This window comes from Nostoc sp. FACHB-892 (genome assembly GCF_014698795.1).
Lineage (GTDB): Bacteria > Cyanobacteriota > Cyanobacteriia > Cyanobacteriales > Nostocaceae > Nostoc.
The window spans coordinates 57,672-102,187 of the sequence record NZ_JACJTR010000025.1 but is presented as its reverse complement, the minus strand read 5'-3'; the positions used below and the strand labels follow the sequence as shown (position 1 = coordinate 102,187).

Genomic DNA, 44,516 nt, shown 5'->3' with positions numbered 1-44,516 from the left:
AAGAGGGAGTGTGCCATCATTCCTGCCAAGGAGAAGGAATGGCTGTTGTCGAAAGTACTTCCCTTGCTTGCAGTCTAATCGCTGTTTGCTCACAGTTGGGGCATTTTACTTTTGTGAAAATTACTGAAGGTCGTCCTTTGTACTCGCCCATTACGGGTTCTCCAGTGTACTCGCTGATTATCCCCTGCTTGCAGTGGTAGCACTCGAATATCACACGCCCTATCTCCGAGTTGCAATCCAGGAATTGCATGTGCTGACATGATTCTGGCGGTAATTCTAGTTCTTCGGAGCGGTCTTGGAAGGGTATATGAGGTTTGGCTGCTGGTGGTAAATCTATTTTTTTCTTGTTGCGCTTGCCAGTCACCTGCGGCTCAACTTTTGGCGGCTTTAGGGGTTTTTCCTCGACAGGGGCATGGTCAGGCTGTTGGCCAGGTGTGAGTTCTTTCGGCAACTTGTCATCAGCCGGGGTAGGGCTAAATAGCTCTTGTTTCTCTGTTGGTTTAGATGCACTCTCGGTTGACTGAGCTACTGTTTTTGGGACTGCATAAATAGTAGGTGTTTCCGCTACATCTTGGTATGGTTCTACTTGAGCATCACTGTTGGTCAATTCCTGCACTTCTGGTTGTTTAGCCGCAGGGACGTGCTTAATCAATTTTGGTTGTTGTGGCTTGGGTGGTCGCTTAGTAGATTCCATGCTCATTGGAGTCAAAGTTTTTGACAGACTATTTTTAATGTAACTATAACTATCCTTATTGCTTCTGTTTTTTAAGGCAACTTGTAGATGCCATATATAGTATTCTTTTAAAACTCAACCTCTACAGTCATTGATGACCTTGCATAAATCGGCTAATATTTAGTGCAACATTTTTATAAAAATTAGATAAATTACACTAAGATCCTGCATGGAGTAACATTACTCCATGCAGGATCTTAGAATTTTCTCAAAAAGTGGAGTAACGTTACTCCATAAGCCTTTAGTTTTTGAGCTATGAAAAAGAAAGCAGTTAAAAGAAAAATTAGACTAGATGTTAAATCTAATGCTGGTGGAACCGGAAAAACAACTTTAGTAACACATTTAGCGTACATCCTTGGCAAAAAAGGTTACTCAGTCACAGTTATTGAACTAGACCCATTAGGTTCTCTTAAAATCTTTACGGGGGCTTTTTCAAAAACTGAAGATCCTCCTCCTGAAAAAACCCTAGCATCTGTTTTCAGGGATGATTTCAAAGGCAATTACCCTTTGTTCCCTATTTGGGAAAACAAAATCCATAATGTCAATGTTATTTTAGGCGGCGCTCCGTTAGAAGAAAGTATTCATAAAATTTACTCTCATTCCAGAAAATATTACCTGCTTCATGATCGTTTAGAAGACTATCCGATTGAATCTGACATTATTATTCTGGATAACCCAGGTGGTCTGGAACCTATGGGTCTAGTAGCTTTAGCCGCAGCGACAGACATATTGGTTGTAATGCAGCTAGAATATAAAGCTTTGTATGGTTCAGCAGGTTTAATTAATTGGTTTTATGACAAGATCAACGAGTTACGACTGCGACCAGAGCCTAAAATATTAGGATTTGTACCGTCACAAGTAAATATAAAGAAAGTAGCCGCCCATCGAAACATTGGAGAAGAAATCCCTAATCAGTTACAAGAGCTTGGAATTTCATGTTTTCCGCCGATTAGAGAATCAAACCAATTTATTAATGCGAGTGGAGTAGGGCAACCCATTCATTTATTTGCACCTGCTTGTGAAGCTATTAAAGACTTTGACCCCATCGTTGCCAAAATTATAGAGCTAATGAGTCAGGACTAATGCTAAAACCAGATATTTCTAATGCGTTTGCAAATGCAGGACAATCACAAAAAATTCATCATTTAACTAAACGAGTTGAGGAACTCGAAGCTGAAATTAATCAACTTCGAGCCGTGGAAGTTGATAGTGAAGAAAAAATTGTTCTAGAAGCCCGTATTCAAGAGCTAGTTACAGAATTAGCTGACAAACAAGGAGTTTCAGAAGTTCCAATTAACTTAATTGATCGAAATCCTCGCCAACCCAGGCAAACTTTTACTAAAGCCAGTATAAAGGGAATGGCTGAACTCCTTAAAAAGCAAGGACAACATACTCCTGTAATTCTCATTCCTCTATCTAATGGTAGATACTTATTATTTGATGGAGAAAGACGATGGCGAGCAGCACCTGAAATTGGATGGAAAACACTAAAAGCTGTATATATAATTACTGAAATTGAAGCAAATGACCGCGAACTTCATCGACAAGCTCTTTCAACAACTTTGCATAGAGAGGATCTTAATGCTCTTGACTTAGCAGAATCTTTGATTCAACAAATTATCTATGACTATCCTGAGTTGTCAGAACAGAAAGATTCCATACCACGTTTACTTAACGCCGCAATGAGCCGATTAGAGCGCAACCGTAAAAATTTAGAACTGTCTGATATCCGATTAGCTTCTCCAGAAACTCAAAGGCAGTGGCTAGAAACTGTTGATTTCAAAAGTGCTGAAGAGCAAAAAATATTTGATGTAATTTTAGCATTACAGCTTAACCCTACCTCTATTGACACTAATATTTTCCCTTTACTCAAATTATCAAAGGATTTAAAAAATGCTATTCGAGAGGAAGGGTTAGAGAGCAGCAAAGCTAAAGAATTGAATAAGCTATCTGCTACTCAACTAAAAATCAATGAAACTCAAGCTCGGAAAGTAAGAATCCAACTAACTGAGAAGGTTATTCAAGAGAAACTTTCTTTAAGCCAAACAAAAGCTTTAGTAAAAGAGATATTAAAAAAGCACAAATCCTCTGAAAACCCAACTAACCAAAATAGTAAGATTATTAAAACAGTTAAAACTATAGGCGCTCTTGAGCTTGAAGGATTAGCCTATAATCAGCTTAAAGAAATTCGTCAGGCTCTAGAAGGTAAGTTAAAAGAAATTGATCAAAAAATGAAGGGCGCAAGCTCCTAAATTCTATTGATGTAGAGAAGACGGAACTCAGAATATTTCAACTAGAAGCAAAAAGTTGGGTACAAGCAATATAAGCCACTAAATGCTTGAGAGAACAACTGTCCATAGTTCTCACTGCCAGAAAGGATGCTATTGTCAACCCCACTAACGAGAAGATCATTACTTGATGCACTTGTAATAGCTCTTATAAAATTATTAGTACCGCCATAATGTTTCCATCAATGTTAGGGTTGACAGTTCCTAGCCCTAGATTATCTGGAGTCACTTTGTTAGTTGCGATGATGGTATTGCTAGCATTAAAGATACTTTAATCATTGCTAACTCCGGCACTTTTGCCAATACCATTGTTGTCAGAGTTAGGAGTGTTATTAGTTTGGAACTACCCGCAATACAAAGCACTTTTATCCAGCAACTACCCAAAACGAAGAATTATGTTTACCTGTAGCAATCACCACAAGCTGAAGTTTTACTGACTCACTGGTGAGATGGGTTGCATCAGGTAAGGAGTTGTTTGAGATTCAAGACAAGTGACAGCAAATCCATCTTCTGATTCATATCGTCTACTATTTCCTCATGCTAGGGTCAAACAAAATAGGAGAGTGCGATCGCTCCATTTGAGACTAGGTGATGATGTTTGATTCAAGGAAGCAGGAGGGGCAAGTGTCCTGACTCTTCCGGGCTGTAATTGCTAGGAGCAAACAATTCAATCCATAAAAGCGTTCAGTTGTTTAGTCTACTAATGAACGTGTAAAGCTCTCAAAGGTCAATTGACTTCTACGTAAAAAACGAAAAAACAACAACGGAGAAACTAACAATGGCTGGTAAGTTGATTGACAAAGTAGCAATTGTAACAGGGGCATCGTCTGGTATTGGTGAGGCTACAGCATTAGCACTGGCATCAGTTGGCGCTACGGTAGTAATTGCTGCCCGTCGAAGCGATCGCTTGCAAGACCTAGAAGCCCGGATTACTGACACTGGTGGGAAAGTTTTATCCATTACTGCTGATGTTTCAGATGAGGCGCAGGTAGAAGCATTGGTGAACCAAACTCATGCAAAATTTGGCAGAGTTGATATTCTCATTAATAATGCAGGGGTGATGCTGTTAGGTCTGATTGACGGTGCAGATACGGAAGACTGGCGACGCATGATCAATCTCAATGTATTGGGATTGATGTATGCTACTCACAAAGTTTTACCTTTGATGAAGGCACAAGGTGCTGGACACATCGTGAACATTTCATCAGTTGCAGGTAGAGTTGCAAACGCCGGAAGCGGTGTTTATAACGCCAGCAAATGGGCGGTTGGTGCGTTTAGTGAAGCACTTCGCAAAGAGGTCTATCAAAATAACATCCGCGTCACGATTATCGAGCCAGGGTTAGTGGCAACAGAATTACCGCAGCACATTACGGATTCCTCTGCAAAAGAGCAGGCAAAAAACTTCTACGGTTCGGTCAAAAATCTGGAGAGTGAAGATATTGCCAATGCGATTGTTTATGCCGTCACACAGCCGTCACATGTTAACGTCAACGAAATCTTGATCCGCCCAACTGAACAAGAACGGTAATTATAGCGGTTCTCAGTTGAGGGCAATATAGTAACGACAGTGAGTGAACCATGCAATAATGTCTTTTTTAGTCACTGCATCCAGAGCATTTGTGATCTGACTTTTGCCGTTAAATCGTGAAACAACGAAATAGCAAGGATTTCATAAGAGACTTTATTCTCAACAACTTAATTTTAATGATAATGAGTCACGAGAGAATAGGGCTTTGGGCTAGGAGTATAGCAATCAACTTTATCGGCTTGTTAGTTGTCAATCCACAGTTGAGCAAAACGTTCAGATGTCCATCCAATAATATCTGATACCTGCCCATCACCAATTTCTACGATTCGTTTAGTACCATCTCTACGCTCTATTACATCAACAGAGAAAAACTGGCTCTCAATCCGCTTGGCACACTCAAAGACAATCTGTGGAATTTCTTCATCTGCTAAAGCAGCGAAAGGTTTACCAAATAGGACAAAGTAACGCCTCTCAGTTTCTTTGATAAAATCTTCAATCCGCCGCACACAAATGCCTCCCTCAATCGTGCCTCGAAATTTTTGCATCTCGGCAACTACTGTTTTGATTTGCGAAGGTTGATTAATTATGGAACCAACTGAGGTTTTGAGAGACTTAACATAATCTTTGATAAAAAATCCATCCCAGCCGAGTTGATTCAACTGGTTCTCTAAATCATCATCGACGGAATAAAATTTAGTCTCTGGAGTCAAATCAGTAATTAAAGGATACCAACTGCTCAGGTAATGTGTAGATAGATACTCAGTCAAAGAAATTAAGACACTTGCCCCTGTACTTTCTACAACACTAACTAATAACTCATAATCTCCAGGCGAGAGCATCCAACCCCGGTAGACCACTTTTGAGCCAGGAGTTGGGGCTGGAATAATCTTTGATGAACCCGTTCCTAACGACTCTAAAGAAATAAGTCCAGTTGCAAACCCAGCGTTTTGTATACAAGTAACTTGCTCGGAGTAGTCTGCATCCGCTTTTTTAGGATTGAAGTAATCGCTAGGAAAAAGAAATATCACAATATCTCAACCAAATATATTTTGTTGGCTAACTATACTAACTATTAAGTATATTTCCTTAAAGAATAGGGATAAAATTTTTTGAGCCACGAGTTTGCCTAGTCAATATGAGATTATCGACTAAAACCTCGTCCCCGTTGCTTTTGCTCCAGTATATCTTGCTGGTGTTGCTGCTTTGCCTCATTTTGGTAACGCCCCAAGTTTGATCTACTCTGTTCCACGCACGGCAGCAGAATTTTTCAACGCCCGTCAGAGGCCCCCGAGGAGTTTGGCTTGTAATGAGGGTGTAGCTATCAGATTCTTCTGCGGCTAAAAGTTCATGAAGTAGTTTAAATTGATACCAAGTCTTCAGTACACAGTTTTTATATACTAAGTTGCCAATTGTCAAGTTTCCTTTAATTTAAAAAATGCTGCTTATTCAGGCTGATGACAGACTGCTTCAATATTATGTCCGTCTGGATCAAGAACGAAAGCAGCATAGTAGTTAGGATGATACTGAGGACGCAGACCAGGCGCACCGTTGTCTCGTCCACCAGCAGCTAAAGCTGCGTTGTAAAATGCCTCAACAGCAGCGTGGTTGTGAACTCTGAACGCTACATGAACTCTTACAGAACCAGGATTACCGTGAGTAAGCCAGAATTCAGCTTCTGGCGGCTGACCGAAACCAGCAATATCGGTACTTCCAGTGGTAGAGGCTGAATACTCTGCAATGAGTAACAGTCCAATCCTTGACTGTCTTATCAGTATATTTAAGCCAATTACTAAGGATTTTGCTCCCGATTCAAGCTTTGAAATTCATTGCTATATACCAATAAGACAGCCTGGGGTACTGACGCACAGCCAAACTCAACAGGGGATGCAGGGGATTTGACCATTAAAACTAATTCCTTGCTCGTCCAAGATGGCGCACAGGTGAGTGCTTCTACCTTTGGTGAGGGCAAGGGAGGAAATTTAAGCGTTGATGCCCAAGATATTAAACTCATTGGTGGATCAGCAAATGGTAAGTTTGCCAGTGGCTTGGCTGCTAACGCACAGCCAAACTCAACAGGGGATGCAGGGGATTTGACCATTAAAACTAATTCCTTGCTCGTCCAAGATGGCGCACAGGTGAGTACTAGTACCTTTAGTGAGGGCAAGGGAGGAAATTTAAGCGTTGATGCCCAAAATATTCAACTCATTAGTGGATTAGCAGATGGTCAGTATGGCAGTAGCTTGGGTGCTAACGCACAGCCAAACTCAACAGGGGATGCAGGGGATTTGACCATTAAAACTAATTCCTTACTCGTCCAAGATGGCGCACAGGTGAGTACTAGTACCTTTAGTGAGGGCAAGGGGGGAAATTTAAGCATTTATGCCCAAAATATTAAACTCATTGGTCAATCAGCAGATGGTCAGTTTGCCAGTGGCTTGGGTGCTGACGCACAGCCAAACTCAACAGGGGATGCAGGGGATTTGACCATTAAAACTAATTCCTTGCTCGTAGAAGATGGAGCAGTGTTAGCTGTGCAGAGTTTCGGAACAGGAACCGCAGGGAATATGACAATAGATGCTCGCTCTATCCGCTTAAACAATAACGCTTTGCTCACCGCCGACACACGCAGTAATAAAGTTGTCCCAAATAGGCAACAAGCGACAATCAATATTAACTCAGAAAATTTAATCATCAGCCGTAACAGCAACATCGTTACCAACGCTAGGGGAGAAAACGTTATTGGCGGTGATATCAACATTGACACTGATTTCCTCATCGCTTTTGAAAATAGCGACATTAGGGCCGATTCTGCTAACTTCTTTGGCGGAAGAGTGCGAATCAATGCCTCTGGCATCTTTGGGACACAATTGAGAGATGTGGTATTTGATAGCACAAGTGACATTACCGCTACTGGAGCAAGTCCTGAGCTTAATGGCACTGTAGAACTTAATACACCTGATGTTGACCCCAACAATGGCTTAGTCAACCTGCCAACAATACCAGTTGACACCCAAGTAGCTCAAGGCTGCTATAGTCCAGATTATGCCCAAAACCGATTTGTGATTGTTGGACGCGGCGGACTTCCCATGAGTCCCACTGAACCATTACAAGATACAAGTACTCTATCTGCGTGGGTGAGATTAAGACCAAAACCAGCAAATTCTAAAACAATAATTTCCCCACAATCAGCAGCAGCCTCAAATAGTAATAAAGTTGCAGCAGCGACGACCATTGTGGAAGCTAGTAGTTGGGTAGTTAATCGCAATGGAAATATAGAACTCGTGGCGCAAGTACCTGGTGTCACCGCTCACAGTTCTTGGCAAACTCCTGCTTCTTGCTCTGCATCTCGCTAAGGTGTAAGGGACTTCCAAAAAATAAATCATTCCAAGAAAAACAAGAGACAGGCTTTTTCAAGAATGATAATCATTTTAATGGAAGAGAAAATAGTCTGTCTCGTCCTTCTTTGCTTCTCCAATATTAGACCTGAATCCTTACGATTTTCAGTCATGTAAATCCTTATGGTACATTTAAGCTTGATCTCAACGAGAGAATTGCTGGTTTGACACAACAACTGGTTGTTTAATCTCTCCAGTGCTAAATAGTATGTTGTACATTCTGATTACTGGGTGTCGATGGTGTGACCTACCACGGGGAGATATGTGGGCATCGAAAAGCTCGTCTCACTGATGGTTAAAGCGATGGCGCTCAGATGGAACATTTGAATATTTACAAGGGCGTATAAAGCGCGATCGCTGATGAAAAAGGTCTTATAAACTGGAATTTTGGGGCTGTTGGTGGCTCTTTTTCCCCGCTTGATGGGAGGAGGTGAGGAAATTGCCTATGGTGGCAAGGGAAAAGGTGTTCTTATTCACACACTGACTGAAGGTAATGGAATGCCGCTAGCTAACTCCACAACCCCAGCTAATGGTGACGAAAGAGAACAAGTATTACCTCTACAAGACACAAAGTAAAATTGAAAACTTTGAAACGAGGCAGACCACGCAAACGCTTCAAAGTGTTAGCTGCTGATAAAGGTTACGACTCAAAACAACAGCGTGCTTCCCAACGCATTCGTAGTATTCGTCCCCAAATACCAAAACGAGTCTGGAAAATAAAGAAAAACACTCGTGTGACCTATCAAAATTTCTGTGCCGAGATTTCACTTTTGAGCGTTGTTTCGCATGGTATCAACGTAAATACCGCCGTCTTGTCGGAATATGGGAACGTCAAAAAGTTTACTTTGACTCATTCATTGACCTTGCTACAATCCACATCTGGATTAACAAAATATTATTACCCGGATTTCTCACCACATCTCGAATAAGGCTGCGCTTGAGCAGGGGAGCAGGTTCGCTAGTGGGAGCAGAGGAGAGTTCAACGTGCCAAGTTCAATCCCCTCTGCCCCTCTGCCTCTCAAGGTTGTGAGAAATGCGGGATTAGTGGGATAGGTTCTTGTGACAAAAATGGGATGAATAAAAAATTTATTCAAAACCAATATATAAAGTATGAACCGTTAATTTAACGGTTCAGGGGCTTGGCAATACCTGGCACTGCCCCATCGAACGTAATTTTGTCGTACACGTGGAGAACGTAATTTATGACCGACATATATCTTTGTGCAAACTCCGACGGAAAGAGGGAAGCTCCAGAACAATTATTTCAGGAACTTGATGACTCCCACCAGGAGAAGATTTCGGGCGGCATCAATCCCAATACTACTCAGACTTTAATCATTGATGATCGGCGTAAAGAGGCTTGTTGGCGTGCCAAGGTATTTTTTATTAGGAATCTGTAGACGTGAGGGTGATAAGTTTTTGTGTTCGATACACTTATAGAGAGTGTGAGTATAGGTAGAACTCAAGCAGAGCAAAGATTCCAGGAAACCTCACGAACTACTCAAGAACATTTCACAATCTCTTCAAAAGAGATTGTGAAATGTATCTCTGACACGCCCACACAAAATCTGCGTGAGGAGGAAACGGCTCATGCGCCCTTGAGGGGCGCGTCGCCTTCACGTACTGAAAGCGCGTCAGAACTTAAAGAATTGCTGTAGGCAATGGACAATGGACTGTACATCGCTAGCGCTTGTGGATGCGCTCCCTTGTCAACTTGCTCCGTTGCTAGCTGAAAACCAGAATTGTGGTGTTGAGCCGAAAGACTGTCATGAAGGTACTGGTTCCGCCGCGCCCGCCGCAAAGAATTCAACTAGCTTGGAAGAACAAACCCAACATAGCCTTTCCGCTTCGTTATTGACTGAAAACCAGGATTATGGCGATGAGCTGACAATCTCTCATGGAGGTACTTCTTCCGCGCCCGTCGCTCAAAATGAATTTTTTTCAAGTTCAGCGATGCCTGCGGCGGGCGTAGCCATCGCTAATCAAACTCAGGGGCAGGTAGAACAGGTTAATCCCACTTCGTTGTTAGTTGAAAATTCAGTTTCGGGTGGAGAAGTCAAAACAGTTCATGAGGGTGAAAGTTCTGCCGCGCCTGTCACCAACGCTGAAAAATGGTCGCACGAGGCGATTGTAGCGAGGTCAAATGTACGACCGGAGCGTATGCAGAAACTCAAGGTTGCGGCGAATTCAGGGCAGAATCCGGGCTTTGACTTTTTGCAGGAGTGTTGGGATGATCCGGCACTGGTAATAGTGATCAAGAGGTTGCTGGTGAAGTTTTCGCAGTGGGGGATTGCGATTGTGGATGGGGAGTTGATTGAGTGGTAGTTTTAGAACTTTACAAAGTAAAGTTTTGTAAATTATTCAAGTTCCTGGGGAAAACTGGGGTTTTCGAATAAAAACTTAGTAGTCTCATTATTGGCTATTTAGTAGCTAGTAACTTGATTTATGCTTAATTAAGCTTTGCTGCTGCTATTGATGAAGGTTTGCTATGTCAGGAATAACTCAAGATTTACGGTGTTGGTATACTAGTTTGGTGGTAGGGAGTGTGCTAATTGCTTCTTTGCAAGAGCATGTCTTTGCCCAAATTATCCCAGATAGCACTTTACCTAATAATTCTGTTATTACATCAGATGGGAACACCTCAAATATCACAGGGGGAACACAAGCAGGAAGTAATTTGTTTCACAGCTTTAGGGAGTTTTCTGTTTCAACCGATCGTGTTGCTTCTTTTAATAATGCTGTAGATATTCAAAATATTATTAGTCGAGTTACGGGTCGGTCAGTTTCTCAGATTGATGGGATAATTCGCACGTTAGCTACGGCTAACCTATTTTTAATTAATCCCAACGGGATTATTTTTGGTCGAAATGCTCAGTTAAATATTGGTGGTTCTTTTGTAGGAACTACTGCTAATGCGATTGGGTTTGGCAATCTGGGATTTTTTAGTGCCTTGAATCCAGAAGCACCCTCACCCTTGTTAACAGTAAATCCAAATGTCTTACTATTCAATCAAATTGCGGCTGTCCCGATTCGAAATAGTTCAACTGCGCCAGCAAAAGTAGATCCTGCTGGTGCGGATACATTTGGTTTACGTGTTCCAAATGGTCGGAGTTTACTGCTAGTAGGCGGCGATATCAATATGGATGGTGGAGCATTGTTTGCTCCTGGTGGGCGAGTCGAGTTAGGTGGGTTACGAAGTGCGGGAACAGTTGGGTTGAATGGGGATGATAATAATCTGAATTTGAGTTTTCCCGATAGTGTAGAAAGAAGTGATGTTTTCCTTAGCAATGGCGCTTTTGTATCTGTGGTTGCTGGCGATGGTGGTAGTATTGCGGTTAATGCCCGGAATTTCGAGATGACGGGAGAGAGTCAACTGTTTGCAGGCATAGGGCGTGGACTAGGTTCTAATAGTAGTAAGGCAGGAAATATTTCGGTTAATGCCGCGATCACAATGAACCTTTATGGTAGGAGTAGGATTACTAATCAGGTGCTACCAGAAGCAAATGGACAGGGAGGCGATGTCAATATCAGTGCTAGCAGCTTCCGGCTTGAAGATAGGGTACAGGTAAGTACTATTACATCTGGTGCTGGCAAGGGGAAGGCGGGAAATTTAACAGTTAATGCTCAAAATGTGCAAATTATTGGTACAACTACCCTTGCTAATAATAGAGATAGACCCATTAGCTTGCTTACACTGTCAAACTCAGCAGGTGATGCGGGAAACTTAACTATTAAAGCCGGCACCTTGCTACTACGAGATGAGGCACTAGTAGTTGCTACTACACTTGGTGAGGGCAAGGGAGGAAATTTGACCATTAACGCCCAGGATGTGCAAATCACTGGTACGAGTGCTGTAAGTACTTCCGCAGAACTAAATTCAACAGGGAATGCGGGAAATTTGACGATTAAAGCCAACGCTTTGCTAGTGCGAGATGGGGCGCAAGTAGCTACTAGGGCATTAGGAGTGGGCAACGCAGGCACTATAGTTATAGATGCAGATGTAATTGCGCTTGATGCTGTCAAAAGTGGTATATTCAGCACGCTAGGTTCTACAACCGCGCCAATCATTAAAGTCATTATTGATGACACTGAACGTCCCCAAGTAACAATTGAGCCTAGAGAACAAACTATAAATCCAAATGCTCAAGGTAATAGTGGAAATATAAACATCACATCTGGATTACTCACTATCAATAATGGCGCTCAACTGAGCGTTAGCACTTTTGGCAGAGGAAACGCAGGTAGTATTAATCTTAATACCCAAAATGCAGTATTCAGTGGTACTGATATTAGTGGTTTATCAAGTGGTCTTTTTAGTGCAGTTGAAAAAGAGGCAGTGGGAAATGCCGGAGCCATTAAAATTACCACAAATGAACTAACACTTAACGGTGGCGCTCAATTAGTTGCCAGCAGTTTTGGAGAAGGAGATGCAGGTACTGTAACAATTGAAGCCAGCGATAAATTTTTAGTAAATGGAGCTAATAGCAATGGCTCACTCACGGGTGTATTTGCAGAATCCAGAATCGGTCGGGGTGGCAATATTGACCTAAAAATAGAAAATTTATTTATGTTACGTAATCAGGGTTTAATCTCTGCCACTAGTGGTATTACTGGTAGTAATGGAATTGATGGCAATATAAGCATTGGTACTAAATTTTTAGTTGCTGTCCCCGGAGAAAACAGTGATATTATTGCGACTGGCTTTGGACGCAGCCCCGGTAGTAATATTCAAGTCAATGCACAAGGAATTTTTGGCACTCAATTTCAGCAACAGTTATCCCCTAAAAGTGACATTATTGCAACTGGACAGGTTACATTAAACACGCCCGATATTGACCCTAACAGTGGCTTGGTCAACTTGCCATCAGTGCCAATTGACAGTGAAGTAGTACAATTCTGCCATAGCCCAGGTTATGCTCAAAGCAGCTTTATCATCACTGGACGCGGCGGTTTACCACTTGACCCGACGACGGATTTTCTGACTACTGCTGACACAGTAAGTGTAGGCTGGGTATCGCTCAAACCCAGCACCAGAGAAGGCAAGAGTCCACCTGTTACCATCAAACCTACTACCGCTACACCAAAACCGATTGTGGAAGCTACTGGGTGGGTGATGAATGCCAAAGGGGAGTTGGAACTTACAGCGAATGCACCCAGCACACCTCATGGTTCATGGCAGAACCCTGTCTCTTGCCGTGCTTCTTAGCTCGACTTTATCCAATTACACGGCATAAAAGGCAATGTCCTGCAAACGTTCAAACAAAGGGCAAGGAACTTTTACGATCTCAAAGGATTCATGGGACGTTGAAAAAGTGCTAGCCCACAAAAATCGCCGCACTAACGGGACTTAAACAAAAATTAAGCCCAAATGTAACCCAAACTGGCGATATTCGCAGCAAACAGGTCACGATTTAGGGTCAACCAATCGAAAAATCTAAAAGACATAGCTGTTCTAAAAGCTTCCAAGGCTTCAGTAAAAGTGTTCAAAGGTTTGTTTGCCCATCTACGTCTCAAGCCACCTGTCATCTGATGCCAAAGAATAAAAGTATAAGCACAGAATACCAAGATAAAGTGCCTCAACAGACTCCTTTTCTCTCGGACTTGATATTCTTTCAATCCTAACCACCCTTTGGCTTCTCGATAAAAACTTCCACCCAATTTCGTTGAGAATATGTATCAACTACCCATTTTGGGGTTACAATTGATGAGGTAACATTGGTGATAAAATAGTCAATATCAGTAGCTTGTGAGAAAGCCGCAGCATTCATGACGATAGCAATATTTCGCTTTCCAACTAGTTGTGATATCTCTATTTCTTTAGTTACCACCCATACTGTTTTAGGTTGATCTAAGTTAAGTTGAATTTTAGTGAAAGCCTCTTGAGGTAAGCTTTGTGCCAATTCATCTAGCCTTATTATTTGTTGAACATTCTCTTCAGTATTAACAGTTACTTGGCGATTTTTTGCGAAACCACCTAAATACTTTAGTTCTCGCTTCTCTAACTCTAATAGGAAGAATGTATTCTTGCCATATCCAGCATCTACAATTACTATCCCTGGTTGATGTTTCCTCTTGATAGCTCTGTCTATTAACTTGATTGCTAATTCTGGTTTTTTCTCAAATTCTGAGTCTTGTTTACCTGATTTTAAGGAACTGGCGTGCTGATATAACTCTATATCTAAGGGTAAATTTTTTCTCCCATCATATAAATGAGTCGTTACCACTACTATTCCATTATCTGTCTTGCCAATTTCTCCAATATATTGCCTTCCCACACCAGCAATAAAATTACCACTTTTTCTATGACCTGAATCATCGATTATTAAGCTGAATCCTCTAGTAATTCTGGTTTAACTACACTTGTTCATTATTTCTAACCGACGTTCATTGATTTTGGAGTCAGACCAAGGTGCTTCGGTTAAAAAGTGATGTAATTGGTGGTAATTTACCCCTATAGCGTTTTCTGCAATTTGAAATAGGTTTTTTCTCTCGCTTTCACCTAACAATCCCCCATATAATGTCTAAACTCTCTTTTTTGAGCTTTATGAGTAAACACATCATCAAACCGCTGACACCATTTTTCAAAACACGGAGGCATGGCTGTGGGGGTTGTCTCTTTCATCTGGGTTTTACTTTGACGTGAAAACTATGCTAGCAAAGCATTATACTCCTCTTTGTTCTTCTTTTTTGTTTAAATCCCATTAGTAGCCTCATTATTGGCTATTTAGTAGCTAGTAACTTGATTTATGCTTAACTAAAGTTTGCTGCTGCTATTGATGGAGACTTGCAATGTCAGGTTTAGGCTTTACTTGTTGGGGTGCTTTAGTGGCTATCGCTGTCAGCTTTTCTACCATTGATTATGCGATCGCTCAAATTACTCCAGATGGTACTTTACCAAATAACTCTAGCGTCACAAGAGAGGGTAACACCTTTAACATTACTGGAGGAACTCAAGCTGGCGGTAATTTGTTTCACAGTTTTGGTGAGTTTTCTGTGAATACTGGTGGTACTGCTTTTTTTAATAATGCTCTAGATATTCAAAATATTATTAGTCGAGTAACAGGTGGCTCAGTTTCCAACATTGATGGGTTAATTCGCGCTAACGGTACGGCTAATTTATTTCTGATTAATCCCAACGGGATTATTTTTGGTGAAAATGCCAGCTTAAATGTTGGTGGTTCCTTTGCGGCGAGTACAGCGAATGCACTGCAATTTGAAAATCGAGGACTTTTTAGCGCTACTGATAAAAATATCCCTTCACCGTTGTTGACTGTTAATCCTTCAGCATTGCTGTTTAATCAGATTAATCAAAACGCTGGGATTCAAAATAACTCAGTTGCACCCGCAGGGAGAGATCCAGCAGGGTTTGACGCATTAGGTTTACGAGTACCAAATGGTAAAAGTTTACTGCTGGCAGGTGGTAATGTCAGCATGGATGGAGGACGATTGAATGCTTTTGGTGGACGAGTTGAGTTAGGAGGATTGGGCGAACCTGGTAGTGTAGCACTGGGTGTAAATGGTGAGAATCTCAGCTTAATATTTACTGAGAATGTGACTCGTGCTTCTGTATCACTTACCAATCAAACGGGTGTATTTGTGTTTGGGGCTGGTGGCGGTAATATTGCAGCCAATGCCCAAAATATAGAGATATTAGGCGGAAGTGTTCTTTCTGCTGGTATCGCTGAAGGTTTGGGGACACCTGAGAGTGTTGCAGGAGATATTACGCTAAATGCTACCGGAGAAATCAAAGTTGCTGGTTCTGATAGCGGGATTGGCAATGAAGTGCGTTTAGGAGCAAAAGGTAAAGGAGGTAACATAACTATCGATTCTAGTGACTTCTCGTTACGTGATGGCATCGTAGCTGCCTTAAGTTCAGGAATGGGGAATGCGGGGAATATTACAGTGGGTGCAAGAAATGCTGTTTCCCTTGCTAATGCTGTCATTGCGAGCGCAGTGAGTCCCGAGGGTGTAGGTAATAGTGGCAACATCGACATCAATGCTGCAACACTTTCACTCACTGATGGCACTGTACTTGCTACCTCAACTCTTGGGCTGGGAAATGCGGGGAGTGTGACAGTGCGGGCACGAGATGCTGTAACTCTAGCAGATAATGCTTCCATCTTCAGCAGGGTGGGACGAGGAGGTGTCGGTAAAGGTGGCAATATCGACATCAATGCTGCAACCCTCTCTCTAAGCGATGGCGCTCAATTGCAAACCCTTACTCGTGGTACATCTCCTACCCAGCCAGCAGGACAGGGCGATGCGGGGAATGTCAATGTTAATGTTACTGGCGCTGTTAATATTGCTGGGCAGAAAAATGGTTTGAATAGTGGGATTTTCAGCAGTGTAGAAACGGGAACAGTTGGTAATGGGGGTAACATTGCTATCGATTCTGGTTCTTTCTCATTACAAAATGGCGCTGCACTTGTTGCCTCAACTTATGGACAAGGAAATGCGGGGAGTGTGACAGTGCGGGCACGAGATGCTGTTTCCCTAAATAATGCTTTCATCTTCAGCACGGTGGAACCAGGAGGTGTCGGTAAAGGTGGCAATATCGACATCAATGCTGCAACCCTCTCTCTAAGCGATGGCGCTGGACTGACAACCCTTACTCGTGGCACATCTCCTACCCAGCCAGCAGGGCGGGGGGATGCGGGGAATGTCAATGTTAATGTTACTGGCGCTGTTAATATTGCTGGGCAGAAAAATGGTTTGAAGAGTGGAATTTTCAGCAGTGTACAAACGGGAACAGTTGGTAATGGGGGTAACATTACTATCGATTCTGGTTCTTTCTCTCTAAGCGATGGCGCTGGACTTGCTGCCTCAACTTATGGACAAGGAAATGCGGGGAGTGTGACAGTGCGGGCACAAGATGCTGTTTCCCTAAATAATGCTTTCATCTTCAGCACAGTGGAAGCAGGATCTGTAGGTAAGGGAGGTAATATAGACATCAATGCCGTAACCTTGTTCCTCACTGATGGCGCTCAATTGCAAACCCTTACTCGTGGTACATCTCCTACCCAGCCAGCAGGGCGGGGGGATGCGGGGAATGTCAATGTTAATGTTACTGGCGCTGTTAATATTGCTGGGGAAAAAAACGGTTTTCCCAGTGGGATTTTCAGCAGTGTAGAAACGGGAACAGTTGGCAATGGGGGTAACATTACTATCGATTCTGGTTCTTTCTCATTACTTGATGGCGCTGGACTTGTTACCTCAACTTATGGACAAGGAAATGCGGGGAATGTCAATGTTAATGTTACTGGCGCTGTTAATATTGCTGGGCAGAAAAATGGTTTGAATAGTGGGATTTTTAGCAATGTAGAAACGGGAACAATTGGTAATGGGGGTAACATTGCTATCGATTCTGGTTCTTTCTCATTACAAAATGGCGCTGCACTTGTAGCCTCAACTTATGGACAAGGGAATGCGGGGAGTGTGACAGTGCGGGCACGAGATGCTGTAACTCTAGCAGATAATGCTTCCATCTTCAGCAGGGTGGAACGAGGAGGTGTCGGTAAAGGTGGCAATATCGACATCAATGCTGCAACCCTCTCTCTAAGCGATGGCGCTCAATTGCAAACCCTTACTCCTGGTACATCTCCTACCCAGGCAGCAGGGCGGGGGGATGCGGGGAATGTCAATGTTAATGTTACTGGCGCTGTTAATATTGCTGGGGAGAAAAACGGTTTGAAGAGTGGGATTTTCAGCAGTGTACAAACGGGAACAGTTGGCAATGGGGGTAACATTACCATCGATTCTGATTCTTTCTCATTACTTGATGGCGCTCTACTGACTGCCGAAACACTCGGACAAGGTAATGCAGGCACAATCAAAGTTAATGCTGCTACTCAAGTGAACATTTCTGGCAAGAGTTCAAACTTTAACAGTGGCTTGTTCGTTGCCTCTCAAAGTCAGATGGGTACTGCTGGAGATATTATCCTCACCTCACCTAGAGTCACCCTAGACAACAGTGGCAGACTCAACGCCGAATCTGCATCGGGTAACGGTGGCGACATCAACTTACAAACTGATTTACTGCTTCTGCGTCGTGGCGCTAAAATTTCTACCACCGCAGGCACAGCACAAGCTGGGGGTAATGGTGGCAACATAATTATCAATGCTCCCAATGGCTTCATCGTTGCTGTTCCAAGTGAAAATAGTGACATCACTGCCAATGCTCTTACAGGCAGTGGTGGCAGAGTGGATATTCAAGCCACTGGCATTTATGGTATTGAGTTCCGTGAAAGTACAACTCCCTTGAGTGATATCACTGCTAGTTCAGAATTTGGTACACAAGGGACTGTAGAACTCAACACCCCAGATGTTGACCCTAACAGTGGCTTAGTGCAATTGCCAACAACACCAGTTGACACCCAAGTAGCTCAAGGTTGCTATAGTCCAGATTATGCCCAAAACCGATTTGTGATTACTGGACGCGGCGGACTTCCCATGAGTCCCACTGAACCATTACAAGATACAAGTACTCTATCTGCATGGGTGAGATTAAGACCAAAACCAGCAAATGCTAAAACAACAATTTCTCCACAATCAACAGCAGCCTCAAATATTAAAAAAGTTGCAGCAGCGATGGCCATCGTGGAAGCTAGTAGTTGGGTAGTTAATCGCAATGGAAATATAGAACTTGTGGCGCAAGTACCTGGTGTCACACCTCACAGTTCTTGGCAAACTCCTGCTTCTTGTTCTGCATCTCGCTAAGGTGTAAGGGACTTCCAAAAAATAAATCATTCCAAGAAAAACAAGAAACAGGATTTTTCAAGAATGATAATCATTTTAAGAGAGGATAAAAGGGTTTACCGAGGGCAACCCTTTTTCTCCCCCTCATCTACGCATGAAAAATCTATACGCTTGTCGTCTGCTTTGAAGTTAAACAGTGTAAAATTAATATATTTTGTAGCTAACTAAATGCTGTTATTAAAATCAAATAACTTTTGTTTTACTACAAGAAATATCAATAGAACAATTACCTAAATTTGGGAAAACTTCATGAGTAGATGGAAGACTAACCAATGTTCTGTTGCAATGGATACACTAATTTAGTTCGCATTTCACAATTATTCATTTGCCATCCGGTAAATGTCTTTGTGGGCGGTGGCGAGGTAACTTTACTATCAGGCGGAATGGCTGCTGTTAGGTGTTTTTTCAGCTTACCTGTAAACAACACCAATTAGACAGCTAGGGAGAGCGATCGCCTACAGTACGCCTAAGGAGCAGAGCTTGGTTGTAGAAATCGAGTGCTTTTTGCTTTTCTCCTAAAGCGTTGTAGACTACACCGATATTATTGAGAGTAACGGATTCACCTGCCTTGTCGCCCACAGCACGCCTAAGGGGCAGAGCTTGGTTGTAGAAATCGAGTGCTTTTTACTTTTCTCTTAAATCGTCGTAGACTGCATCGATGTCATTGAGTGTAGTCGCTTCACCTCTGCGATCACCCACAGCACGCCTAAGGGGCAGAGCTTGGTTATAAAATTCGAGTGCTTTTTGCTTTTCTCCTAAATCGGAGTAGACTCGACCGATGTTATTGAGCGTAGTCGCTTCACCTCTGCGATCGCCCACAGCACGCGAAAGGGGCAGAGCTTGGTTATAAAATTCGAGTGCCTTTTGCTTTTCTCCTAAATCGGAGTAGACTGTACCGATGTTACTGAGAGTAACGGCAACACCAAAGCGATCACCTACAGCACGCGAAAGGGGCAGAGCTTGGTTGCAAAATTCGAGTGCTTTTTGCTTTTCTCCTAAATAAAAGTAGACTGCACCGATGTTATTGAGTGTACTCGCTTCACCTCTGCGATCGCCCACAGCACGCCTAAGGGGCAGAGCTTGGTTGTAAAATTCGAGTGCTCTTTGCTTTTCTCCTAAATCGTCGTAGACTGCACCGATGTCATTGAGAGTAGTGGCAAAACCTCTGCGATCACCCACAGTACGCGAAAGGGGCAAAGCTTGGTTGTAAAATTCGAGTGCTCTTTGCTTTTCTCCTAAATCGGAGTAGGCTCGACCGATGTTATTGAGTGTAGTAGCAACACCAGAGCGATCACCTACAGCACGCCTAAGGGGCAGAGCTTGTTTGAAAAAATTGAGTGCTTTTTGCTTTTCTCCTAAATCAAAGTAGACTCCACCGATGTTATTGAGTGTAGTAGCAACACCAGAGCGATCGCCCACAGCACGTGAAAGGGGCAGAGCTTGGTTGTGAAGTTCGAGTGCTTTTTGTTTTTGTCCTAAATCAGAGTAGACTGCACCGATGTCATTGAGAGTAGTGGCAACACCAGAGCGATCACCCACAGCCTGCCTAAGGGGGAGAGCTTGGTTGAAAAAATCGAGTGCTTTTTGCTTTTCTCCTAAATCGTCGTAAACTTTACCGATGTCATTGAGTGTAGCCGCAACGCCTGAGCGATCACCCACAGCACGCCAAAGGGGCAGAGCTTGGTTGAAAAAATTAAGTGCTTTTTGCTTTTCTCCTAAAGCGTTGTAGTTACGCCCAAGCCCAAGCAGTGCAGTTGCTTCAATTTTTTGGTCTTTGAGTTCCTGTGCTATAGCCGGAACTGGCTGTAATATTTGTATTGCCTTTTGGTGTTCCTGTTGCTGTGTGAGTTTTATTCCTTGCTCAAGCAGACTTTCTGCTTCTTGCGATCGCAAGTTTTGAGTCTGTCCCCAGGTGGGTTGAGCTATCAGGGTTACTGTTAAAGGGGTTAGACAAATACCCACAATTAAAATATTGGTGAAAAATTTTTTCATCTAAAACCTCCAGAAGACCCCACTATATCGGTACTTTGATTAGTGGCGGCAGGAATGGAGGGGGAATTACGAAACGTTCCTTGAATGCATTTGAGCGAATGCGAAAACAATGAGAGGAATAGTTGAGTAATTCCTAATTTCTTAGGTTTAATATGCATACGAGTAACCATCCTTTGCGTGAATACGTTTACAAAACTTGTAAGATATTCCTTGAACTAATCCTTTTTTAGCAGCAACGTTAAGAGTCAATTGCAAGGAGAATTGGAATTGAATCACCCAATCGTTGTAACTGCCCCGGTCGCCAGAACACTGCGTTTGCAATTTTGTTATGATGCCATCGGTCGCTGTCTTGAAACTCAAAAGTCAAATGTCAAATGTAGAAAAATCTACGAACAACTTGATGCAACTATGCTTTGAATCATAATATGAGAAAAATTTTGATCCATAAATTAGAAAAAAGTTAACGAAATTTCAGGCTTTTGCGCCAATCACAAAATTAAATTTTGCATTCATACATGAGAGAGAGTTGAAATTCTGAAGCATAATTTAAGAATGAGTTGAAAAAACACAATTGGACAAAACTTGCACAAAAAATCTCTCTTAAAATTGCTCTAACTTAAACTTTCAATTCAAAATATGGTTCAAATGCCCATGTTATGGTTCAAAACTTTTGTTTTAGTAGATATCTGAGTAAAAATCAAATATTTCGTTGTCCAAGCGATCGCCCAACAACAGAGCGATCGCCTACTCAACTCGTAGCTGAATAATAATGATAATAAAGCTGAAGGATTGATACAAACGTCTCTCGTATCAGTCTTTTTATCCCCTACACGATAATCATTATTAGTAAAAAAACTCGAATATTAAAAGTGAACTATAAACTGGATACTCATTTCTGAAGCATATCATGAGTTAAAATCTCAATTTTTAGTTCAAATCACAGCAACACACCCTCCCAGACTGACAAAAGAAAGATTACAAGCGTTTATCGCATAAAACTTTACCATAATCTAGCTTTATAATTCGATCGGCTCGATCAAAATATCGGTCATCGTGGCTGATCGCGAACACTGTTTTGCCTTGATGTTTCAGCTTTGGCAACAGTTGAGTGTAAAAAATATCTTTGAATACTGGATCTTGGTCTGAAGCCCACTCATCAAAAACGTAGATTGCCCGGTTTTCCATATAGGCTGTCAGTAAGGCAAGGCGTTTGCGTTGCCCTTGGGAGAGGGCAGTAGTCGAAAGTACGCCTTCGTTCACCGTCACTTTATGGTCTAGTTGGAGTTGAACCAAATAGTCTTGAATTTGGCTGTTGAGGTGGGGGTTGTCTAAACCCAAGAGGCGATCAAACAAATAAAAATCAGAAAAGACGACTGAGAACTGTTGACGATACCACTCCAAATTGGCATCCGTAATAGGCTGTTCATCAAACTCAATCACTCCAGTTTCAGCAACATATAGTCCCGTAAGCAACTTCACTAACGTAGACTTGCCACTACCATTACCCCCCACCACAAACACCAGCTCTCCTGGATAAAAGGTCAGGTTGATTGGTCCCAGGATAAAGTTGCTATCTTCCCGTTCTCCTCGATAGCGATGGGTTACTCCTGCTAATGTAAGTGATTTCCATTTTAGTTGATAGTCCAGCAAGTTTGCTTGCTCTGGCTCTGTTGTTTGAGCAACCAGAAACAACCCCAGAGATTCTATTTTTTCTAAGGCAACGCTGGCTTGGCTGATAATGGGTAGACTAGTTAGCAAGATGCGTAACGGCGAAATCATGAAAACTATAGTGAGGACATAGCCAGATACAACAGAGAAAGAAATGTTAAATAGTGGGGACAGAACAAAAATTAACAAACCAATAGGAATGAAGAATAACAAAAGCCCAGAACCGGCAGCCAGAGAAAACAAATCAGTCGCCATCATCCGTTGATGCTGAAAAATTATGGCGCTTGCTTGGAGATCTTCTACTAGAAACGCTTGCCGTCTTTGATGATGAAGCTTGAGTTCCTTAATTCCCTCGGTTGTCGTTTGGAAATGCTGAAATAGCTTGTCCTGCTGTTCGCGGGCAAGTTTAATAAACTTTCTGCCTCTAGCTATCAGAAAGTTTTGGCTAGAGATGCCCAACACTGTAAAAACGAACATTAGGCAGAACAGGTTTAGAGAAAGCCAACTCAGGTAAAAAAAGCAACCTATAATTAGAGCGACACTAATACAAAGATTAGAAACTGCAAAAGAAGCATTGGAAATAGCTTGCACATCCTCAGTCAAAGTAGCAAGCAATCGGGGAGCACCAATCTCTTCTAAGTGGCACAGCCGACAGGCTAGAATACATCGAGTCAAGTGCAGTTGTAGGTTTAAGACAACCCGTTGCGCTAACCGAGCAATCAACGCTTGAGAAGCTGTAGTCGAAACCGCTAGTAAACAGCAAAGCCCTACAAAGCTCCAACCTAGAAGACTTTTGGGTAACTCAGTTCCCCTCAACACGAAGTTGATTGTGGCGATGAGTCCGGCGCTACTCGCTCCACTAAGCAACCCGGTAAAGGTAGCAAAAGCGACTCCTAGCCAGGAAGATTTCAGAAGTAAACGAATCAGTTTCATGGCTTAAATTTGCCAATTTACAGCATCTTGCATTACGCGCATTGGGTGTACATAACCCAACTCTTCCAGCTCTTTCAAAACCTTAGCGGCGCTTTCAGAAACTTCCTCACGCTCGGTTTTACATTCGACTTCGGGACAGAGTGGCATTTCGTAGGGGTCATCAATACCTGTAAAGTGTTTAATTTCCCCTGAACGTACTTTTTTATATAGTCCTTTCACGTCTCTGTGTTCGCAAACTTGTAGCGGCGCATTGACATAAACTTCCACAAAATCGCCAATGTAATGCTGTACTTCTTTCCGAATATCGCGATACGGAGAGATAGCGGAAACCAAGACAATTACATCATTTCTGGTAAGAAGCTTAGCTACAAAGCCAATGCGCCGGATATTCTCGTCTCTATCCTCCCGGCTAAAACCCAACCCCTTGGTTAAGTGCTGGCGTATCAAGTCACCGTCGAGCACTTCAACTTTGTATCCCTGCTTCCTCAGTTCTTTTTCCACCTCTCGACTGATAGTGGTTTTGCCAGCACCACTTAGACCAGTGAACCAGACTGTTACACCACGCTGTTGCTGCCTCATTTTACCTCCAAATATTGGCACTATATTACATTCTTACGGTTTGAGAATTGCCTATTCAAAGCGAATTAGGAGGACTGTATTGCCATTTGTCAATAGTAAATTGACAGGCGTTATAGACTTTGGTAATTGTCTCCTTATCCATGAGATGTTTATTGGTTTTGTAGGTGGCATTAGATTCAAGGTAATTTTTGAAGTTTTCTTCTACTTTGTCAAAATCTGGCAGCTTGAATTGCTCGTATATTCTCTTGAGTTCTGCCAGTTCATGTCCCACAAAATCCTCATATTTAACTTCGATCAAGTTCTCCTGAGGTATTAGAGCTTTTTCACTGAAAAACTCTTGCATTATCTGTTGATAAGCTTTAAGAATTATTGTGTCTGTTTGTTCTTCGTTTACTTCCTGTAATCTAATAGTAGGTAAATGAGTTTGAAAACTATGCTGACGGGATGCATACACTATGTATGGATTTCTATATATATGAATAAATTTTGCTTCTGGAAATATTTTCAACAAAATTTTAATTCTTGCCATATTAACAGGATTTTTGAGTACAAGTCTTTTTTCTTGGAAGTTAAAAGCTGCCTTTTTTAAAATGCTGATGTATGCAGTTGACCATAAATTTTCTATTTCTTCAGAGTCAAGAGCCATTATTTTTAGTTTTTTTGGAAAAATAGCGGCATGATAAGTACCATAAGGAGATATATTAACCAAAGCCCATTCTTCCTCCTCAGGAGAATCACTTGAGACTAGTACATTATCCATTGGTCTTTTAGTAAACCCAATTTTGCTTAACTTGTTTTTCAATAATTTTTGAGCGAGTAAAAAGCATTCTGGTGCCCATGCTTGAGCGTGTGTTACATAGCCTAAATTTGGATCTTGAGTTATTAAATTGTGAATATAGGTCGTGCCGCTTCTCCAATGCCCGATAATGAAAATGGGAGGATGTTTAATTTGTGTATTTTCAATTTGCTTACCAAATATAAGTTTTTCAACAATCCTGACAGGAATAGTAGCGAAGCTAAGAAATGAGATCGAAAGCGCTCTAACAATGTATTTTCTATCAACACCACCATTATCGAGTAATAATCTCATCAAGTTAGTAAAAGAGCCATATGATAGTGGGTGTTTGAGTGCTACAAGCATTTCTCTTTGAAGGGTATTCTTCTGATTCATTATCGTTTTCGTCCTCATTACAAGTGAATGAACTCTTGGAAAATCAAGCGAAATTTAATTCAGTCTCAATGATTATCGTTTATGGATTAAGCAGCACTGCCAGTTGACACAGAAGACAATGTAGAACGAAGTGGGCAATAGTGACTGTAGTAATCTGGGATTTTTAGACCCTGAATTTTCAAACTTTGTATGCGGTATAAAAATGCAGCTCCAGTCATAATCTGATGAGCGATGTCAACTACTCGGCGATTATTTGATTCGGATAGGTAAGAACCGCGCACCCAGTCATTGAAGCTACCCATTGCCGGACCACACCAAATTTGATAATCGATTTCTCGACCTTTTTCTCCAGAATTAGACCAACGAGAAGACAACCCCAAATACCAGCGGAAAATTAGAGCCATTTTTAATCGGGGGTTAGTGGCAGCATAAGCCAGTTTTTCAGGATTATTTTGGGACAAGTAAGCTACAGTTGCTTCCCATACCTCAGCAATCCTCTGGCGAAAAATTTGTTTTTCTAACTTCTCTCTTTCCTCGATTGGAATATCATCAATCGAGTCATATTTTCTGTAAAACTCATATAGTTTCTGCGCCCGTAGAGGAAACATGGTTCCTCTTTTGAGAACTTGCAATTTTACCCCCATTTCAAACATATCTGCTGCTGGAGCCATCATCACGTCAGGCATTTCTGCTTGCGCTAGCAATTTCTTTGTATATTCGCAAGTGCCAGCCTCAACGCAGGACTGGTTAATTGAGCCAGTCATTATATAAGCAGCACCCATTATCAAGGCAGCTAACGCTGATTGTGGCGTGGCAATCCCGCCTGCTACTCCGACTCTAATGGGTTTTTGGTAACCATATTTTTCCTGAATTTCATCTCTCAATGCCAGGATGGAAGGCAAGAGACAAACCAAGGGGCGATTGTCGGTATGACCGCCAGAATCAGCTTCGGCTGTAATATCATCTGCCATTGAAATTTTCTCTGCGAGAGTTGCCTGTAACTCAGTAATTAGCCTCTGTTGAACGAGTTCTTTGAGGATTCTTGTAGGGGCAGGTTGCATAAATTTAGTAGCAACTTCTCGGCGCGAAATTTTGGCAATGACTTTATTTTTTATTTCTATCTGATTGTCTGCATTCAAACTCAGTCCAACAGCACGGTAATAGACGATGTTGGGAGTCAAGTCCATAAAGGCTGAAGCCTCTACGGTTGTCACACCATGTTTGAGGTATAAATCTACAGCCGCACGTTCAATAGCGGGTTCGCCGGGGCTGTGAATTAAATTAAAAGCGTAGGGACCATCAGGTAAGGCTTGTTGAATGCAGTTAATGGCGGCTTCGATACGGTTTGGACTTAAACCACCCGCACCAAAGGAACTCAAAATTCTCTCTTTTCCTAGTGCAATGACCATTTCTTCAGAAGCAATACCGCCAGCCATCGCGCCAGTAGCATAGGCATATTTGACCCCATAAAATGACAAGAAACTTGGATCTCCCAAATGTTGAATTGAAGTTGGTGGAACAGCTATCAGCAGTTCTACTTGTCCTGTTTTTCCATTATCAGCAGGACAGGAATAACCTTGGTTGGTTGCACCGATTCTCCCTTCAATCCTAACGATGTAGCAAGGCTTATCTAAAGCCAGCAATTTATCCTTTATGTCCGCTGGTTCAAAAGATACACAGTTTAAGGAACCTCTCCAGACTTGGTTATGGCTGTACGATCGCTCATAAAAACTCAAACTATTATCGTGTTTACTTAGTGTCGGAGCTACAGATGACATAGGATTTATCCCTCAATTTTAAGGTAATTTTTTACTATCTAGACTGTCGATTAATCAGCTTTTGAACGCAGGCAATTTCTAATTGAATAATGTCGCTTATTTGCTTGCTAGATCCCTGTCTGGCTTGTAAGAAAGCAGCATGAGCTTTACATAAGTTAGAGTTATTTGTTGCAATCACATTTTGATATTTAGTGTTCTTACCTGTGAGAGAAGTTGTTGGTTGAGATTCTTTGGGTAATAGCATTTGTTGATACTGCTGAGTATCGGGCTGTTGTTTGCTCAATAAGTTTTGGAAAAGTTTCCGGTTTTCTTCACTCAAGATTATGTCAATAATTCTCGCTCCACCCAAAGTGATAGTTTTAGGCATAGATTTGTTAGAAGTGGAAGCTTCTTGGTCTTGACTGTAGAGCGGAGATAAATCCAAAGTAACTTGGTGGCTGATAAGTTTAGCCAGTGTTCTAATCAGCGAAGTATGGTCATTTATACCTTTTCTATTGAGAGATAGAGCAATATGTTCTTTGCTATCAAGGATTTGATCGATTAACCGAGAAGTCCCACTACCAGCTCCCAATTCGATAAATATTCTTGCACCATCCTCGTAGACTCGGTTGACTAGTCGGGGGAAATCAATCTGTTGACATATGACTTTTGCAAAACTATGAGCGATCGCACTACTTTCAAGTGTAAGTGGTGCATAATCTGCCGCAGAATAGAAAATAATCCCAGGAGCATTTTTAGTAGAAATAGTGAAATCTTTTACCAGCCGATCATATTCTGACTGCACAGGAGGACAATGTACTACTAAGTCCAAGGGAGTATGTATTGCATTGCAATTTAAGCTTTTAATGACTCGTTCGCAAGCTTGTTTTTCTCCTGCAATCACCACTTCTCTTGGAGAATTTATCATAGTTATATAGACACGATTTTCACTTCTGATACATTCTTGCACTTGAGATGGAGCCGCCAGGAGAATGTAAGTGTTCCAAAGATTGTTGTCTTTCGAGTCTATATTTGGCAATCCCCAATATTTACGCAGAGCTTCTTTGGAACCAGATAGCGTGTGATCGTATAACCAGGAGAATCGGTGAGGGTGTTTCTCTTGATCCAAATCTCTCCAAGCTCCCTGAGCAAACATCATGGTTATTTCACCTAGACTAAAGCCAAACACAAATTTAGGTTGGAGTTTGAAAATATATTGCAATATAGAGGTGTAAAATCCAGCAATTTGTGCTTCTATTTGAGAAGTAGCCTTTGCATTAGCTAAAAATTGCTTTTCCAGAGCTTCTAATTGAGTGTTGGACAATTTACTCAAACTTCTCGGATAAAGCAGCTTTCCAGTTTCGGCTACATCACTATTCATGCTGCTTAAGCTATCAAACACTTCAGGTAATAAGCGGAAGATATCTTGACTGATGCCTAAATAAGAGCTACCAAGACTAGGATAAACACACGCAACTGCGCCCTTTTTACCTAATGGATTGGCTGTAAAATAACTCCCTAGGGGTGTCTGCCAATCTATTCCCCTCTCAGTAGCGTTCTTCACACCTTTATGGGCAAGCTTAATTTCTTGGCTTAATTCTTGTTTATTGCTTCCAACAATTGCTAAAGTATATTTTGCCTCTTGACGTTGTTTAAAGGTAGTAAATGTGAGTTTTGCTACAACTGCGAGGGAAAAAGTATTGTCGATCGCCTCTTGTAAATTGCTAATTTGTTGCCCTAGCTCAGAATAATTGTCGAATGCTACTAGGAAAAGATAAGGGGATTTTCGCCCTAAAGAATGCCTGGGACGTTTATTTTGACTGAGTTCTTCCGACAAGATTAGGTGAGAGCAAGTTCCATCTATCCCCATACTATTAATCGCTGCGATTCTGGGCATACCTTCTTTATTGAGTAACCAAGGTGTTGATTTAGGGGCAACATAAAAGGGACTATCCTGCCAAATTTGTGGCGTTTTGACACCAGACCATTTGGGGGTTGCTGGAATATACCTGTGATACAAACAGAGGGCAGTTTTGATCAGGCTGGCTATTCCTGATGCCACAAAAGTATGACCGATATTCGCTTTGACGCTACCCAGAGCGCAGTCTAAATCATCTGTACCCCGCTGATAAGCTTGGAGCAAACCAGTAATTTCTGCTTCATCTTGTTGAGGAATACCACTGCCAAAAACTTCCAAGTAATCAACATCTGTTGATTGAATACCTGCAATGTTAAAAGCTTGTTCGCAGGCTTGGTTGACAGCTTTGGCATCAGGCGTTGGCAAACCATTATTCAACTCACTTTGAGTTGAATAATGGTGTGTAAAACTAATGGCATCAATGACTGCATAAATGCGATCGCCATTTTGTTTAGCAGTGTCATGGCGTTTCAGTACCACTGCTCCCGCGCCTTCGCCGACGTTCCAGCCATTGCTAAACTGATCGTATGAGAGTGTATTTACACCTGTATTGGTTTTTGCTAATTGGTTTCGCAACCACACATTTTCAAATCCACCAGCCAAGTCAACAGCACCAACCACCACAGTATCTACCTCCCCAGTAGTAAGTAGCATCTGTGCCACATCCATTGCTTTGAAGACGGAATTTTCGCCAGCAGTTATGGTGAATGATGGACCGTTAAAATTCCACAAAGCAGAAATTCGACTTGCCGTGATATTTGCGATATAACTCACATACTCGTTGGGTTCTACTGCCTTACTAATATCATCTTTGAAAACTGTTTCCAGTTGAGCAATTTTTTCAGTAGGCAACGAGACTTTTTTAGCAATTAAGGCTTCTTCAAGCTGCCAGGACGTATGCCATCTCTGGTATATTCCATGACTAGAAAGTTCTGACTCGGCAGCAATAATCACTGCTACATTTCCTCCTCCCTGAAGTCCCGCATCTCGGACAGCACGATTTGCCACTTTCAACATTAACGTTTGTTGTGGGTTGAGTCTCTCTACTTCATTCGGGGGAATTTTAAAAGTTAAAGTGTCGATTTCAAAATCTTTGACGTATGCTCCTACTGGTGCTTTACCATCTGCAAAAGCATGTTCTTTAAGTAGAGCATTTTGATCTTCAATGCCACGCCATCTGTTAGGTGGAAGCGGAATAAAATGCTGTATTCCTTCATATACGCTGCTTTCAAAAGCCTCTAATCCATCACAGTCGCCGAAAAAGACATCCATACCGACAATAGCAATTTTTGCAGGTTGAACAGGTTGAGAATTTTTGTTGGTAAAATTATCTACTGGTTCTGGCGTTTCCCCTTGTTCAAGGATTAGATGAGAATTGCTGCCGCCGAAACCAAAAGCATTAATGGCGGCGCGTTTGATTGGTGAATTATCTGGCCATGATGTGGCAGCTCTGACGATTTGTTCTGCTGAAATTAAACCGTTTTTAGAACTTATAGGGTCAGTAACATTAATAGTTGGTGGAATTATGCCATGGGACATACTCAAAATAACCTTAGCCAAGCTCACCATCCCAGCAGCGTTTAACAAGTGACCAACATTAGCTTTGACAGCACCCAAAAGAGGAGTGGCTTGGTGTTGACCAAAGAATGTCTCTATGGAGTTTAATTCTACTGGATCTCCTAATGACGTACCAGTAGCATGGCACTCCAGATAATCTATAGCTTTTGGACTAATTTGCGCCTCATTGTAAGCTCGCTCAAACGCCAGAATTTGTCCTTTAGAATTAGGGCTAAGCAGATGTTTTCCTTTACCATCATTTGATAGTCCATTACCACAGATAGTGGCAAGAATTTTATCTCCATCTCTAATGGCATCACTATACCGTTTCAGCACTACTATCCCAGTTCCATCTGCTGTAATCACTCCTCCAGAGGATTTATCAAAAGGGCGACTGATACCATTCTCTGGATAAGCTTGAATCACGGAGAATCCCATCCGCATAGCTAGAGGATCTCCACAGGAGATTGCTCCCGCTAACATCAAATCAGCTTTGTGTGACCACAGGTAATGAGATGCCAGCTTGATTGCATAGAATGATGCTGAACAAGCAGCATCTAGACAGAAATGAATGTTAGATAAAGAAAAGGCTTGGGCGATTAGAGCAGCCGGAAAGCTAGATATCATGCCATTGCATAGAGAGGGCTTGGCTTTGGCTGGCAAAGAAGGTAAATAAAAATCCTCTTGTTGCAAAAGCTCTTTAATTAAATATTCTGTCAATTGTCTGTGGTATGCGGTAAACAAGTGATGAGAAAATTTAGTAGCTGATGACAAATTACCCAAAATTACGCCACATTTTGAGAGAGCAGATTCACTTTCCGAATAACCACTTTGCTGAATTGCTTGTTTAGCAGCATAAAGTAACCATTTAAAGGTGTTATCCAAACTTTCTATAAATTCTTGCGGCAGCTTATATTCAGAATTATCAATTTTAAAGTCACGGATAAATCCTCCTTGAAGCGAATAAAATTTATCTGCTTTTCCCTTTTGATAATCATAAAATACTTCCGGTTTCACTCCTAGTTCTTCAGAAGTAATTGAGGATGTCGAATCTTTACCATCAATAATATTTTGCCAAAACTCATCAGGGTTTTTAGCATCTGGAAACAGGCAGGACAATCCAATAATTGCTATTTTTTCCATAACTCATCTACTCCAGTATAATTGTTTTGTGTAAGAGAGTTGTTAATGATTAACAACTGATTAAAGTACTTGCAAGGGCTGATTCTCAGTATTTGAATGATTTCAGTAAAACCAACGAACAAATTTACTCCCAAACAGGCGAACAAATACTTTTCCTTCCAAGTCATGTATAACAAAATCAACAATCAGATTGATGTCAGTTTTAGACTTGATTTTACCAGAAACATAAAAATCTTTATTGCATGGTATACGTGCAAATTGTTCATATTTATCTAACTGTGCAGGTAAAGCACTCTCCTGATAAAAATGCTGTAGCCAAATACCTAAAGGATGCGTACTCAAATCAACCGCATAAGGATTAAACCATTGCACGGGAAACTGACCTTGTTGCTTGGCTTCTATTCCTTGCCAACAACATTCTGCGGTAAATCTTTCTTTACCAAAAGTCAAGAATCTTTTCACTCCCTGAAATGAAAGACCATGAAATAACATGCCTACCCCATTTTGATAAAAATTGTTATCTTCCCAGTTTGGGATTAAGACTTCACGGTTCTCATTGATTTTATTGCCGTCTGGAGTTTTAGCAAAATCATAAGTAGGAGCCGGTGATATTTCTCGCAGTAGCTTAAACTCACCGCTGAAATTATATTGATTTTTTTTAGCGAGATTCTTATGCCATATTTTTGCCGAAAAAGTTATTTCATTGAAATCATTGTTTTTAGAATCTTCTTGTAGATCCAAAATATATTCATCTGCTAAATCTTCATTAAATATTATTCCTTTTAACACCTTAAAATTTGTGCAGCTAAACAATCTATAACCTGGATAAAGATTTTCGCAAGTGTTTATTATCCATGACATCGCACAAGTAGCTGGCAAAACAGGATAACCAGCAATAACATGATCCATAAAAAAAGGATTATCTTCGAGTTTGAGTTGGCGATGGATACGATAGGTTCGGAGTTTGGAATCTAATTCCCTCGCTGGTGGAGTAGCCGGACTAGCAACCACAACTTGTGCCGTTGTATGATTAGCGGCATCCAGTTCGTTAACCAACATTTGCGCTCCGACTTCCATCGGAATAATACCAATATTACGTTCTTGAAAAGCTTTCTTTAATTCCGGTGAAACCATCCCACTTTCCCAAGGTCCCCAGTTGATAGCAACTACATGACAGTCGGGATATTTTTGCTTGACTAAATGGGCTGATTTGTTGAGAATCTCGTTGGCAATAGCGTAGTCAGTCTGTCCAATATTGCCATAAAAACCAGCGGTTGAGGAAAACAAGACTAAATATTCAAGATAATTGAGATCAACATAAGACAAGGTATTTTCCAATCCCTTAACTTTTGCTGCATAAACAGTTTCAAAATCCTGTTCTGTTTTCTTTTCAATTAACTTATCTGCTAAATTCCCAGCACCATGTATAACTCCCGTTATCGAACCGAGACGTTTAACAGCAGGGGCAACTTTCTCCTTTACAGCCAGCGCATCTGTGACATCGACGCTCACATATTCCGCCCTGCCTCCAGCCTGTTTAATGCGAGAAAGCGTATTGTTGATTTCTCGGCTGGAGGAAATCTTTTTAAACACTTTTTGTACACACATGGGTGTAGGTTTCTCTCCTTGAGAAAGGAGATGCTCCATGATGTGTTTTTTCAATCCAGATTCTTCAAAACAGTCTTTAGCCCAATCTGGTTCAGATTCAACGATGGCTGAACGACCTAGTAGGATAAATTTGCACTGGTGGCGCTGTGCTATTCTAATAACGCACTCTCGCGTAATCCCTTTTGCCCCACCACTAACGAGAAAAACAGATGATGGACGGATTGTTGATGTCATAAATGCTCCTAAGCTGTCATACCTTTAATTTGCCTATCGGGCATGAAAAATTCTTTCAAACATTAATGTGCTGTCATAGTTTATGTTTTTGAATCTCAATCACTCCAGAGTGCGAAAGTTAATTTTTCATTTGTGCAAGCATCAACAATACACGAAAGTACATTATTTGCCAGTACTTCCATAGTTTCTAAGTTGAATGCAGGATCGGAAAACATAAAATTCAAAAGCATTTTTCCCTGGAACGTTGAGACAGTAGCAGCTAAAATATCGCCAAAAGCTGCATAGGCTACAGCGCCGCTGATTTCTTCTAACTCAAATGGATCGTAAATTTGAGGAATATTTACTCGACCAATGTTAGTGATACTTACCGTCAGTAATCCTGTTTTACTAGGGGAAGCGAGAATAGATTCAAAAAACTTCTTAGCAAACAACAATCGACTGAAGATATCGTTACTCTCTAAACCTACTTCCAACTGTTGTCTCACATCCCGCGCTAAATCCCAGAATGATGTATTTGTGCCTATAGTGTGATATGAGATGATATGGGAAGCTAACGCACCCATGTTCTCCTCGCTGACTACTGGCTTGAGACGTTTACGCAGATTAATCGCCGAGCCACAGCTGACGCGTACATCTGTTTTCTTGCCACCAGAAATTTTTTTTGCAGCTACAAACAGCATTACCGCACACAAAGCACCCTGAACCGTTGTCTTTTTCTTCCTGCAACAATTTACTAACTGTGCGGTTTGCTCTTCATTTAATCTTCTGTGAGTCATGCCACAACGTCGTAATTCGACGGGTACACACTTCTCAACATTCAAGGTTTCTGGTCGATGCCAAATTCGCTTAAACCAACTCCTTGACAAGAATGACCAGACATTCACTACACCTGTGAATCCCTGCATCGACTTTGGTAGAAGTTCTTGTAAGGGTGGAAGTGGTGGTAAGCTAGCAACTTGCTCTATTGGTTCGCCAGACGCAATTTTTTGGCAGTAAGTCAATATTTCTGAGTGCAGTCGGTCGCTTGAGGCTCTGTCTGATATCGCGTGATGTATTGTCGTGATCAGATAACTTACATTGTTGTCACTTTTGAAACTAACAAGTACAGCTCGCAGCAGACATTCGTTACTTTCTATTCTTTGGTTAAGCTCTTGCACAACAACTTCTTGCCACTGTTCATCGTGCTGCTTTTCCACTACTTGTAAAGGAATTCTCATCGCTCCACTTTTAAAGTAGAGACTATCTAACTCACCGACAATCCGAGAGTTTAGACGAGGGTGACGACTTTGGAGCAGGTCAAGAGCCTGTCTAAGGATGTCTTCACTGAGAGGGCCAGTGATGCGACAAATTGTTACTACATTAAACGAGCTAGCACGGCGGTTCAAAACTTCCATACCTTGCTCTAGGGGAGAAAGTTCTCTTTCGTAGCTCGTTAATGTTTTTGAGGGATGATTCTGAATTGCTGAGGTCATAAATACAGTTCGGTGCTAGTAAAGGCTCTAACGACTGACGAATGAATCGCCCTTCATCGTAGACAAGAATGCAAATGCTAACTAATGTTTTTTGAATATTTTATGTTGGGTTAAAGTTCATGATTATAGCGTAAGCTTTATGAAATTCGTAAATACGTTGTTCTTCCAAACTGAAGATGCCACCCTCCTTGTTTTGTGAAGAAATACCTCTTTGAACCGTTTCACAAATAGCTTTGTCTTCTTCATAAACTGCCACGTACATCTTCGTGAATTGCTGAGCTACTCTATCAAAAATACCTTGTTCGATCTTGGACTTAAGCTCTAACTTACATGCAAACAAATGATGAACTAGTTTTGTTTCCTCTGAATTGATGGGTTGATGAACTTGGACGCTAAATCCAACTCCATCGTTTGTACTAATCGTTAAATTGGGAAAAACAAGTTGATGATAGTAACTACCTAGCTTTAATGGTCTCTTTCCAAATATAGATTCGGCTTTTTTCAGAAAAATCTTTTTTAGAAAGTTAGCTGGTCTATCAATTTTTTTTTTGAACTTTTCAAAATACTCAGGATTACCTTTATCACTGTAACCCGTATGGAGCTCATTACAAATGTATTTTATATCTACTGGAATACCATATTTGCCGAAGGTGTTTTTATGAACAGGAAAAACATGATAACCTTCCAAAGTATTTTCTGTAGTTATTTTCCAGTTAGCATTGACTTTGACTTGCCATTCATTAATCTTTTGACCAAATGCCTCCGAAAATTCAGCTAGTTTTTCATAAATACTACCTAAAAACTCTTTTAATATGATACCGTCATCATTTCTTTTGACAAAAACTAGTTTGCCGCATGTCTCAACCAGCCATTTTTCCAGTCTCAAAGATTCTCTTTTTGCATCGGTTATTGTATCAAATCTTTCTACCAGGGGAATACCTATAGGAATCCCATCACAGTTAAAAGTCCAGCTATGATAAGGACACTTCAATGCACCATTGCCTTGAGGTAGTTGGTGAATTTGACTAAAGCGATGAGAGCAAACGTTGAGAAATGCTCGTAACTCACCATGAAAATTTTGAACGATGATAGACTTGCCACCAATTTCTGCACATATGTAATCATTGTGGCTCTGCAAGTCTATTGTAAATCCAGCAAAATTCCATAGATTCTGAAATATCAACACTTGTTCTCGTTGGAAGATTTCGGTGTCCTGATAGTAGGATGGCGGTATTAGAGGTTTCATCATTGTCAATTTGTCCTAAACACAACTAAAGTTTATAAAACTGAAATCCAGAAGCGATAAGGGTAATGGGAAAAGTTTCAACTAATCTAAAAGTCAAAATCTAAAATCCCCAATGGTGTTCGCTGTCGGCTGTACTGATAAGGGTTACTCGTCCCTGCGAGCCATAAGCAACTTCGGTAATGTAAAGATTGGGGTCGTGCAATTCGGCAATGATATGGTCTGCTGACTGTTCGGCATCAATAGCGGGACTGAGATCGATCGCTCGACAAAATACCTTTTGCCATTCCCAATTCAAACTCTTGGTTAATCCCAATAGACCGGCGCTGATGGCACCAAAGTTTACCTTGTGTTCCAGTCCAAAGGAACCGTCGAGACGGGCAATGGTGCAGAAACAACTACGTCCATCATGTGCTGCTTCTTTGAGGGATTTTTTCAGTTGTTTCGCCATGAAAAAGACATGCTTGACAATCGCCTTTTCCACTTCAAGATAGTGAATACTACCGTTGCGAGTTGCTTCAAATACAGGATTTATATGGATGAAAGCGCCAATCGCACCATAGTTAGTCGCGATCGCAGCCAATTGCTGTTGCAGATGCTCCTCACTCAAATCTGCCAGCACTACACGATTGACACCCGCAGGTAAAGGCGAACTTTGTGGAATGAGTGATTTGGGAAAACTTAAAACGACCACTTTCCAATCTTTCTCTGTCAGAGACTCAGCTAACTTTGAAGTAGTGGGAGAGCCATCATCGGTGAGCAAGCTGATATACCCTTTCGGTAAAGTGAACTCCAAAAAATCGGGTTTAGGCAGGGATCTAAGTTTGACTGGACTGCGGACAATATTGTGGTTTAGGTTAAATTGCTGGTTGTCAGACGGGTCTGCCAACTTTTTTTTTTCACCAGCAGCTACCTGTTGTAGATACTCGACAATTTGACGAATAGTGCGCTTTTCTGCCAGTTCTTCCAGATTCGGTTTGGGCAAATCGGGGTACAACTCCTGCATTGCCCCCAGGATTTCCACACGCTTGATAGAATCTATCCCCAAGTCCGCTTCCATGTCCATATCTAGCTCTAGCATTTCCACTGGGTAGCCCGTCTTATCGCTCGTCATGGCTAACAAGTTGTCACCCAGGTCGGCTAAATCAATCTCTACTGGTTGTGTAAGAGCTTCTGAAGCTGTAGCTTCGATGGTTGTACTGATTGCTACAGTTTCTTGCACTAAAGTTAAGTCATTGCTGGCTACTGGCTCAGGTTGAGTTATTACTGTTGCTGTCGGAGGGACAATAGGAGCAAAATTTGTTGCTTTTGTTACATCATTTGCAACTTCAATAGGGATGACACTCTGGGTCAGAGATTGTATATACTCGACAATTTGACGGATAGTGCGCTTTTCTGCCAGTTCTTCCAGATTCGGCTTGGGCAAATCGGGGTACAACTCCTGCATTGCCCCCAGGATTTCCACACGCTTGATAGAATCAATTCCCAAGTCCGCTTCCATGTCCATATCTAGCTCTAGCATTTCCACTGGGTAGCCCGTCTTGTCGCTCGTCATGGCTAACAAGTTGTCACCCAGGTCAGCTAAATCAATCTCTACTGGTTGTGTAAGAGCTTGTGAACCTGTAGGTTCGACGGTTGTACTGGTTACTACAGTAACTGTCGGTTCAGTTTGGGTACTGACTGCTATACTTGCCTGAACTGGAGTTGAGCTGTTGTTAGCAACTAGATCGAGATTGGTTTCCTGCTGAGTAGCGGGTAGGATAACCCTATCCTCTACGGTAGGAGTTAAACCATTTTTTGCTACTAGCTCAAGGTTGTCCCAGATATTGCTACTGGCAGGGACAGGGCTATCCTCTTTAGCAACAGTGGTTTCTAAAGCCTGGACTTGTTCTTGTTTGCCGTTCGACGAAGCCTTTTCTGTAGAAAGAAGGTCTGCTGGAAGAGTAGGAGTAGAAAATTCATCCTCGCGAGATATCATCGTCTGAGAAGACTCAACGGGTTGATGAGTCTCCTCACCACGGATCAGCTTGGAATACTCTTGATGTATAACTTGGTGGAAAAAGTTTTTAGTGTATTCCGCCTGATACTGAAGATATTGCTCGTGGATGCGTAGAGTTTCATTGTGGTGAGCGTGAAACTGCACCATGCTGCGCTCTAAGCTATCCATGCCAACGGGTTTGATCTGTGCTGCGTCTATTGAAGTATTGTTAGCCAATAAGGAATTCTGCTGCTGCATCAGATGGGAAAAGGTTTTCATGTATTCCATCTGATGGTTGAGATACTGTTCGTGCAGTTGTAGGCGATCGCTTTGATGTTGCTGAAACTGTGCTAGGAGGTACTCTAAACTCTCTAAAGCCCGTTGGTAATTCACAGTATCTTTATCTGGTAAAGTTGGCATCTTTGACTCTGAAACTGGTAGAGGTAAAACTCGCTTGGATGTCACCTGTAGCTGTTCTTGGGAGAGGGAGTTAGTCATGTGAGTGGGGGTTGACATGGTAGGACTCTCGGCAGGGTGATTCTCGTTATGCCCATTTTTCTCTAAAATTGTTGAAGTTACAGGCATAGATGGAGTTTGCTGTGGGTCAGTAGCAGCCATCTCTACAGATTTGGTCTCAAGTAATTTGACTTTATGACCGTCCCGCAAAGCTTGCTCAAATGCCATCTTTGATTTTTCTGATACATAGTTAGTGCAGCTTAAACGCACTTTTAACCGCTGCTTGTGCTCAATTGCGGGTATCGCTTGTGGTGTCTGGTAGGGGTCGAGATTTTTCAGAGGCAAACCAGCGACGCGCAACTGCACGACGGCTTCCCGCAGGGAGCGATCGCTATCCTTTTGGCTGCTAGGGTTCAACGCTATAGCTAGATGGGGGCGATCGCCTAAAATGTTTTTTACCAGATTGGTAAGAATTCCCTTTGGACCGAATTCAACAAAGCAATAACCCCCCGCTGCATAGATATTTTCTATTTCTTGCTGAAACAGTACCGAGTTCAAGAGATGGTTTTCCAAGATTCTTTGAATTGCTGCTGGTTCCTGAGGATATTGCTTTCCTGTGACATTGGTATAAACGGGTATTTTGGGGTCAGAGAAAGTGACACGCTTAACTGCGGTGACAAAGGCATCTTTTGCAAAAGCAATCAGCGGTGTATGGAAAGCTGCTGCTACAGGTAGCAAAATGGCGGTAGATCCTTGTTCTTGCAAAGTTTGGCGTACTTTGGTTATTTCCGCCGTCGCTCCTGCTAAAACGACTTGACGTGGAGAATTCAGATTAGCGATTACCACTCGCGGGAAATGCTTGAGAACTGCTTCTACCTTAACGGCGTCTTCTTTTACAGCTAGCATGGTTCCCGCATCATAACCAGGGTCTTGAGGAACTGCCATTGCTTGACCTCTGGCTTTTGCTAAGAAGCAGTAATCTTTGTCACTTAAAACATCTGCAGCCCACAGAGCCGTTAGTTCTCCGAAACTATGTCCTGCAACAAAATCTGCCGTGAATCCAGCTTGTTGTAGTATTTTGTAAAGTCCTGCGCTTAACATCCCAATGGCAGGTTGAGCATACTCCGTGCGCTGCAATGCGGCGACTTGAGCATTCTTTTCTGCCTCCTCAAACACGGGATGGGGATAAACTGTCTCCGACAACGGCGGCAAATTATCTTTGAGTAACAGGCTATCCATGTAGGCACAAATCCGCCTTACCTCCGGAAAATTTATTACCAACTCCCGACCCATATTTAAATATTGCGAACCTTGTCCGGAGAACAAAGCAACTACTTTTCCTGCAAGCTCGAGACCAGTTTGCCGGTAGTAAACGCCTTGGGGATGCTCCCACGATGATGCAGAGGTTTTGTTTTTCAGCAAATCAATAGTAATTTGCAGAAACTTGCAAACCTCAGCTTTTGACTCTGCCACAAACCCCACTCTGGCTGCAACTGGAGGAATTTCTTGTGTTTTACACACCTCCACAAGTTCTGCATAATGTCTGTCTCCAGCTTCAGATTGCAACTGAGCCAAAATCTCTTCACAAGTGGTCAGCAATTGTGCAGGGGTTTGTGCTAATAGCAGCACCTCAGAGGGATTACTGTGTAAGCGGTAAGGGCGGTTCTGTTCAGCTTCGTATTCTTCTAGGACGATATGATAGTTTGTACCACCAAAGCCAAAAGAACTCGTACCTGCACGTCTTGGCGGTTCTCCTTCAGTCCGAATCCAGGGTCTAGTTTCGGTATTCAAATAAAACGGCGAGTTTTTAATGTTGAGTGTGGTGTTTGGTTGAGTAATGTTAATTGTGGGTGGTAATATCTTGTGGTATAACGCCAAAGCAGTTTTGATCAAGCTCGCCGCACCAGCAGCAGCTTTTGTATGTCCAATTTGGGATTTCACGCTACCAAGAGCAATGTGCTGCGTTCTTGAATCTTGTTCGCCGAAAAATTCTTTTAAAGCTGCGAATTCGGTAAGGTCTCCAGTTATGGTGCCTGTGCCATGAGCTTCAATTAGACCGACGTTGGTAGGTGCAAAGCCTGCATCCTCATAAGCACGCCTTAATGCTGTCACCTGCCCTGCTTGTCGAGGCGCATATATACTTTTGTACCGCCCATCACTGGAAGTGCCAATTCCTTTGATTACTGCATAGATTTTGTCATTGTCTCGTTCAGCATCCTTAAGGCGTTTGAGAACTACCATGCCAATCCCTTCACTCACGATCATTCCATTCGACTCGGCATCGAAAGGTTTGATATTTCCAGTGGGAGAGATAGCTGGTGTTTTACTAAAACACATATAAGTATTGATTGAGTTATTTGTATCTACTCCACCAGTTAGCATCATATTGCACCGATGCTCTACTAGTTCGCTAATTGCCATTTTTAAAGCAGCAAATGTACTAGCACAGGCAGCATCTACTACGCAGTTTATTCCACCTAAATTAAGACGGTTGGCAATTCGTCCAGCAACTACGTTAGCTAATATACCGGGGAAAGCATTTTCGTCCCATTGCACATAAGCACTTTTGATCTTATCGACAATCTTTTGTATATCCTCATCGGATAAACCACTACTTTTGAGAACCTTTTTCCAAATGGGATAATGCAACCTTGCATCCAGTGAAAAGCTGAGTTGGCTTGCCTGCGCCGCACCTAAGACTACTCCGGTAGTCTCTCGATCAAACTCCTGTCCTTTACCATATCCGGCATCTTCCAAAGCCTCTTTCGCTACCACCAAACCCAATAGCTGTGAAACATCTGTGACTTCCAAAATGTTAGGCGGCAACCCGAATTCTATTGGGTCAAAATCAACATCAGGAATAAACCCACCTCGCTTAGAGTAAGTTTTTTCAGGAGCTTTAGGGTTCGGGTCATAGTAATCTTTTGTATTCCAACGTGAGAGAGGAACATCTGTAATGCAGTCAAGTTTTTTGACAATATTTTCCCAGTATTCCTGCAAATTTCTGGCTTTAGGGAAAATAGAAGCCATACCAATAATGGCTATAGGACTATGTTGTAATTTTTTATTCATATTCATGGTTTTAATGGGTACAGATTTTAGCTCTGCGTTCTTACTGAACATTATCAGTTTCTCTAAAAAAACTTCGCATTTTTTTAGCTCGTCTGAAACCTGTGCTAAAGCCAGCTCGATTCTAGAAGCAGACATAAAATTAATAGACCTCTTGCAAAAGTTAGGGAGGTATAAAGCTAGCCACTGAGTAACAGGCGAGCGCCAAGATAGACCTATATGGAAATTGGTTCGATATTCTCTCCAGTACTCTAACCCTCTCAGGGCATCCGCATCATCTCAATAAGCAAGCTCTATTGACAATGTAGTTAAAATTAATGTCATTAAGCAATACTTCTCGGTTAAGAATTAAGCGATATTGAAAATAGAAAAGGTGAGTGGTTGAAATTTAGCTCCCCTTGTTCTGTGGATTGGTCTTTTAGATGGAAACTTTAAACGAGGTTTTTTAACTACTCTGGGATTATATCTGCTTTGTATTGGAGGATTTTTTTTGCTCCAAAATTCCAATAATTAGCTTGGAGAAAAAAGGTAGTTCCTCGTTACTGGCATCTTGAAAATCAGAAATAGACCGTCGAATGACTTTGACAGTATCAGTAAAACCTAAGCGCAATGGAGATATTCTAGCGTGAGTTGCTGCTTGAAACATTAGATTGCGTTTCCGAACACACTTGTGAGTGAAGAATTATCACTTACCTTGCTTTTCTTCTTAAGCTAATCGTCATTTTACTTGCACCATTTTCATGGTAATAAAAGCTGCAAACCCTCTCCCTTGCTCCCTGCCCCCTGCGATCTCAATGTGCAAATTAAATACTTAACAGCTTAACCGAGAAGTATTGCCTGCTTACTTACTTATAAGCTTTAAGATATCTTTTAGTGTCGTTCCTGAGTAATATTGAATATCGGGAGAATGAGAAACTTTACCCACAACAAAGCCAATTTTCATTCCAGATGTATAGGTGACTCCGGAACGGGTGGTTTGTTGAATGCGAATTTCATACTCAACAGGTTTCCCTGGTTTAAGCCAAGAATCAAAGCGATCACCCAAATTGATCTGATAAGCATCCGCCCAGTGAGGATAGGGTCGATGTGGAACAAGTGGGTAAGACATCTCACTGACTTTGGAGTTGTTCTGGGACAAAATAATTGTCAATTCAACTGCTTTTAGCTCGCCCAGAAGCTTACCTTCATCTAGAAGAGTAAAATTGCGGGGATCGGGGAAGCGATCAAATCCAATAAATTTAAAACGTCCTAAACGTTTGGGGTGAATACCTCCGGTAATTGCAATTTCGGTTGGTTTTTGCGAATTATTGAGAATATAATCCAATGTGCCTGGAATATAAAATTGCAATTTCCCCGATTCAGTAATTTCAGCTTTGAGCGGAGGATCTCCTAAATCTTGTGGGCGTTTAACAGTTTGCCAAGACACTCTAAAAGAACTTTGGACGGTTTCTAATAAACGATAACTATCTCGGACATCCGAACCAGTACCAAGTAGACTCCGTAGTCCGGTTTTTTTCGACAAATTTTTCTTGACCAGCCCAATGTTTCGATCAACTAACAGGCTAACGCGATTGCCATAACTAATTTGTTCTTGAGGAATTTCTGTACCCTTGACTAACAATACTTGACCGTAACTACCAGGTTCCCCATCTCTACCGTTGCGTCCCGGTTGACCAATAAGGCCATTCTCACAAGTAAAATCTCTCTGCTGTGATAGACCAATATATTTCCAGCCATAGCGGTAGTTTGGATCTAAATTTGGAAGCTGCTGGGGTCGATATTGTTGTTCGTCATAGAACGCATCACCCGTACAGCGAAATAATTCTCTGTTAATTTCTTGCCACTGTGCGTTAACTACATTGATTTGTTGCGCCATCAATGCCCAAGTGCAATAGTTTACAGTCCAGCGCGGTTGAGTACAGTTACATCCACTACCTGCTTGTCCGCCCTTCCCTGCAATACCTGCCCTCCCGCCCCGATTACGTAACACCACATTCTTGAGTTGAGATAATGACTCAAAGTAAACAGTAGCATTACCGCCATGACCACCATTACCGCCATTACCACCATTACCGCCATTGCCGCCTTTAGCACCGCATACATTCACTGTTACATCCTGCGGCTGTTGGCATCCAGAAGCTTGTTCGCCAGAGGTAGCAGATTCTCCGGCTTCGCCATCTGTACCGGGGATGTCAATCGTTTGTATTTGTTCGCTAGCGCGAATTATTTGCTTGGTAGTAGAGTTCCCATCTCGTCCAGATCGACCATCTACCCCATGTCTACCATCTTGCCCAAAAGTTTGTACTTCAGCAGCAACAACATTGATAGCTAAACTGTTAACAATTGTTGCCAGAAGGCATAGTTTGAGAATGTACTGAAGCGGCTGATTAATATTCACACAAGTTAAATAAATTAAATAAAACTTTTGACATAGCAATTCTAAATGAGTTACGAACTGGGGTTTGAGTTGGGTAAAGCCAGTCATCATTGTTTTGTTGGGTACTTTATCTAAATGGTTTATTTAAGTTTAATTTTTGAAAAATCTAGGTATATGTAGGGTGTGAAAGCATTGCGTAATGCACCAAAGTGTTCGGACGGTGTTATCCTTTCTTGACACTCCCTACATGTATTTCAAAAAAAAATATCAGTCCTTTAGAAAGCTCAAACGAGGCTGGCTAGAACTAGAGTTGATATTATAGGGTGATAAAAGAGAAGTCTTGAGGCGAAAAATTAGCCTGGCTAGACAAGCTAGTGAGATTATTCAGATTAGCCAAAACGCTGATTGGTCCGCCGTCATCTAAGTCATTAGAATACACAACTCTTGAAATGCCAAGTGTAGAGTTGTAATAGACAAGTAATCCTTCATCAGATGTAATCTTATTGTTATCAGCAATGGCTTTGGCAGCAGCAGCAGCATTTGGAAATGCATCGAGCAACACTAGTACATTAGCATTACCCGATAGTTGAGAGCTAACCTCTTCCTGATATTTAACCTGGGCAGCAAAATCTAGTCCGAGTTGCCCAGTTTCAAAGAGGAAA

At 41.8% G+C, this 44,516-nt stretch carries 29 protein-coding genes and 3 pseudogenes (1 of these 32 only partly in view); 14 read left to right on the top strand and 18 right to left on the bottom strand.

Features of this window, described 5'->3' with window-relative positions; translation table 11 throughout:
• Window positions 1-16: 16 nt before the first annotated feature.
• Window positions 17-694 carry a hypothetical protein gene (locus tag H6G96_RS42915; protein ID WP_347242282.1) on the bottom strand — a complete coding sequence of 226 codons (678 nt, stop codon included), beginning with the start codon at window positions 692-694 and terminating at the stop codon, window positions 17-19.
• 294 nt (window positions 695-988) lie between these two features.
• On the opposite strand from H6G96_RS42915, the gene H6G96_RS26510 reads away from it, so the two are divergent.
• From H6G96_RS26510 to H6G96_RS26500, 3 genes are all read left to right on the top strand, one after another.
• Complete coding sequence (locus H6G96_RS26510; RefSeq protein ID WP_190915074.1) at window positions 989-1,816, top strand: ParA family protein; 828 nt, start codon at window positions 989-991, stop codon at window positions 1,814-1,816.
• A complete protein-coding gene (locus H6G96_RS26505) occupies window positions 1,816-2,985 on the top strand; it encodes a ParB/RepB/Spo0J family partition protein (RefSeq protein ID WP_190915072.1) in 1,170 nt (389 codons plus the stop codon). The genes H6G96_RS26510 and H6G96_RS26505 overlap by 1 nt, the downstream gene beginning before the upstream one ends.
• An 814-nt stretch (window positions 2,986-3,799) precedes the next feature.
• On the top strand, window positions 3,800-4,549 hold the full coding sequence (locus tag H6G96_RS26500) for an SDR family NAD(P)-dependent oxidoreductase (RefSeq protein WP_190915070.1): 750 nt from the start codon (window positions 3,800-3,802) through the stop codon (window positions 4,547-4,549).
• Window positions 4,550-4,791: 242 nt separating this feature from the next.
• On the opposite strand, the gene H6G96_RS40800 is transcribed toward H6G96_RS26500, so the two are convergent.
• The gene (locus H6G96_RS40800) at window positions 4,792-5,577 is read right to left on the bottom strand and encodes an ATP-grasp domain-containing protein (RefSeq protein WP_190915068.1); all 786 of its coding nucleotides are present in this window, start codon (window positions 5,575-5,577) and stop codon (window positions 4,792-4,794) included.
• A gap of 414 nt (window positions 5,578-5,991) precedes the next feature.
• Window positions 5,992-6,156: pseudogene (locus H6G96_RS42910) on the bottom strand (VOC family protein); the annotation flags it as partial.
• Here H6G96_RS42910 and H6G96_RS42905 point away from each other — a divergent pair.
• From H6G96_RS42905 to H6G96_RS26455, 8 genes are all read left to right on the top strand, one after another.
• Window positions 6,151-6,276, top strand: a complete 126-nt coding sequence (locus H6G96_RS42905; protein ID WP_262984307.1) for a hypothetical protein — start codon at window positions 6,151-6,153, stop codon at window positions 6,274-6,276. The pseudogene H6G96_RS42910 and the gene H6G96_RS42905 sit on opposite strands and share 6 nt — an antisense overlap.
• Window positions 6,277-6,375: 99 nt before the next feature.
• Window positions 6,376-7,902 carry an S-layer family protein gene (locus H6G96_RS26485; protein WP_190915065.1) on the top strand — a complete coding sequence of 509 codons (1,527 nt, stop codon included), beginning with the start codon at window positions 6,376-6,378 and terminating at the stop codon, window positions 7,900-7,902.
• Between the two features lie 441 nt (window positions 7,903-8,343).
• Window positions 8,344-8,520: a hypothetical protein gene (locus H6G96_RS26480; protein WP_190915063.1), complete on the top strand. Its 177-nt coding sequence runs from the start codon at window positions 8,344-8,346 to the stop codon at window positions 8,518-8,520.
• Window positions 8,521-8,531: 11 nt separating this feature from the next.
• Window positions 8,532-8,873 (top strand): hypothetical protein, encoded by a 342-nt coding sequence (locus H6G96_RS26475; RefSeq protein ID WP_190915061.1) that lies wholly within the window; start codon window positions 8,532-8,534, stop codon window positions 8,871-8,873.
• A gap of 273 nt (window positions 8,874-9,146) precedes the next feature.
• Window positions 9,147-9,344, top strand: a complete 198-nt coding sequence (locus tag H6G96_RS26470) for a hypothetical protein (RefSeq protein WP_190915059.1) — start codon at window positions 9,147-9,149, stop codon at window positions 9,342-9,344.
• A gap of 21 nt (window positions 9,345-9,365) precedes the next feature.
• Window positions 9,366-9,602: a hypothetical protein gene (locus H6G96_RS26465; RefSeq protein WP_190915057.1), complete on the top strand. Its 237-nt coding sequence runs from the start codon at window positions 9,366-9,368 to the stop codon at window positions 9,600-9,602.
• A 10-nt stretch (window positions 9,603-9,612) separates the two neighbouring features.
• Window positions 9,613-10,269 (top strand): hypothetical protein, encoded by a 657-nt coding sequence (locus tag H6G96_RS26460; RefSeq protein ID WP_190915087.1) that lies wholly within the window; start codon window positions 9,613-9,615, stop codon window positions 10,267-10,269.
• A gap of 163 nt (window positions 10,270-10,432) precedes the next feature.
• Window positions 10,433-13,150: a filamentous hemagglutinin N-terminal domain-containing protein gene (locus H6G96_RS26455; protein WP_190915055.1), complete on the top strand. Its 2,718-nt coding sequence runs from the start codon at window positions 10,433-10,435 to the stop codon at window positions 13,148-13,150.
• A 152-nt stretch (window positions 13,151-13,302) separates the two neighbouring features.
• Here the strand turns inward: H6G96_RS26455 and H6G96_RS26450 are convergent.
• Window positions 13,303-14,566: pseudogene (locus H6G96_RS26450) on the bottom strand (IS701 family transposase).
• 167 nt (window positions 14,567-14,733) lie between these two features.
• On the opposite strand from H6G96_RS26450, the gene H6G96_RS26445 reads away from it, so the two are divergent.
• A complete protein-coding gene (locus H6G96_RS26445; protein WP_190915053.1) occupies window positions 14,734-18,660 on the top strand; it encodes a filamentous hemagglutinin N-terminal domain-containing protein in 3,927 nt (1,308 codons plus the stop codon).
• Between the two features lie 311 nt (window positions 18,661-18,971).
• Entirely contained in the window at window positions 18,972-19,133 is a 162-nt protein-coding gene (locus H6G96_RS26440; RefSeq protein ID WP_190915051.1) for a hypothetical protein, read from the top strand.
• A gap of 4 nt (window positions 19,134-19,137) precedes the next feature.
• Here H6G96_RS26440 and H6G96_RS42900 read toward each other — a convergent pair.
• Together H6G96_RS42900 and H6G96_RS26430 are read right to left on the bottom strand one after the other, a co-directional pair.
• Window positions 19,138-19,311, bottom strand: a pseudogene (locus H6G96_RS42900) (tetratricopeptide repeat protein); the annotation flags it as partial.
• A 12-nt stretch (window positions 19,312-19,323) separates the two neighbouring features.
• Window positions 19,324-20,691 carry a tetratricopeptide repeat protein gene (locus H6G96_RS26430; protein ID WP_190915049.1) on the bottom strand — a complete coding sequence of 456 codons (1,368 nt, stop codon included), beginning with the start codon at window positions 20,689-20,691 and terminating at the stop codon, window positions 19,324-19,326.
• A gap of 267 nt (window positions 20,692-20,958) precedes the next feature.
• On the opposite strand from H6G96_RS26430, the gene H6G96_RS26425 reads away from it, so the two are divergent.
• A complete protein-coding gene (locus tag H6G96_RS26425; RefSeq protein ID WP_190915047.1) occupies window positions 20,959-21,108 on the top strand; it encodes a hypothetical protein in 150 nt (49 codons plus the stop codon).
• 558 nt (window positions 21,109-21,666) lie between these two features.
• On the opposite strand, the gene H6G96_RS26420 is transcribed toward H6G96_RS26425, so the two are convergent.
• The 12 genes from H6G96_RS26420 to H6G96_RS42465 form a co-directional block, all read right to left on the bottom strand.
• On the bottom strand, window positions 21,667-23,292 hold the full coding sequence (locus H6G96_RS26420; RefSeq protein ID WP_190915044.1) for a cyclic peptide export ABC transporter: 1,626 nt from the start codon (window positions 23,290-23,292) through the stop codon (window positions 21,667-21,669).
• Between the two features lie 3 nt (window positions 23,293-23,295).
• A complete protein-coding gene (cysC, locus tag H6G96_RS26415; protein WP_190915043.1) occupies window positions 23,296-23,871 on the bottom strand; it encodes an adenylyl-sulfate kinase in 576 nt (191 codons plus the stop codon).
• 55 nt (window positions 23,872-23,926) lie between these two features.
• Window positions 23,927-25,042, bottom strand: a complete 1,116-nt coding sequence (locus H6G96_RS26410; RefSeq protein ID WP_190915041.1) for a sulfotransferase — start codon at window positions 25,040-25,042, stop codon at window positions 23,927-23,929.
• Between the two features lie 86 nt (window positions 25,043-25,128).
• Window positions 25,129-26,820, bottom strand: coding sequence for a PfaD family polyunsaturated fatty acid/polyketide biosynthesis protein (locus tag H6G96_RS26405; RefSeq protein WP_190915038.1), 1,692 nt, complete (start codon window positions 26,818-26,820; stop codon window positions 25,129-25,131).
• A 34-nt stretch (window positions 26,821-26,854) separates the two neighbouring features.
• Window positions 26,855-31,417, bottom strand: a complete 4,563-nt coding sequence (locus tag H6G96_RS26400) for a beta-ketoacyl synthase N-terminal-like domain-containing protein (RefSeq protein WP_190915036.1) — start codon at window positions 31,415-31,417, stop codon at window positions 26,855-26,857.
• A 102-nt stretch (window positions 31,418-31,519) separates the two neighbouring features.
• The gene (locus tag H6G96_RS26395; protein WP_190915034.1) at window positions 31,520-33,259 is read right to left on the bottom strand and encodes an SDR family NAD(P)-dependent oxidoreductase; all 1,740 of its coding nucleotides are present in this window, start codon (window positions 33,257-33,259) and stop codon (window positions 31,520-31,522) included.
• A 95-nt stretch (window positions 33,260-33,354) separates the two neighbouring features.
• Window positions 33,355-34,731 carry a condensation domain-containing protein gene (locus H6G96_RS26390; protein WP_190915032.1) on the bottom strand — a complete coding sequence of 459 codons (1,377 nt, stop codon included), beginning with the start codon at window positions 34,729-34,731 and terminating at the stop codon, window positions 33,355-33,357.
• Window positions 34,732-34,831: 100 nt separating this feature from the next.
• Window positions 34,832-35,980, bottom strand: a complete 1,149-nt coding sequence (locus H6G96_RS26385) for an aromatic ring-hydroxylating dioxygenase subunit alpha (RefSeq protein ID WP_190915030.1) — start codon at window positions 35,978-35,980, stop codon at window positions 34,832-34,834.
• A 97-nt stretch (window positions 35,981-36,077) separates the two neighbouring features.
• Window positions 36,078-41,615 carry a type I polyketide synthase gene (locus tag H6G96_RS26380; protein WP_190915028.1) on the bottom strand — a complete coding sequence of 1,846 codons (5,538 nt, stop codon included), beginning with the start codon at window positions 41,613-41,615 and terminating at the stop codon, window positions 36,078-36,080.
• Window positions 41,616-41,937: 322 nt separating this feature from the next.
• A complete protein-coding gene (locus H6G96_RS26375) occupies window positions 41,938-42,123 on the bottom strand; it encodes a hypothetical protein (protein WP_190915026.1) in 186 nt (61 codons plus the stop codon).
• 195 nt (window positions 42,124-42,318) lie between these two features.
• Window positions 42,319-43,965 (bottom strand): hypothetical protein, encoded by a 1,647-nt coding sequence (locus tag H6G96_RS26370; RefSeq protein WP_190915024.1) that lies wholly within the window; start codon window positions 43,963-43,965, stop codon window positions 42,319-42,321.
• A gap of 205 nt (window positions 43,966-44,170) precedes the next feature.
• Window positions 44,171-44,516 carry the 3' portion of a calcium-binding protein gene (locus H6G96_RS42465; protein WP_190915022.1) on the bottom strand. It continues 386 nt past the right edge of the window, so the window shows 346 of its 732 coding nt (coding positions 387-732); its start codon lies beyond the right edge, outside the window; its stop codon occupies window positions 44,171-44,173.

What these genes read in the sequence shown, in the direction of transcription:
- H6G96_RS42915 (WP_347242282.1), bottom strand. Translation starts at nt 694, where the DNA reads ATGGAATCTACTAAGCGACCACCCAAGCCACAACAACCAAAATTGATT.
- H6G96_RS26510 (WP_190915074.1), top strand. Translation starts at nt 989, where the DNA reads ATGAAAAAGAAAGCAGTTAAAAGAAAAATTAGACTAGATGTTAAATCT.
- H6G96_RS26505 (WP_190915072.1), top strand. Translation starts at nt 1,816, where the DNA reads ATGCTAAAACCAGATATTTCTAATGCGTTTGCAAATGCAGGACAATCA.
- H6G96_RS26500 (WP_190915070.1), top strand. Translation starts at nt 3,800, where the DNA reads ATGGCTGGTAAGTTGATTGACAAAGTAGCAATTGTAACAGGGGCATCG.
- H6G96_RS26470 (WP_190915059.1), top strand. Translation starts at nt 9,147, where the DNA reads ATGACCGACATATATCTTTGTGCAAACTCCGACGGAAAGAGGGAAGCT.
- H6G96_RS26460 (WP_190915087.1), top strand. Translation starts at nt 9,613, where the DNA reads ATGGACTGTACATCGCTAGCGCTTGTGGATGCGCTCCCTTGTCAACTT.
- H6G96_RS26455 (WP_190915055.1), top strand. Translation starts at nt 10,433, where the DNA reads ATGTCAGGAATAACTCAAGATTTACGGTGTTGGTATACTAGTTTGGTG.
- H6G96_RS26445 (WP_190915053.1), top strand. Translation starts at nt 14,734, where the DNA reads ATGTCAGGTTTAGGCTTTACTTGTTGGGGTGCTTTAGTGGCTATCGCT.
- H6G96_RS26440 (WP_190915051.1), top strand. Translation starts at nt 18,972, where the DNA reads ATGTTCTGTTGCAATGGATACACTAATTTAGTTCGCATTTCACAATTA.
- H6G96_RS26430 (WP_190915049.1), bottom strand. Translation starts at nt 20,691, where the DNA reads ATGAAAAAATTTTTCACCAATATTTTAATTGTGGGTATTTGTCTAACC.
- H6G96_RS26420 (WP_190915044.1), bottom strand. Translation starts at nt 23,292, where the DNA reads ATGAAACTGATTCGTTTACTTCTGAAATCTTCCTGGCTAGGAGTCGCT.
- cysC (WP_190915043.1), bottom strand. Translation starts at nt 23,871, where the DNA reads ATGAGGCAGCAACAGCGTGGTGTAACAGTCTGGTTCACTGGTCTAAGT.
- H6G96_RS26410 (WP_190915041.1), bottom strand. Translation starts at nt 25,042, where the DNA reads ATGAATCAGAAGAATACCCTTCAAAGAGAAATGCTTGTAGCACTCAAA.
- H6G96_RS26405 (WP_190915038.1), bottom strand. Translation starts at nt 26,820, where the DNA reads ATGTCATCTGTAGCTCCGACACTAAGTAAACACGATAATAGTTTGAGT.
- H6G96_RS26400 (WP_190915036.1), bottom strand. Translation starts at nt 31,417, where the DNA reads ATGGAAAAAATAGCAATTATTGGATTGTCCTGCCTGTTTCCAGATGCT.
- H6G96_RS26395 (WP_190915034.1), bottom strand. Translation starts at nt 33,259, where the DNA reads ATGACATCAACAATCCGTCCATCATCTGTTTTTCTCGTTAGTGGTGGG.
- H6G96_RS26390 (WP_190915032.1), bottom strand. Translation starts at nt 34,731, where the DNA reads ATGACCTCAGCAATTCAGAATCATCCCTCAAAAACATTAACGAGCTAC.
- H6G96_RS26385 (WP_190915030.1), bottom strand. Translation starts at nt 35,980, where the DNA reads ATGATGAAACCTCTAATACCGCCATCCTACTATCAGGACACCGAAATC.
- H6G96_RS26380 (WP_190915028.1), bottom strand. Translation starts at nt 41,615, where the DNA reads ATGTCTGCTTCTAGAATCGAGCTGGCTTTAGCACAGGTTTCAGACGAG.
- H6G96_RS26375 (WP_190915026.1), bottom strand. Translation starts at nt 42,123, where the DNA reads ATGTTTCAAGCAGCAACTCACGCTAGAATATCTCCATTGCGCTTAGGT.
- H6G96_RS26370 (WP_190915024.1), bottom strand. Translation starts at nt 43,965, where the DNA reads ATGATGACTGGCTTTACCCAACTCAAACCCCAGTTCGTAACTCATTTA.